The sequence below is a fragment of the Prauserella muralis genome, assembly GCF_003202285.1.
Taxonomy (GTDB): domain Bacteria; phylum Actinomycetota; class Actinomycetes; order Mycobacteriales; family Pseudonocardiaceae; genus Prauserella_B; species Prauserella_B muralis.
In genome coordinates this window covers 1,119,165-1,174,275 of the sequence record NZ_MASW01000001.1, presented here as the reverse complement: position 1 = coordinate 1,174,275, position 55,111 = coordinate 1,119,165, and the positions used below count along the sequence as shown (strand labels likewise).

General features: G+C 72.3%; 58 protein-coding genes (2 of these 58 only partly in view). 25 read left to right on the top strand and 33 right to left on the bottom strand.

Annotated elements, in window-relative coordinates:
* The 4 genes in view from BAY60_RS06580 to BAY60_RS06565 are tightly spaced (at most 7 nt apart) and all read right to left on the bottom strand, a layout consistent with a single transcriptional unit that may run on beyond the window.
* Positions 1-826 carry the 5' portion of an AMP-binding protein gene (locus BAY60_RS06580; protein WP_211330190.1) on the bottom strand. It extends 575 nt beyond the left edge of the window, so only the first 826 of its 1,401 coding nucleotides appear in the window; the start codon lies at positions 824-826; its stop codon lies off the left edge, out of view.
* Complete coding sequence (locus tag BAY60_RS06575; protein ID WP_112279879.1) at positions 823-1,557, bottom strand: SDR family NAD(P)-dependent oxidoreductase; 735 nt, start codon at positions 1,555-1,557, stop codon at positions 823-825. Before BAY60_RS06575 ends, BAY60_RS06580 begins: the two co-directional genes overlap by 4 nt.
* Complete coding sequence (locus tag BAY60_RS06570) at positions 1,550-1,807, bottom strand: acyl carrier protein (RefSeq protein ID WP_112279878.1); 258 nt, start codon at positions 1,805-1,807, stop codon at positions 1,550-1,552. The genes BAY60_RS06575 and BAY60_RS06570 overlap by 8 nt, the downstream gene beginning before the upstream one ends.
* Before the next feature lie 7 nt (positions 1,808-1,814).
* On the bottom strand, positions 1,815-2,534 hold the full coding sequence (locus tag BAY60_RS06565; protein WP_112279877.1) for an LbetaH domain-containing protein: 720 nt from the start codon (positions 2,532-2,534) through the stop codon (positions 1,815-1,817).
* 102 nt (positions 2,535-2,636) lie between these two features.
* Between BAY60_RS06565 and BAY60_RS06560 the strand changes: the two genes are divergently transcribed.
* Together BAY60_RS06560 and BAY60_RS06555 are read left to right on the top strand one after the other, a co-directional pair.
* Positions 2,637-3,743 (top strand): DegT/DnrJ/EryC1/StrS family aminotransferase, encoded by a 1,107-nt coding sequence (locus BAY60_RS06560; protein WP_112279876.1) that lies wholly within the window; start codon positions 2,637-2,639, stop codon positions 3,741-3,743.
* Positions 3,740-4,714: a Gfo/Idh/MocA family protein gene (locus BAY60_RS06555; RefSeq protein ID WP_281272708.1), complete on the top strand. Its 975-nt coding sequence runs from the start codon at positions 3,740-3,742 to the stop codon at positions 4,712-4,714. The genes BAY60_RS06560 and BAY60_RS06555 overlap by 4 nt, the downstream gene beginning before the upstream one ends.
* Here the strand turns inward: BAY60_RS06555 and BAY60_RS06550 are convergent.
* The 5 genes from BAY60_RS06550 to BAY60_RS06530 form a co-directional block, all read right to left on the bottom strand.
* Positions 4,686-5,261, bottom strand: coding sequence for a Uma2 family endonuclease (locus BAY60_RS06550; protein ID WP_245992352.1), 576 nt, complete (start codon positions 5,259-5,261; stop codon positions 4,686-4,688). The two genes, BAY60_RS06555 and BAY60_RS06550, sit on opposite strands and share 29 nt — an antisense overlap.
* Before the next feature lie 63 nt (positions 5,262-5,324).
* Positions 5,325-6,509, bottom strand: coding sequence for a glycosyltransferase family 4 protein (locus BAY60_RS06545; RefSeq protein WP_112279873.1), 1,185 nt, complete (start codon positions 6,507-6,509; stop codon positions 5,325-5,327).
* Positions 6,506-6,940, bottom strand: coding sequence for an acyltransferase (locus BAY60_RS38575; protein ID WP_112279872.1), 435 nt, complete (start codon positions 6,938-6,940; stop codon positions 6,506-6,508). The genes BAY60_RS06545 and BAY60_RS38575 overlap by 4 nt, the downstream gene beginning before the upstream one ends.
* Positions 6,937-7,869, bottom strand: a complete 933-nt coding sequence (locus tag BAY60_RS06535) for an NAD-dependent epimerase/dehydratase family protein (protein ID WP_112279871.1) — start codon at positions 7,867-7,869, stop codon at positions 6,937-6,939. Before BAY60_RS06535 ends, BAY60_RS38575 begins: the two co-directional genes overlap by 4 nt.
* A 1-nt stretch (position 7,870) precedes the next feature.
* Positions 7,871-9,022 (bottom strand): DegT/DnrJ/EryC1/StrS family aminotransferase, encoded by a 1,152-nt coding sequence (locus tag BAY60_RS06530; RefSeq protein WP_245992351.1) that lies wholly within the window; start codon positions 9,020-9,022, stop codon positions 7,871-7,873.
* Positions 9,023-9,131: 109 nt separating this feature from the next.
* Between BAY60_RS06530 and lhgO the strand changes: the two genes are divergently transcribed.
* On the top strand, positions 9,132-10,313 hold the full coding sequence (lhgO, locus tag BAY60_RS06525) for an L-2-hydroxyglutarate oxidase (RefSeq protein ID WP_112279870.1): 1,182 nt from the start codon (positions 9,132-9,134) through the stop codon (positions 10,311-10,313).
* Positions 10,314-10,402: 89 nt separating this feature from the next.
* Here the strand turns inward: lhgO and BAY60_RS06520 are convergent, their stop codons facing one another.
* A complete protein-coding gene (locus BAY60_RS06520) occupies positions 10,403-11,404 on the bottom strand; it encodes a DUF3558 family protein (protein ID WP_170160316.1) in 1,002 nt (333 codons plus the stop codon).
* Positions 11,405-11,550: 146 nt separating this feature from the next.
* Here BAY60_RS06520 and BAY60_RS06515 point away from each other — a divergent pair, with 146 nt between their 5' ends.
* Complete coding sequence (locus BAY60_RS06515; RefSeq protein ID WP_112279868.1) at positions 11,551-12,309, top strand: maleate cis-trans isomerase family protein; 759 nt, start codon at positions 11,551-11,553, stop codon at positions 12,307-12,309.
* Here BAY60_RS06515 and serS read toward each other — a convergent pair.
* Positions 12,271-13,539 carry a serine--tRNA ligase gene (gene serS / locus BAY60_RS06510; protein ID WP_112279867.1) on the bottom strand — a complete coding sequence of 423 codons (1,269 nt, stop codon included), beginning with the start codon at positions 13,537-13,539 and terminating at the stop codon, positions 12,271-12,273. The two genes, BAY60_RS06515 and serS, sit on opposite strands and share 39 nt — an antisense overlap.
* A 109-nt stretch (positions 13,540-13,648) precedes the next feature.
* Between serS and BAY60_RS06505 the strand changes: the two genes are divergently transcribed.
* Together BAY60_RS06505 and BAY60_RS06500 are read left to right on the top strand one after the other, a co-directional pair.
* Positions 13,649-14,074, top strand: coding sequence for an SRPBCC family protein (locus BAY60_RS06505; protein WP_112279866.1), 426 nt, complete (start codon positions 13,649-13,651; stop codon positions 14,072-14,074).
* The gene (locus tag BAY60_RS06500; RefSeq protein ID WP_112279865.1) at positions 14,071-14,394 is read left to right on the top strand and encodes an ArsR/SmtB family transcription factor; all 324 of its coding nucleotides are present in this window, start codon (positions 14,071-14,073) and stop codon (positions 14,392-14,394) included. Before BAY60_RS06505 ends, BAY60_RS06500 begins: the two co-directional genes overlap by 4 nt.
* An 11-nt stretch (positions 14,395-14,405) precedes the next feature.
* On the opposite strand, the gene BAY60_RS06495 is transcribed toward BAY60_RS06500, so the two are convergent.
* Genes BAY60_RS06495 through BAY60_RS06480 form a run of 4 tightly spaced genes read right to left on the bottom strand, consistent with a single transcriptional unit; the run spans position 14,406 to position 17,616 of the window.
* Positions 14,406-15,314, bottom strand: coding sequence for a haloalkane dehalogenase (locus BAY60_RS06495; protein ID WP_112279864.1), 909 nt, complete (start codon positions 15,312-15,314; stop codon positions 14,406-14,408).
* Positions 15,315-15,363: 49 nt separating this feature from the next.
* On the bottom strand, positions 15,364-15,810 hold the full coding sequence (locus tag BAY60_RS06490; RefSeq protein ID WP_112279863.1) for a DUF350 domain-containing protein: 447 nt from the start codon (positions 15,808-15,810) through the stop codon (positions 15,364-15,366).
* Positions 15,811-15,851: 41 nt separating this feature from the next.
* Positions 15,852-17,018 carry a glutathionylspermidine synthase family protein gene (locus tag BAY60_RS06485; protein WP_112279862.1) on the bottom strand — a complete coding sequence of 389 codons (1,167 nt, stop codon included), beginning with the start codon at positions 17,016-17,018 and terminating at the stop codon, positions 15,852-15,854.
* A gap of 1 nt (position 17,019) precedes the next feature.
* Positions 17,020-17,616 carry a hypothetical protein gene (locus BAY60_RS06480; protein ID WP_112279861.1) on the bottom strand — a complete coding sequence of 199 codons (597 nt, stop codon included), beginning with the start codon at positions 17,614-17,616 and terminating at the stop codon, positions 17,020-17,022.
* A gap of 85 nt (positions 17,617-17,701) precedes the next feature.
* Between BAY60_RS06480 and BAY60_RS06475 the strand changes: the two genes are divergently transcribed.
* From BAY60_RS06475 to BAY60_RS06460, 4 genes are all read left to right on the top strand, one after another.
* Positions 17,702-18,793, top strand: a complete 1,092-nt coding sequence (locus tag BAY60_RS06475; RefSeq protein WP_245992350.1) for a septum formation family protein — start codon at positions 17,702-17,704, stop codon at positions 18,791-18,793.
* 5 nt (positions 18,794-18,798) lie between these two features.
* Positions 18,799-19,149 carry a metallopeptidase family protein gene (locus BAY60_RS06470; protein ID WP_112279859.1) on the top strand — a complete coding sequence of 117 codons (351 nt, stop codon included), beginning with the start codon at positions 18,799-18,801 and terminating at the stop codon, positions 19,147-19,149.
* Between the two features lie 88 nt (positions 19,150-19,237).
* A complete protein-coding gene (locus tag BAY60_RS06465) occupies positions 19,238-20,215 on the top strand; it encodes an esterase/lipase family protein (RefSeq protein WP_112280760.1) in 978 nt (325 codons plus the stop codon).
* On the top strand, positions 20,205-21,440 hold the full coding sequence (locus tag BAY60_RS06460; RefSeq protein ID WP_112279858.1) for an MFS transporter: 1,236 nt from the start codon (positions 20,205-20,207) through the stop codon (positions 21,438-21,440). Before BAY60_RS06465 ends, BAY60_RS06460 begins: the two co-directional genes overlap by 11 nt.
* 9 nt (positions 21,441-21,449) lie before the next feature.
* On the opposite strand, the gene BAY60_RS06455 is transcribed toward BAY60_RS06460, so the two are convergent.
* The gene (locus tag BAY60_RS06455) at positions 21,450-22,148 is read right to left on the bottom strand and encodes a DUF4232 domain-containing protein (protein WP_112279857.1); all 699 of its coding nucleotides are present in this window, start codon (positions 22,146-22,148) and stop codon (positions 21,450-21,452) included.
* A 125-nt stretch (positions 22,149-22,273) separates the two neighbouring features.
* Here BAY60_RS06455 and tenA point away from each other — a divergent pair, with 125 nt between their 5' ends.
* Entirely contained in the window at positions 22,274-22,954 is a 681-nt protein-coding gene (tenA, locus tag BAY60_RS06450; RefSeq protein ID WP_245992349.1) for a thiaminase II, read from the top strand.
* Between the two features lie 91 nt (positions 22,955-23,045).
* On the opposite strand, the gene BAY60_RS06445 is transcribed toward tenA, so the two are convergent.
* Positions 23,046-23,666 carry a histidine phosphatase family protein gene (locus BAY60_RS06445; RefSeq protein ID WP_112279855.1) on the bottom strand — a complete coding sequence of 207 codons (621 nt, stop codon included), beginning with the start codon at positions 23,664-23,666 and terminating at the stop codon, positions 23,046-23,048.
* Positions 23,663-24,571: a prephenate dehydratase gene (gene pheA, locus BAY60_RS06440; protein ID WP_112279854.1), complete on the bottom strand. Its 909-nt coding sequence runs from the start codon at positions 24,569-24,571 to the stop codon at positions 23,663-23,665. Before pheA ends, BAY60_RS06445 begins: the two co-directional genes overlap by 4 nt.
* Before the next feature lie 89 nt (positions 24,572-24,660).
* Here pheA and BAY60_RS06435 point away from each other — a divergent pair, with 89 nt between their 5' ends.
* Complete coding sequence (locus tag BAY60_RS06435; RefSeq protein WP_112279853.1) at positions 24,661-25,275, top strand: macro domain-containing protein; 615 nt, start codon at positions 24,661-24,663, stop codon at positions 25,273-25,275.
* A gap of 29 nt (positions 25,276-25,304) precedes the next feature.
* Positions 25,305-26,105 carry a hypothetical protein gene (locus BAY60_RS06430; protein WP_112279852.1) on the top strand — a complete coding sequence of 267 codons (801 nt, stop codon included), beginning with the start codon at positions 25,305-25,307 and terminating at the stop codon, positions 26,103-26,105.
* Here BAY60_RS06430 and BAY60_RS06425 read toward each other — a convergent pair.
* Genes BAY60_RS06425 through BAY60_RS06415 form a run of 3 tightly spaced genes read right to left on the bottom strand, consistent with a single transcriptional unit; the run spans position 26,102 to position 27,936 of the window.
* Positions 26,102-27,013 carry a hypothetical protein gene (locus tag BAY60_RS06425; RefSeq protein ID WP_112279851.1) on the bottom strand — a complete coding sequence of 304 codons (912 nt, stop codon included), beginning with the start codon at positions 27,011-27,013 and terminating at the stop codon, positions 26,102-26,104. The genes BAY60_RS06430 and BAY60_RS06425 overlap by 4 nt on opposite strands.
* Positions 27,013-27,375 carry a type VII secretion target gene (locus BAY60_RS06420; protein WP_112279850.1) on the bottom strand — a complete coding sequence of 121 codons (363 nt, stop codon included), beginning with the start codon at positions 27,373-27,375 and terminating at the stop codon, positions 27,013-27,015. The genes BAY60_RS06425 and BAY60_RS06420 overlap by 1 nt, the downstream gene beginning before the upstream one ends.
* 18 nt (positions 27,376-27,393) lie before the next feature.
* A complete protein-coding gene (locus tag BAY60_RS06415; protein WP_112279849.1) occupies positions 27,394-27,936 on the bottom strand; it encodes a YbaB/EbfC family nucleoid-associated protein in 543 nt (180 codons plus the stop codon).
* Positions 27,937-28,093: 157 nt separating this feature from the next.
* Here BAY60_RS06415 and coaA point away from each other — a divergent pair, with 157 nt between their 5' ends.
* The 4 genes from coaA to BAY60_RS37000 all read left to right on the top strand — a co-directional run bounded on the left by coaA (position 28,094) and on the right by BAY60_RS37000 (position 32,799).
* Entirely contained in the window at positions 28,094-29,026 is a 933-nt protein-coding gene (gene coaA / locus BAY60_RS06410) for a type I pantothenate kinase (protein WP_112279848.1), read from the top strand.
* Positions 29,027-29,105: 79 nt separating this feature from the next.
* The gene (locus BAY60_RS06405) at positions 29,106-31,685 is read left to right on the top strand and encodes an AfsR/SARP family transcriptional regulator (RefSeq protein ID WP_170160313.1); all 2,580 of its coding nucleotides are present in this window, start codon (positions 29,106-29,108) and stop codon (positions 31,683-31,685) included.
* A gap of 4 nt (positions 31,686-31,689) precedes the next feature.
* Positions 31,690-32,496: an alpha/beta hydrolase gene (locus tag BAY60_RS06400; protein WP_211330189.1), complete on the top strand. Its 807-nt coding sequence runs from the start codon at positions 31,690-31,692 to the stop codon at positions 32,494-32,496.
* Between the two features lie 135 nt (positions 32,497-32,631).
* Positions 32,632-32,799, top strand: a complete 168-nt coding sequence (locus BAY60_RS37000; protein WP_170160312.1) for a hypothetical protein — start codon at positions 32,632-32,634, stop codon at positions 32,797-32,799.
* An 18-nt stretch (positions 32,800-32,817) separates the two neighbouring features.
* Here BAY60_RS37000 and BAY60_RS06395 read toward each other — a convergent pair whose 3' ends face one another.
* The gene (locus BAY60_RS06395; protein WP_112279846.1) at positions 32,818-34,083 is read right to left on the bottom strand and encodes a hypothetical protein; all 1,266 of its coding nucleotides are present in this window, start codon (positions 34,081-34,083) and stop codon (positions 32,818-32,820) included.
* A 15-nt stretch (positions 34,084-34,098) separates the two neighbouring features.
* Entirely contained in the window at positions 34,099-36,345 is a 2,247-nt protein-coding gene (locus BAY60_RS06390) for a hypothetical protein (protein ID WP_245992348.1), read from the bottom strand.
* A 98-nt stretch (positions 36,346-36,443) separates the two neighbouring features.
* On the opposite strand from BAY60_RS06390, the gene BAY60_RS06385 reads away from it, so the two are divergent.
* Positions 36,444-36,764 (top strand): nucleotide pyrophosphohydrolase, encoded by a 321-nt coding sequence (locus BAY60_RS06385; RefSeq protein WP_112279845.1) that lies wholly within the window; start codon positions 36,444-36,446, stop codon positions 36,762-36,764.
* A gap of 4 nt (positions 36,765-36,768) precedes the next feature.
* Here the strand turns inward: BAY60_RS06385 and BAY60_RS06380 are convergent, their stop codons facing one another.
* A complete protein-coding gene (locus BAY60_RS06380) occupies positions 36,769-37,524 on the bottom strand; it encodes a DUF427 domain-containing protein (RefSeq protein ID WP_112279844.1) in 756 nt (251 codons plus the stop codon).
* Between the two features lie 58 nt (positions 37,525-37,582).
* Between BAY60_RS06380 and BAY60_RS06375 the strand changes: the two genes are divergently transcribed.
* Positions 37,583-38,227, top strand: a complete 645-nt coding sequence (locus BAY60_RS06375; protein ID WP_112279843.1) for a response regulator — start codon at positions 37,583-37,585, stop codon at positions 38,225-38,227.
* Between the two features lie 88 nt (positions 38,228-38,315).
* Here BAY60_RS06375 and BAY60_RS06370 read toward each other — a convergent pair whose 3' ends face one another.
* From BAY60_RS06370 to BAY60_RS06355, 4 genes are all read right to left on the bottom strand, one after another.
* Positions 38,316-39,461: a GAF domain-containing sensor histidine kinase gene (locus tag BAY60_RS06370; protein WP_112280758.1), complete on the bottom strand. Its 1,146-nt coding sequence runs from the start codon at positions 39,459-39,461 to the stop codon at positions 38,316-38,318.
* Between the two features lie 14 nt (positions 39,462-39,475).
* The gene (gene cydD, locus BAY60_RS06365) at positions 39,476-42,793 is read right to left on the bottom strand and encodes a thiol reductant ABC exporter subunit CydD (RefSeq protein WP_112279842.1); all 3,318 of its coding nucleotides are present in this window, start codon (positions 42,791-42,793) and stop codon (positions 39,476-39,478) included.
* Complete coding sequence (gene cydB, locus BAY60_RS06360; protein WP_112280757.1) at positions 42,790-43,800, bottom strand: cytochrome d ubiquinol oxidase subunit II; 1,011 nt, start codon at positions 43,798-43,800, stop codon at positions 42,790-42,792. Before cydB ends, cydD begins: the two co-directional genes overlap by 4 nt.
* A gap of 188 nt (positions 43,801-43,988) precedes the next feature.
* Entirely contained in the window at positions 43,989-45,506 is a 1,518-nt protein-coding gene (locus BAY60_RS06355) for a cytochrome ubiquinol oxidase subunit I (RefSeq protein ID WP_112279841.1), read from the bottom strand.
* Positions 45,507-45,751: 245 nt separating this feature from the next.
* On the opposite strand from BAY60_RS06355, the gene BAY60_RS06350 reads away from it, so the two are divergent.
* A complete protein-coding gene (locus tag BAY60_RS06350) occupies positions 45,752-46,354 on the top strand; it encodes a TMEM165/GDT1 family protein (RefSeq protein WP_112279840.1) in 603 nt (200 codons plus the stop codon).
* Between the two features lie 11 nt (positions 46,355-46,365).
* On the opposite strand, the gene BAY60_RS06345 is transcribed toward BAY60_RS06350, so the two are convergent.
* The 3 genes from BAY60_RS06345 to BAY60_RS06335 form a co-directional block, all read right to left on the bottom strand.
* Positions 46,366-46,998 (bottom strand): IclR family transcriptional regulator, encoded by a 633-nt coding sequence (locus tag BAY60_RS06345; protein ID WP_112279839.1) that lies wholly within the window; start codon positions 46,996-46,998, stop codon positions 46,366-46,368.
* On the bottom strand, positions 46,995-47,849 hold the full coding sequence (locus BAY60_RS06340) for a hypothetical protein (protein WP_170160367.1): 855 nt from the start codon (positions 47,847-47,849) through the stop codon (positions 46,995-46,997). Before BAY60_RS06340 ends, BAY60_RS06345 begins: the two co-directional genes overlap by 4 nt.
* Before the next feature lie 69 nt (positions 47,850-47,918).
* A complete protein-coding gene (locus tag BAY60_RS06335) occupies positions 47,919-48,554 on the bottom strand; it encodes a LysE family translocator (RefSeq protein WP_112279838.1) in 636 nt (211 codons plus the stop codon).
* Positions 48,555-48,617: 63 nt separating this feature from the next.
* Here BAY60_RS06335 and BAY60_RS06330 point away from each other — a divergent pair, with 63 nt between their 5' ends.
* The gene (locus tag BAY60_RS06330) at positions 48,618-49,400 is read left to right on the top strand and encodes a DUF2470 domain-containing protein (protein ID WP_112279837.1); all 783 of its coding nucleotides are present in this window, start codon (positions 48,618-48,620) and stop codon (positions 49,398-49,400) included.
* A 76-nt stretch (positions 49,401-49,476) separates the two neighbouring features.
* On the opposite strand, the gene BAY60_RS06325 is transcribed toward BAY60_RS06330, so the two are convergent.
* Positions 49,477-51,192 (bottom strand): BCCT family transporter, encoded by a 1,716-nt coding sequence (locus BAY60_RS06325; RefSeq protein WP_112279836.1) that lies wholly within the window; start codon positions 51,190-51,192, stop codon positions 49,477-49,479.
* Between the two features lie 145 nt (positions 51,193-51,337).
* Here BAY60_RS06325 and BAY60_RS06320 point away from each other — a divergent pair, with 145 nt between their 5' ends.
* The 4 genes from BAY60_RS06320 (at position 51,338) to BAY60_RS06305 (ending at position 54,642) form a co-directional block, all read left to right on the top strand.
* Complete coding sequence (locus tag BAY60_RS06320; protein WP_112279835.1) at positions 51,338-52,150, top strand: CPBP family intramembrane glutamic endopeptidase; 813 nt, start codon at positions 51,338-51,340, stop codon at positions 52,148-52,150.
* Positions 52,151-52,243: 93 nt separating this feature from the next.
* Complete coding sequence (locus tag BAY60_RS06315; RefSeq protein ID WP_112279834.1) at positions 52,244-52,432, top strand: hypothetical protein; 189 nt, start codon at positions 52,244-52,246, stop codon at positions 52,430-52,432.
* 297 nt (positions 52,433-52,729) lie between these two features.
* Complete coding sequence (locus tag BAY60_RS06310; protein WP_112280755.1) at positions 52,730-53,944, top strand: arginine deiminase; 1,215 nt, start codon at positions 52,730-52,732, stop codon at positions 53,942-53,944.
* A gap of 146 nt (positions 53,945-54,090) precedes the next feature.
* Positions 54,091-54,642 carry a ferritin gene (locus tag BAY60_RS06305; RefSeq protein WP_112279833.1) on the top strand — a complete coding sequence of 184 codons (552 nt, stop codon included), beginning with the start codon at positions 54,091-54,093 and terminating at the stop codon, positions 54,640-54,642.
* A gap of 79 nt (positions 54,643-54,721) precedes the next feature.
* On the opposite strand, the gene BAY60_RS06300 is transcribed toward BAY60_RS06305, so the two are convergent.
* Positions 54,722-55,111 carry the 3' portion of a hypothetical protein gene (locus BAY60_RS06300; RefSeq protein WP_112279832.1) on the bottom strand. 447 nt of this gene lie beyond the right edge of the window, so 390 of the gene's 837 nt are visible here — the last part of the coding sequence; its start codon lies beyond the right edge, outside the window; the stop codon is at positions 54,722-54,724.

Sequence of the window (55,111 nt, the reverse complement as noted above, 5' to 3'; positions counted from 1 at the left end):
CCGTCTGCCCGTACATGACGAACATCCGCCCGCCGACGGCGTTCATCGTGTCGTGGAACTCGGCCACGAGCTCCGTGCGCAGCTTGCCGCCCGCCTGCGTCAGCGTGCGCAGGCTCGGGTAGCGGCGAGGGTCGAACCGGAGCCGGTGCAGCATCTCGTAGTGGTAGGGCACCCCGGCCAGCGACGTGGCGCCGTGGCGGCTGACCGCGTCCCAGAACCCGCGTTCCAGCAGCCCGGACGGCTCCACCAGCACCCCGGCGCCGCGTACGAGGTGGGAGTTGAGCACCGACAGCCCGAAGCTGTAGTGCAGGGGCAGGCTCGTGGGCGCGAGGTCGCCACGGTGGATGCCGAGCGCGTCGGCGATGGCCCCGGCGTTGGACAGCACGGCCCGCCGGGACAGCCGCACGAGCCGGGGGTCGCCGGTCGAGCCGCTGGTGGCGAGCAGGACCGCGAGGTCGGGGTGCGGCTCGATCCCGTCGGAGGTGGTGCGCAGCCAGTGCCCGTCGCGCGCCGTGTAGCCGTCCGGTGCCGGGGCGCCGGGAGCACCGAGTACGGCGGCGGGCCGGAACCGGCGCACGAACCCGGTGAGCAGGTCGGCGTCGAGGCCGGGGTCCAGCAGGGCCACGGCCCGGCCTGCCTCGAAGGCGCCGAGGTAGGTCAGTACCCCGTCCAGGTCGGCGCCGATGCGCGCGAACAGCACCCCGGGCGGCAGTGCGGCCAGCCGCTCGCCTGCGCGCAGCACCTCGGCGACCAGCTCGTCCCCCTCCAGCACCTGGCCGGTGGGGGCGTCGACGAGGCGCGCCCCGTCACCGATCAGCGAGCTCACAGCACCAGCCCTCCGTCCACGCCGAGCACCTGTCCCGTGACGAACGACGCCTCGTCACCGGCGAGGAACCGGATGACCCTGGCGACCTCGTCGGCGGTGCCGAGCCTGCCGAGAGGCGTGTGCTCGACGCGGTCGGCGAGCACCCGCTCACCGAGGTGGGCGGTCATGTCGGTCTCGATGACCCCGGGCGCGACGGCGTTGACGCGGATGCCGTAGCGGCCGAGTTCCTTGGCGGTGGAGCGGGCCACGTTGGCCACGGCCGCCTTCGACGCCGCGTAGGCGGTCTGACCCGCGCTGCCGCGCTCGCCGACGATCGAGGCGAGCACCACGATCGATCCGGCCTTCCTGCGCATCATGGCCCGCGCCGCCGCCTGCACGGTGTGGATGGTTCCGGCGACGTTGGTGCCGAGCATGCGGTCCACGAGGTCCTCACGGATCATGCCGACCAGCGCGTCCTCGAGCACTCCGGCGTTGGCGACGGCGATGTCGAGGCGGCCGTGCTCCTTGGCGACGGCGCGGACCAGCGCCGAGACGGCGGAGGCGTCGCCGACCTCCAGTGCCCTGCCGGTGACCGCGCCGCCGATCGAGGCGGCCGCCTCCTTGGCGCGGGTCTCGTCGCGCCCGGTGAGCACCACGGTGGCGCCGGCGTCGGCGAGGGCCCGCGCGGTGGCCAGCCCGATGCCCCGGGTGCCTCCCGTGACCAGTGCGACCCTGCCCGCCAGGTCAGTCATGGACCGGAACGTCCTCGCTCAGCAGGCTCCTGAGCAGGTCAACGGCGACGCGGAAGCTGCTCAGGTCGATCACCTGGTCGGTGTCGAGCTGCACGTCGAACTCGTCCTCGATGGCGGCGACCAGCGTCATGTGCCCGACCGAGTCCCACGCCTCGATCTCGCGGTAGGCGAGATTCTCGACGTCGGTGCCCTCGTCGAGCTCCAGCGTCGTCACGAAGACCTCGCGCAGCCTGCCAGCGATGTCCGCCATGTCGCCCCTATCCGGTCCGTTGCTCACGCTCGTGCCATGCCTTCAACACGGTAGAGAGGCTTTCGGGTACGCCCCGCGCCGGGAGTTCTCCCTTGCCGGTCAGCCACGGCGTCAGCGCGGCGACGGCCTGCCCGTCCAGCCCCTGCCTGGCGAGCCCGACCTCGTTGACGCCGGTGACCCGCGCGGGGTTGCCGACGCAGGTGAGGAAGGCGCCGACGTCGCGGCGTACGGCCGCGCCCATGCCGATCATCGCGCCCGGTCCGATCCGGCAGTTCTGGTGCACCACGGCGCCCATGCCGACGTTGGCGTGCGCCCACACGTGGGTGTGCCCGCCGAGCAGCACGTCGCAGGCGAGGGTGACCGCGTCGCCGAGCACGACGTCGTGCCCGACGTGGCTGCCGCGCAGCAGGTAGCCGCCGTCGCCGACGGTGGTCTCCCGGCGCGTGCCCTGATGGATGCTCACGTACTCGCGGATGCGGTTGCCGTCGCCGATGCGGACGCCGTGGCCGTCGAGGGCGGGGTCACCGGCGGTGCCGTCGTCCCACGCCACGGGATGCGGGCCGTTCCGGTCCTCGGCGGGAGTGCCGATCGTGACGTGGGGACCGATCCAGTTGCCGTCACCGATCCGGGTAGGGCCGACGATCACCGTGTACGGGCCGATGACGTTACCGTCACCGAGTTCGACACCGTCGCCGATGAGCGCGGTCGGGTGAATCCGGTTAGCCACGGGAATCCATTCGTTGGCGCGCCAGTGACGAGCTGGTTTCATGACCGGGCGCTCACTGTAGCCGATCCGCCCGGTCCCCCCGGAAGAAGGAAGTACCACCGCATGATCCCGCTGACTGTGGTAGATGTCCGCGACGCGGAACCACTCGTGGCCGAAGTCATCCGATCGGGTGGTCTGGCTCAGGGCCCCATGGTCGAGCGGTTCGAGCACGCGTTCGCGGACGTGGCGGGCACCCGGCACGCGGTGGCGGTGAGCAGCGGGACGGCGGCGCTCGTCGCGACGCTCGAGGCGCTGGACCTGCGGCCGGGGGACGAGGTGGTGACCTCGCCGTTCACGTTCGCGGCGACACTCAACGCGATCCTCGAGGCCGGCGCGACCGCGCGGTTCGCCGACATCACGCGGGCGGACTTCGCGCTGGACGCCGACGCCGTGGCCGCCGCGCTCGGCCCGCGCACGAAGGTGCTGCTGCCGGTGCACCTCTACGGTCAGCCCGCCGACCTCGGCAAGCTCACGGCACTGGCCGCCGAGTCCGGCGCGCACCTGGTGGAGGACGCCGCGCAGGCGGTGGGCGCGACGTTCGACGGCAGGCCGGCGGGTTCGCACGGCGTCGGCTGTTTCTCGCTGTACGCCACGAAGAACGTCACCACGGCCGAGGGCGGGGTCGTCACCACCGACGACGACGCGCTGGCCGGCCGGGTACGGCTGCTGCGCAACCAGGGCATGCGGGCGCGCTACCGGTACGAGGTTCCCGGGCACAACTACCGGATGAGCGAGCTGCACGCCGCCGTCGGCATCCCGCAGTTGCGGCGGCTCTCCGAGCTCACCGAGGCGCGGCGGCGCAACGCCCGGCGCCTTTCGGAGGGGCTCGCGGGCACGCCGGGGCTGGACCTGCCGGCGGTGCTGCCGGGCAGGGAGCACGTGTGGCACCAGTACACGGTGCTCATCGGACCGCACGCGATGCTGTCCCGCGACGAACTGGCCACGGCGCTGGCCGCCCGTGGCATCGGCACGGGCGTGTACTACCCGAGGCTGGTGTTCGACCACGACTGCTACCGCGGACACCCGCAGGTGCCGGATGCCTCGGTCGAGGACTTCCCGGTGGCGGCGCGGATGGCCGAGCAGGTGCTCTCGCTGCCCGTGCACCCGTCGCTCAGCGACGCGCAGGTGGACACGATCGTCGCCACGGTGCGGGAGGAGCTCGGAGCGTGAGACGAAGCACTGTTCGCGTCGCCCTGGTCGGCGCGGGGGCGATGGGCGCGCTGCACGCAAGGGTGCTCAGCCGGCACGAACGCACGGCACTCACCCGCGTCGTCGACCCGAGCGAACAGGCGGGCCGTGCCATCGCCGGCCTGCACGGCTCGGAGTGGACACCCGGCATGGGCACCCTGTCCGATGTGGACGCCGTGGTGATCGCCTCACCGACCGAGTTCCACCACAAGCAGGCGGTCGCGGCGCTGGACGCGGGCAAGCCGGTGCTGGTGGAGAAGCCGCTGTCGGACAACGTCGCCGCCTGCCGCGAGATCGTGGAACTCGCCCGGCACAAGGGCATTCCGCTGATGTGCGGGCTGCTGGAACGCTACAACCCGGCCGTGCTCACGGCCACTGCGCTCGTCGACGCCCCCGTGCACATCGTGGCCCGGCGGCACGGGCCGTACGCGCCGCGCATCCGCACCGGCGTGGCGTGGGACCTGCTGGTGCACGACGTCGACCTGGCGATCCGGTTCTTCGGCGGGCACCCGCCTACCCGCACGACGGCCGCCGCCGGGCATTTCCACCCGTCGTCGGCCGACGGCGCCGAGGACACGGTCGACGCGGTGCTGACCTTCCCGCGCGGGCTCGCCACCGTGTCGGCGTCCCGGCTGGGCCAGCGGAAGGTGCGCTCGCTCGTGGTGTCCGAACTGGACCGGATGGTGGAGATCGACCTGCTGCGCAGGGACGTCACGATCCACCGGCACGTCTCGCACGACGCGGCGACGCCCGAGGGGCGAGGCTACCGGCAGCAGACCATCGTGGAGATCCCGGAACTGGTGACCGCCGCCGAACCGCTGGCCACGCAGCTGGACCGGTTCGTGGCACTGCTGGACGGCGAGGCGGACGCCGATGCCGAGCGGGCGTCGATCCTGCCCGCGCACGAGGCGGTGGCGGCGGCGCTCAGTGCCGCCGTGCCCGGCTGCTCGTGAGCGCGGCGAGGTCGAGGGTGATCGGGCTGCCCGCGAGATCGAGCGTCGCCTGCCCGGAGAACTCGCCGAAGTTCTCGTAGTGGCCGTCGATGAGCCGGTAGGTGGTCATGCTCACCGGGTCGTCGAGGTCCACGATCCAGTAGTGCTCGATGCCCACCTCGGCGTACTCGGAGAACTTGGTCACCGTGTCCGTGCGCCGTGAGCCCTCCGAGAGGATCTCGACGGCAAGGGTGAGGTCCGCCGCCTGAAACCGGGCCGCGTTGCCGTCCACGAGGGCCGCTGCGGCCACAATGACATCCGGCACCCGGATCGTCAGCGGGTGTTCGGCCACGAGGACTTCCACCTCGGCAAGAGCGCTGAGTTCCGTGGGGAGTTGCTCATCGAGGAGGTAGCCCAGCCGGGTGACCGCACGCTGATGCAGCGACACAGGCCGTGGCGCCACGATAAGAACCCCTTCTATCGCTTCGAACCGATACCGCGTGTCCTCGGGAAGGGCCTCCCAGTCCTCCAGGCTCAGCAGATGGTGCGGCCAGGTCTCGACGCTCACTGCTGCCTCCTTCCCACCAACCGGCATCCACTTCAGTCTTCCACAGATGGCACCGCACGGGTGTCACGCGCCCTCGCACAGCGTGGTCAGCGTGTCCAGGTGCTGGGTCAGCACGGTCTCCATCGAGAAGCTCTTGTCCACCAGCTCCGCGCCCGCTCTGGCGACCTCCCTGGACGAGCCCGGATCGGTGATGACCTCGACCAGCCGGTCGGCGAGCGCGGCCGGATCGCCGAGCGGAACCAGGTGCACGTTGCCCCTGTCGGTCAGCTCGACGCCGGGGAAGTTGTCCGCCCGCACGGCCGCCACCACCGGCACCTCGGCGGCCATGCTCTCCAGGCTGGCCGTGCCGAAGCCGTAGCCCTGCAGTTCGTGGCATTCGACGGCCGCTGCGGCCAGGTAGTGCGGGATGTCGCGCTTCGGCACCGCGCCGGTGGTGACGATCGCGTGCTCGACGCCCAGCTCGGCCGCCCTGCGCAGGAACGCGTCGTAGTAGACGCCGCCCACCACCACGAGCCGCGCATCCGGCAGCCGCTCCAGCACGCGCGGCAGCGCCTCCACCAGGGCCAGCCGGTCGCGCAGCGGGATGACGTGGCCGGTGGACAGGATCACCGGAGCCGCGCCGAGCCCGTGCCGCTCCCGCACAACGGCCGCGTCGCCGCCGCGCACCCACTCCGGGTCCACGCCCACCGGGATCGGCACCATCCGCTCGGTGCCGGTGCGGTAGCGGGCCTCGATGTAGTCGTGCATCTGCACGTCCATCACCACGTAGGCAGGCCGGTAGCGGCGCAGGATCGGCGCCACCAGACCGGCATCCAGCGCGGAGAACGCCCGCTGGTACAGCCTGCGCGGACTTTCCAGTCGTGTGTGGACACTCAGCAGCGTGGGTACGCCTCGGTTGCGCGCCCACAGGCCGCTGACCCACGTCAGGTCGAAGAACTGCCCGTGCTGGTGCACGACGTCCGGTCCGAACCCGTCGAGCAGGTCACGCACCCTGCGCGGCAGCGAGGGGCGCAGCGTGAACGCGATGTCGAAGTTCACGGCCAAACGGGTCCGCGGCAGCCGGAATGCGGGCAGCCGCACCACCCGCAGGCCGCCGGCATACTCCTCGGGGGGCGCGTCCGGATGCTCGGCGGTCAGGACCAGGACCTCGTGGCCCGCTGCCGCGTAGCCCCTGGCCAGCGCCTCGGACAGGTGCGCGCTCCCCCCTACGCGCGGCGGGTAGAAGTTGTTGACGACCGCGATCCTCATGCGTGGTACTCGATTCGCACGTCACCGCCAGCACAATGGACGGTGCCGACCTCGCGGGCGGGCACCCCGGCGACCACGGTCCGGGGCGCGACGTCCCTGGTGACCACCGCGCCCGCACCCACGACAGCCGACTCGCCGATGGTCACCCCCATCAGCACCACCGCGTTCGCGCCGAGGAACACATGGTCGCCGATGGTCACCGGCGCACGGTCCACGTCGGGGTACGCGCGCCCGGAGACGCAGCGCCGCACCGTGTTGTGCGTGTAGATCTGCACCCCGCACGAGACGTCCACGCCCCTGCCGATGCGCAGCCCGCCGGAACCGTCGACGACCGTGAACGCGCCGATCCACGTGCCCTCACCGATCTCCGGGTCACCGCTGATCCAGGCGTGCGGGTTGTAGTCGTTGGGCGCCCACGCGGGTGTGCTCATCCGGCCGTCGCTCTCACCAGGTCGCGCATGCCCTGCTCGACGGTGATCTCCGGCTCCCAGGCGAGCAGTTCCCGTGCCCGCGTGATGTCGGCGGCCCGCCTGCTCACCAGCACGTCGCGCGGGTTGAACTCCGGCTCGACGTCCACGCCGACCGCGTCGATGAGGATCTTCGCCAGCGTCGCGACGGAGGTGTCGATGCCGGTGCCGATGTTGACCGGCACGCAAGCCTGCTCGGCCTCCAGCGCCGCGACCACCGCCCTGGCCAGGTCGGCGACGTGCACGAAGTCCATCGACTGCTCGCCCCGGCCGTCGATCACCGGCGGAAGGCCCGCCCGCAGCCGCTGGATGAAGTGGTTGATGACCGAGGTGTAGTACGCCTCGATCTTCTGCCCTGGGCCGTAGACGTTGAAGAACCGCAGGGCCGTCCACGACAGTCCCTTGTGGCGCTCGTAGAAGCGCAGCAGGTCCTCGCCCGCGCGCTTGGCGATGCAGTACGGCGTGAGCGGGTCCAGCGGGTCGTCCTCGTGCATGGGCAGCCTGCGCGGCTCGCCGTACACCGACGCCGACGAGGCGAACACCAGCCGCCGCACGCCCTCGTCGGCGGCGGCGGCGAACACGTTGTGGTTGCCGGTCATGTTGATGTCGATGGACTCGTGGGGGTCGGCCACCGACTTGTTGATCGACACGGTGGCGAAGTGGATGGCGTGCGTGCATCCGCGGATGGCCTCGCGCACGGCGCCGCCGTAGCGCACGTCCTTCTCGACCAGCTCCACGGCGCCGGTGGCGGTGAACTCGGCGACGCGGTCGCGATCGCCGCGCGTCATGTTGTCGAGGATGACGATCCGGTAGCCGCGCTCCAGCAGCAGCGGGATCGTGTGTGCGGCGATGAAGCCGGCGCCGCCGGTGAACAACACCTTCTTCTCGGTCATCTCACTCCTGGGTTCGTCCTGACGCGGCCACGGCGTCGCGCACGGTCGCGATCACCCGGTCGACCTGCTGCTCGGTGAGGTTGGCGTGCAGGGGAATCGCCACCTGGCTCGCGAAGGCGCGCGCGGACACCGGAAGGCTCGGCTGTGGACCGTACACCGGCTGCAGATGCGAGGCGTACGTGCCGAAGGTGCACTGCACGCCCCGTTCCCGCAGGTACAGCGCGACGGCGTCGCGGCCCAGCGCCGGGTCGATGGTCAGCAGGTAGGACTGCCAGGCGTGTTCCCGGTCGGGCAGTTCGGCGGGCGGCTCCACGCCGTCGAGGTCTGCGAACGCCTCGTGGTAGCGCTTGGCCACGGCACGGCGGGCGGCGAGCAACGCGGGCAGCCGGTCGAGCTGGACGGTCATGATCGCCGCCTGCACCTCCGACATGCGGAAGTTGTGCCCGGCCTCGGAGAACACCGGGATCGGCAGGCCCTCGGCGCCCTCCCGGCTGATCGCGGGCTCGATGCCGTAGCTGTGCAGCCTGCGGGCGTGTTCGATGAGGTCGGCGCGGTCGCCGACCAGCGCGCCGCCCTCGCCCGCGGTGATGCCCTTGCGGCCGTGGAAGGAGAACGCGGCGAGGTCGGCGAGGCTGCCCGCCGGCCGCGCGCGGTAGGTGGCGCCCGCCGAGCAGGCGGCGTCCTCGAACAGCCACAGCCCGTGCCGGTCGGCGATGGCGCGGTAGGCGTCGAAGTCGCCGGGCTGGCCCGCGACGTCCACGGCGAGGATGCCGACCGTGCGCGGGCCCACCAGCGTCTCGATCGCCGCCGGATCGGCGCACCAGGTGTCGGGACTGACGTCGGCGAACACCGGCGTGGCTCCGGCGTGCAGGACGGCGTGCCCTGTCGCGGGAAAGGTGTAGTCGCCGACGATCACCTCGTCGCCGGGCCGCACACCGAGCACGGTGAGCCCGAGCTGCAACGCGCTGCCGCAGTTGGCGGTGGCCAGTGCGTGCCCGGTGCCGACGGCGGTGGCGAAGCGGCGCTCGAACTCCGCGCAGGCGGGCCCGGCCCCAGCGAGCCAGCCGGAGCGCAGGACCTCGGCCACGGCCGCCAGCTCCTCGTCGCCGACCGTGGGCTGTCCCAGTGCGATCGTCTCGCTGCGCTCGTCCACAAGACTCCTGTCGGTCGGCGAGGGGCCGGAGTTGAGGGCCGGCCGATCCTCCCACGTGCCGCGCGGTGAGCGGGCCTGCGTCCGGCACGGCCGCGTAGGGTGGGCAGCCGTGCGTCGAGTGATCGTCATCGGCGGCGGCATCATCGGGCTCGCCGTCGCGAGGGAGCTGCAGAACCGTGGCACGGCGGTGACGGTGCTGGAGAAGGAGAGCGCCTGGGCGCGTCACCAGACCGGGCACAACTCGAACGTCGTGCACGCCGGGCTCTACTACCGGCCGGGTTCGTTCAAGGCGCGCATGTCGGTGGCGGGCAACGCCTCCATCGTCGCGTTCGCCCGCGAGCACGGCGTGCCGGTGCAGGTCTGCGGCAAGCTGGTGGTCGCCACGTCCGAGGGTGAGCTGCCCGCGCTGAACGTGCTCGCCGAGCGGGCCGAGGCCAACGGCGTGCCCGCGCGCATGATCGGCCCGGCCGAGGCACGCGAGTACGAGCCCGAGGTGGCGTGTGTGCGGGCGCTGCGGGTGGAGTCCACCGGCATCATCGACTTCCCGGGCGTGTGCCGGGCCCTGGTGCGGCTGCTCGCCGACGGCGGCGCGGACCTGCGGCTCGGCACGCCCGCGCTGGGCATCCGCTCCGGCGCGCACGGCGGCGTTGAGGTCGCCACCGGCTCCGAGGTGCTCAGAGCCGACGCACTCGTCAACTGCGCCGGGCTGCAGTCCGACCGGGTGGCCCGCCTGGCGGGGCTCACCCCGAAGGCGCGCATCGTGCCGTTCCGCGGCGAGTACTTCGAGCTGCGACCGGATCGCAGGCAGCTCGTGCGCGGGCTGATCTACCCGGTGCCCGACCCGGCGCTGCCGTTCCTCGGGGTGCACCTGACGCGGATGCTCGACGGCAGCGTGCACGCGGGCCCCAACGCCGTGCTCGCTCTGCGCCGCGAGGGCTACCGCTGGCGCGACGTGTCGCTCCCCGACCTCGCCGAGGTGGCCCGCTTTCCCGGCGCGTGGCGGCTCGCCCGCCGCTTCGCGTTCCCGGTGGGCCTCGACGAGGTGCGCCGCTCGCTGTCGAAGCGCCGGTTCGCGGCGAGCCTCGCGCGGCTGGTGCCCGCCGTGGGACCCGACGACATCGTGCGGCACGGTTCCGGGGTGCGGGCGCAGGCGATGCTGCCGGACGGCTCGCTGGTGGACGACTTCCTCATCGAGAGCGCCCCCGGCCAGGTGCACGTGCTCAACGCCCCGTCACCGGCGGCGACGAGCGCGCTGGAGATCGCGAGGTACGTCGCCGACCAGGTCGCCTAGCGGGGCGAGTCACCGCCGCCGCCGAGCCGAAGGGCACCTTCGGCACGCATCGGGTACCCAAGGTCACCTTCGGCTGGGTGCCGCCGAGATCAGGGGAGGTTGCCGGTCACCATCGGGATCGCGGCCCGCACGGTGGCGCAGGCCTTCGCCGGATCGTCCAGGTGGCCGCTGCGCAGCAGCACCGAGGCGTTCTCGCTGTAGCGCAGCGTCGCCTGGCAGGTCACCCCGGTGTCGTCGGGGTCGTCGAACAGCTTCCACGTCCGCTCGCCCGCCCTGACGTCCTCGCTCGGCCCGTCGGTGAGCGGCCACTCCTCCGCGGGGTAGTCGCCCGCGTAGAGGTCGAGCGCCTTGCCGCCCGCGTCGCCGTCGGTGTCCTGCCACTGGCAGCCGCCGGGCTGGTCGTACTCCGGCAGCCCGTCCAGCGGCTCCGGCGAGCGGCTCAGCCTCAGCTGTCCGGCCTGCTGCGGGGTGAGCAGCGTGCACGGGTCCACCGAGGCGAGCGGGCTCGGCGGCGGTGCGCTGGACGTCGTCGGCTCAGGCGCGGGTTCGCCCCCCGGCAGGTGCGAGGAGACGTACGGGGCCGCCTGCTCGGCCACCTCGCAGGCCTTCGACTCGTCGTCGAAGTTGCTCGTGGTCAGCGCCACGAACGACGTGTCGGACACCTCGGTGGCCAGCGTGCACACCGAGCCGCCGGTGATCGGGTCGGCGAAGTAGGCCCAGGTGAGCCCGCCGAACTCGGCCGTCTTCACCGGCTCGGCACCGTCGACGTACTCGGCGAGGGAGAAGCTCGTCTCGAAGCCCGCGTCCAGCGAGTCGAGATCGGAGTCGGGGTCGGCGCGCGTCCAGGTGCAGGCCGGTGGCACCAGCCGGCTCGGCTCGCCGGGCCGGAACTCGCCCCGCTCCGACAGACCCAGCGCGGCGGCCTCCTCGGGCGTGAGCAACGCACACGGCTCGCCTGCCGCGGCCCGGTTCTGGCTCGTCGTGGGCGGGTTCTCCAGCGGCTGTGCCGTGCCGCCGACGGTGGTGGTGCACGCGCCGAGCACCGCCCCGGACGCGAGAACGGCCAGCACCCCCAGACTTCTCGCGCGCACCTTCGTCCCCCTGTGTGTTGCCGCCCGATGAACGGATGCCAGCCTAGGCGAGCCGGATGCGACGCGCGGGTTACATCGCATTTCCCGCCGGTGAAGCCTGCCTGCGAGCCGTACCCGTCCGCGCGCGCGAAACCTACCGTTGCCGCGTGTTCGCCGAATCCGACGTGCCGGGCCCACCTGAGCCGATCGGGGTGGGGCTGGTGGCGCCGTTCGACTTCGCGCTCGACCGGGAGCTGTGGCGGTGGCTCCCCGAGCAGGTGTGCCTGCACACGACGCGGCTGCCGTACCTGCCGGAGCCGGTGACCGTGCAGCTCGCGTCGGCGCTGGGCAACCCGCACGGGGTGCGCAGGGCCACCAGGGACGTGCTGGCGCCGGAGCCACGGGCGGTGGCGTACTCGTGCACCTCGGGCAGCTTCGTCGACGGCGCCGCCGGTGAGGCCGCGCTGGTCGCTGCCATGCTCGACGCGGGAGCACCCGCCGCGGTGACCACCTCGGGTGCGCTGGTCGCGGCGCTGGAGGAGCTGGGCGTGCGACGGCTCGCGGTCATCACCCCGTACGTGGACGACGTCACCGCCCGGCTGCTGGCCTACCTGGCCGAGTTCGGCGTCGAGACGTGCGCGAGCTTCGGGCTCGGGCTGCTCGGCGACATCTGGAAGGTGTCCTACGCCGACGTCCTGCGCGCCGTCCGCGGGATCGACCCGAGCGGCGCCGACGCGCTGTTCGTCAGCTGCACCAACGTGCCCACCTATGACCTCGTCGCTCCGCTGGAACGGCACCTGGGCATGCCGGTGCTCACCGCCAACCAGGTGACGATGTGGGCGGCCCTGCGTGCGGCCGGGGTCGCAGGCCTCGCCGCGCCCGGCGCGCTATTCGCCCACGGGCGAGAGGACGTCCCGGCCGCCTAGGAACGGCCGCATCGCCTCGGGCACCCGCACCGAACCGTCCTCGAGCTGGTGGTTCTCCAGGATCGCGACGATCCAGCGCGTCGTGGCGAGCGTGCCGTTGAGCGTGGCGGCCGTCTGCGGGCGGCCATCGGCGTCGCGGTAGCGCACGCTGAGCCTGCGCGCCTGGAACGTGGTGCAGTTGGAGGTCGACGTCAGCTCGCGGTAGGCCTGCTGGGTGGGCACCCACGCCTCGCAGTCGAACTTGCGGGCCGCGCTGGTGCCGAGGTCGCCCGCCGCGGTGTCGATGACCCGGTACGGCACCTCGATCTTGGCGAGCATCTCCTCCTCCCAGCCGAGCAGCCGCGCGTGCTCGGCCTCGGCCTCCTCGGGACGGCAGAAGACGAACATCTCGACCTTGTCGAACTGGTGGACGCGGATGATGCCGCGGGTGTCCTTGCCGTAGGAGCCCGCCTCGCGGCGGAAGCACGACGACCAGCCCGCGTACCGGCGGGGGCCCGCGCTGAGGTCCAGGATCTCGTCGGCGTGGTAGCCGGCCAGCGGCACCTCCGACGTGCCGACGAGGTAGAGGTCGTCATCGGGCAGCCGGTACACCTCCGAGGCGTGCGCGCCGAGGAAGCCGGTGCCGGACATGACCTCCGGCCGCACCAGCACGGGCGGGATCATCAGCTGGAACCCCTTCTCGGCAGCCTGCGCGGCGGCCATGTTGAGCAGGGCCAGCTGCAGCTGCGCGCCGACGCCGGTGAGGAAGTAGAACCGCGCGCCCGACACCTTGGCGCCGCGCTCCATGTCGATCGCGCCGATGCGCTCGCCGAGGTCGAGGTGGTCGCGCGGGGTGAAGTCGAACTTCCTCGGGGTGCCGACGTGCTTGAGCACCACGTAGTCGTCCTCGCCCCCCGCGGGGGCCTCGGGGTGGACCACGTTGGGCAGCACCCGGTAGAGCTCGTCGAACTCGTCGCTGGCGCGAGCCTGCTCGGCCTCGGCGGCCTTGACGCGCGCGGCCAGGTCCTTGCCCTCGGCGAGCAGGGCCTCGCGCTCGTCGCCGGAGGCCTTGCCGATGCGCTTGCCGAGCTGCTTCTGCTCCGCGCGCAACCGGTCGGCGCCTGCGATGGCGGACCTGCGCTCGGCGTCGAGGGACAACAGCTTGTCGACGACGCCCTCGTCCTCACCACGCGCACGCTGCGAGGCGCGCACGACGTCCGGTTCTTCGCGCAGGATCCTGGGGTCAATCACAGTGCCGAGGGTAGTCGCCACCCAATTGCAACCGTCGGGTTGCACTAGTCGGGCGTTATGTGCAACTCTTTGGTTGCAGGTAATGATCGGTGATACGTACGGAGGAACCATGAACCTGGACCGCATCGAGCGCGACATCCTCGTCCACGCCCCCGCCGAGCGGGTGTGGGCCAAGCTCGTCGAGTTCTTCTGGGTCGACGACGGCGGCCGCCGCGGCACCGAGCCGCGGGCGGGCGAGCGCTTCGTCGCCAGCAGCCGCGAATGGGGCGAGTTCCCCATCACCATCGAGAAGTCCGAGCCGCACCGCTACCTGGCGTACCGGTGGGCCAGCGCCTTCGCCGGGGAGGAGCCCGACGAGGGCAACTCCACGCTGGTGGAGTTCACGCTCGCCGACGAGGCGGACGGCACCCGGCTGAAGGTCGTGGAGACGGGCTTCGCCTCGCTGCCCGAGGAGCACCGCTCCAGGGCGTTCGAGGACAACTCCGGTGGCTGGACCTCCCAGCTGGACGTGCTAAGGAAGTCCGTCGAGGGATGACAAAGGCGGGTGTCGACGCGGTGCTCGCCGCGCTGGCCGACCCCACGCGGCGCGCGTTGCTCGACGCGCTGTCCGCGCGGGGGCAGGCCAGCGCGTCGGCACTCGCCGGTGACCTGCCGGTGTCACGGCAGGCCATCGTCAAACACCTCGCCGTACTGGAGGAGGCCGGCCTGGTGTCCTCGGAGCGGGCGGGCCGGGAGGTCCGCTACACGCTGCGCTCCCAGGCGCTCGACGCGACCGCCCGGTGGATGGCGGGCCTCGCCGCCGACTGGGACCGCCGCCTCGCCACCATCAAGCGCCTCGCCGAGGAACCGGACTGACCGGCGGCGGCTCAGAGCCCGCGCACGAAGTCGGCGACCACGCGGCCCAGCCGCTCCCCCGCGTCCTCCTGCAGGAAGTGGCCCGCGCCGGTGATGGTCGGGTGCTCGCGGCCCGCGGCGCCCGGCATCCGGCGCTGCAGGATCGGGTTCATGTCGGCGGTGATCGGGTCGCTGTCGGAGAAGGCGCACAGGAACGGAAGGTCGAGCCCGGTGAGCGTGTTCCACGCGGCTCGGTTGGCCTCGGTCGCCGGGTCCTCCGGGCTGGTGGGCACCAGGCTCGGCATCGCCCTCGGGCCCGCCTTGTACATCTCGTTGGGAAACGGCGCGTCGTAGGCCGCCCGCTCCGCCTCGGTCAGGGTCGTCTTGCAGCCCGACTGCACGAAGCGGGCGACGTCGAGCACGGGCGCCTTCTGCACCGCGTCGTGGAAGGCCCACCAGACGGCGGGCATGCCCTGATCGCCCGTGGGCAGGCCGGTGTTGGCGGCGACAACGCCCGCGAACCGGTCGGGGTGCTCGGCCACCAGCCGCAGGCCGATCAGCCCGCCCCAGTCCTGCCCGACCAGGGTCACTCCGCGCAGGTCGAGCGCGTCGAACGCGAACGCGCGCATCCACTCGACGTGCTTGGCGTAGCTGTGGTCGGCGATCTCGGCGGGCTTGTCCGAGCGGCCGAACCCGACGAGGTCCGGGGCGATCGCCCGCAGACCCGCGTCGGCCAGCACCGGCAGCACCTTCCGGTACAGGAACGACCAGCTCGGCTCCCCGTGCAGCAGCAGGACCGGTGGCCCGTCCGGGGGCCCCGCCTCCACGTAGCCGACGCGGACGATGCCATGGACCGGGTGGTCCACGTCGGCGTACAACGCCGGGTAGTCGAAGTCGGGCAGGTCGGCGAATCGGTCTTCGGGTGTCCGCAGTAGCCGCACGGCCCCCACCGTAGTGGCTACAGCGCGCGAGCGGGCCGGTCCGTAATCGCTACGAGATCGCGACGGCGACCACGAGGCCGAGCGCCAGGTGCGCGGCCGCCACCACGAAGCTCGCCGGCGCGAACCGGTCGCTCTCGATGGTCGAGCGCACGTCGATGCGGGTGACCCACTCCAGCAGCCGCACGGCCCCGACCTGCGCGATGATGCCGACGAGTCCGTACACGAGCGAGGTGATGAGGCCCTCGGCAAGGTCGCTCGAGGACGTCCAGATCGCCACCACGATGATGAACGCCATCGACAGCATTCCCGACGCGGTGACGATCACCGCGTTCGGCAGCCCGCGGCGCACCAGCTCGGACAGCTTGCCCGGCGTGCTGAAGTCGATCGCGTAGAAGCCGAGCAGCATCAGCAGCAGGCCGACGATCGCGTAGAGCGCGATCGCGCCGATGCCGCGCCCGAGGTCGGTGCCGAAGGTGTCGGACAGTGCAACGAGCACAGGAGATCTCCCAGGTCAGCGTGGACGTTTCGGGTGGTTTATCACGATTCGGGGATGCGGTGGGGGACGAACGCGGCACCGTCGTCGGTGACCAGCCCCGCCGTCTCCCGGATCCCGAGCCCGGCGGCGTTGTCGCCCACCAGCCACGCCCCCAGCGCGGGCCGGTAGCCGTCGAACTCGGGCAGCGGATCGAACGCCTGGTAGACGTAGCCCTCGGCGCCGTACACGCCGCCGGTCTGCGTCTCGTAGCCGGTGGCGACGATCTGCACGTTGGCGCCCTCGCGGCCCAGCTTCGGCTTGCGCACGTACTCGGTGAGCAGGCCGGGCTGGTCATTGAACGCCGGAAGCAGGTTCGGATGCCCGGGGTAGTTCTCCCAGAGCAGCGCCAGGATCGCCTTGTTGGACAGCAGCATCTTCCACAGCGGCTCGACCCACAGCGTCTGCGGCAGCGACTCCACGGCGAAGCGGCCGAACTCCTCCTCGACCACCCACTCCCACGGGTACATCTTCACGACCGTGTTCATGGGCGCCTCCTCGAGATCGACGAAACGCTTCAGCAGCGGGTCCCAGCCGATCTCCTCGATGGCCAGCCCCACGGTGTCGAGTCCCGCCTCGGCCGCCGTCTCCTGAAGGTACGCGGTGGTCAGGTGGTCCTCGCCGGAGGCGTCGGCGCTCGACCACGTGAAGTGCAGCTCGCCCGAGGGCAGCAGGTCACCGATCTCCCGCCAGCGCTCGACGAGCCGCTCGTGGATCGAGTTCCACTGGTCGTCGTCCGGGAAGACGTCGGTCTTCCAGTGCCACTGGATGATCCCGGCCTCCAGCAGCGAGGTCGGGGTGTCGGCGTTGTATTCCAGCAGCTTGGCCGGGCTGCGGCCGTCGTAGCGCAGGTCGAACCGGCCGTAGACGTGCGGATCGCGCCGCTTCCACGACTCGGCGATGTGCGGCCAGACCCACTCCGGCAGGCCGAACTCGGCGTAGCGCTCGGCGACGACGACGTGGTCGACGGCCTCAAGGCACATGGAGTGCAGCAGCTCGACGTCGGCCTCGACGGAGAGCACCTCGTCCATCGGCAGCACGTAGTGCGCGGACTCGTCCCAGTACGGCCGGGCCTGGCCCGCGCTGTCGCGCGCGGGGGTGCCGAACACCAGGCCCTGCTCCTCGACGATGCGCTGCCAGCCAGGCCGGGGCGTCCCGCGCTCCCTGTGCAAGCTAGGAACCCCCGCTCTTGCCGAAGCTGCCGCCGCTGATGCCGAACCCGCCGCGCTGCACGGTCTTGCCGGAGCGCGTGCTGATGTTCGCGTTGGCCGGCTTGGTGTAGGTGCCGCCGGAGACCTGCGAGCCCGGGGTGCCCGTGCCGCCGTAGTTGTAGCGGTACTGCTGGTAGCCACCACCGGGGATCGGCAGGAACAGGAAGCCGCCGGTACCGACGTAGCCGCCCTGGCTGCGGACGTAGTCCTCGTCGCAGTAGTCCTCGTTCCCGACCACCGTGCCGTCGGCGTCGGTGCAGACGGCGGTGACCTCGTCCGGCGCGGCAACCAGGTACCAGCCCGCGACGAGGCCGACGAGCCCCACCGTCACGCCGCTGCCGATGAGCACCTTGCGCCGCGTCTCGGCCTTGCGCTCGGCCTCCTGCCGGGCCTGCTGCTCGGCGGCCTCGCGTTCCCGCTCCTCGGCGATGGCCCTGCGGCGGGCGCGCTGCTCGGCGAGGGTCGGCTCCCTCGGGGTGGTGGAACCGGGGTCCTGAAACCGCATGGAGCCACGCTGGGGTGGCTGCTGTTCAGGGTTGGTGGGATCGTCTTCCGTCATCGAGCACTCCGTAACCGCGGGCCTGCGCCTGTTCACCCTATCGACCCTCGGGCACGTGCGGATGTGAACAGGCATCATGGGACTGATGTCCGACGAGCCGGAGCGGTTCCCGCTGACCAGATCCACGCTGCGTGCGCGCGTGCTCATGGTCGGCGTCTTCGTCGGCGCCCTGGTCGCCATGTCGCTGAGCTGGGTTTTCTCGTGGGGCCTCGAGACCCCCGAGGACCGGGCCCGGCAGGCACAGGAGCTGGCGGTGGCCCGCAGGGAGGCCGCGTTCAGCTCGCCGCCCGGGAGCTGCCTGACGTGGGACAAGGCCGACGCCAGCGACGTCAGGAAGGTGTCCTGCACCACGGAGCACCTGTTCGAGGTGGTCGGCGTGGTGAACATCTCGGACGAGTATCCGCGCAACGCGAGGCATCCGGACGAACAGACCTGGCGCACCATCGCCCAGCAGCGGTGCGGCCAGAGCGCGGGCGAGTACCTCAAGAAGCCGCTCGACCCGTTCGGCAAGCTGACGGTCGGCGTGCTGCGGCCCGACCGGCAGCAGTGGGCCCAGGGCGACCGCAAGCTCCACTGCGGGCTGCAGTGGGTGGCGCCCGGCGGCGAGATGCAGCCGCTGACGCAGCCGGCCGCCGAGATCAACCAGTCGAACGTCTGGGAGCCGGGCACCTGCCTCGGCCTCGTCGGCAAGACCGTCGGCGACCCGGTGCCGTGCTCGCAGGAGCACTCCTACGAGATCATCGGCCTGGTCGACCTCGCCGAGGAGTTCGAGGGCTTCCCTCCGCCCGACAAGCAGAAGACGTGGCTGGATCGGCGGTGCTCGGCGATCGCCAAGCGCTACACCGGCGGCGCCGACCTCGGCAAACAGGGCCTGATCCTGTCCTGGGACGTGCGCGAGCGGCCCAGCTGGAAGGCGGGCTCGACGCTGGTCAACTGCAAGGTCGCCGCGACCCTCGAGGACAAGAGCGGGCTGGCCCCCGTGCGGGGAAGCGTGCACAAGGACGCCGCACCGCCCGAAAAGGACTCCGGCGCCGGCGACCGCGGCAACGGCGACGCCGGTGACAACGGGGACAGCCAGGACGGCGGCGACCGCAACGGGGGCGGCCGGGGCGGCGAGAACCAGAACGGCCCCGGCCAGGGCGAGCAGCTGCCCCAGCAGAACCAGGACGGCGGGTGAGGGCGATGGCCGTGGAGATGTCGCTGCCCCGTTTCGAGGAACTCGTCGCCGAGGCGCTGGACGAGGTGCCCGCCGAGTTCGCCTCCGCGATGGACAACGTGGTGGTGCTCGTCGAGGAACACAACGAGGAGGAGCCCGACATCCTCGGGCTCTACCACGGTGTCGCGCTCACCGAGCGCGGCCACGACTACGGCGGCGTGCTGCCCGACCGGATCTCGATCTACCGGCAGCCGATCCTCGCCCTGTGCGACACCGAGGACGACGTGGTGGAGGAGGTCCTGGTGACCGTCGTGCACGAGATCGCCCACCACTTCGGCATCGACGACGCGAGGCTGCACGAACTCGGCTGGGCCTGATGCCGTGAACGCCGGTCCCGAAAGAAGGATTAACCCAGACGAGTCACGAACCTTGCGGTGGCGCAACGGGCACGATCTGCTCCAGAGCATGTCGCGGTTCGCGGTGCTCCTCCTTGCTCTGGCCTGCTCGATCGTCCTCGCCCCACCGGCGGACGCCAGTGAGGGACCGCCACTGCGGGTGCCACCGGATCGCCTCGCGGCGGCGCTCGGCTGCTCCCCCGGCGTCGCGGACGCGGGAAGGGACCCCGTGCTGCTCGTGCCGGGCACCACGCTGACTCCGCGGGAGTTCTCCTGGAACTACGTACCCGCGCTGCGGGCGCAGGGCGTGCCGTACTGCACGGTGACGCTGCCGGACAACGGCATGGCCGACATCCAGGTCGCCGCCGAGTACGTGGTGCACGCCATCCGCACCGTGCACGCCGCGAGCGGCCGTGCCGTCGACATCGTGGGCCACAGCCAGGGCGGCATGGTGCCGCGCTGGGCACTGAAGTACTGGCCGGACACCCGGAGCATGGTGGATGACCTCGTGGGGCTGGCGCCGTCCAACCACGGCACCATCGTGGCGAACACCATCTGCCCGCCCGGCTGCGCGCCCTCGTTCTGGCAGCAGCGCAGGAACTCGGCGTTCCTGCGCGCGCTGAACTCCGGACCGGAGACGTGGCAGGGCATCGACTACACCGTGGTCTACACGCGCCTCGACGAGGTCGTGGCGCCGAACTGGGACGAGCGCGGCAGCTCGTCCCTGCGCACCGGCGCGGGGACGATCTCCAACATCGCGGTGCAGGACCTCTGCCCGCTGCGGCCCGCCGAGCACCTCGCCGTCGGCACCTACGACGCGGTGTCCTACGCGCTCGCCGCCGACGCGCTGAACCACGACGGGCCTGCCGATCAGGCCCGCGTCGGGCGGGACGTGTGCGCCCGCCAGCTCATGCCGTACGTCGACCCCGTCCGCTTCCCGGCCAACGAGGCGCGGCTGGCGACGACGGCCGCGACGCAGCTGGCCCTGTACCCGCGGGTGCCCGCCGAGCCACCGCTCGCGCCGTACGCAGGCGCCGATGCTCGATAGTCCGGATCGCCGGCTGAACTGGCTGCTCAGTTCCAGCGCGGCGGCCAATCTGGGCGACGGCATCGGCAAGGTGGCGTTCCCGCTGCTCGCGGCCACGGTCACGCGGGATCCGGTACTGATCGCGGGGCTCTCCGCGGCCCAGTTCGTGCCGTGGCTGCTGTTCGCGCTGGTCACCGGAGTGCTGCTGGACCGCGTCGACCGGCGCCGCGCGATCGTGCTCGCCAACACGGCGAGGGCACTGACGATCGGGGCGATGGCGGCGCTCGTGGCCTTCGACGCCGTGTCGATCTGGCTGGTGTACCTGGCCGCGCTGCTGGTCGGGACGGCGGAGACGGTGGCCGACAGCGCCGCCAACGTGCTGATCCCCTCGGTGGTGCGCCGCGAGCGGCTCGCCGGTGCCAACAGCAAGCTGCAGGCCACCGAGATCGTCGGCCAGACGTTCCTCGGCGGCCCGGTCGGAAGCCTCACCTTCGCCCTGTTCGCGGCGCTGCCTTTCCTGCTCAACTCGGTGGCGTTCGCGGTGGGGGCGGCGCTGCTCGCGGCGATGGCGGGCAGCTACCGGCCCGGCAACGGCGACCGGCCGAGGGCGACGCTGCGGGCGGACGTGTCCGACGGGCTGCGCTGGCTGCGCCGCAGCAGCCTCCTGCTGCGGCTGGTGGTGGTGGCCGGGTCGTTCAGCCTGCTCAGCGAGCTGGCGCAGGCGCAGCTCGTGCTCTACGCGCTGGACGACCTGCGGCTCGACCCCGCGGCGTTCGGCGTCTTCGCGTTCGTCGGCGGGATCGGGGGGCTCGCCGGCGCGGCGGTCGCGTCGCGGCTGCTCAACAGGCTCGGCAGGAGGACCGTCCTGGCGGGCGGCATCGCGACCGCGGGGCTCGGCTTCGGCGGGATGGGGCTGAGCTCGGTGCCGGTGCTCTCGGCGCTGCTGTTCGGGTTGTTCGCCGCCGCAGTGGTGGCCGTGAACGTCATGCTCGCGACCGCCCGGCACCTGCTCGTGCCCGAGGCCCTGCTCGGCCGCGTGCTCGGCGTGTGGCGGACGGTCGTCTGGGGCTCGATCCCGGTCGGCGCGCTGCTGGGCGGCGTGCTCACCGACATCCTGGACAGCCCGAGCACGACGTTCGGGATCTCCGGCCTGCTGCTGCTCGGACTCGCCGTGGCGGCGTTCGCCGCGGTACGCGCGGTGCCGGAACCCTCCGAGACACCCGGGCAGCCCGAGCAGCAGGCCTAGGAACGCACGTCAGCCGCGCCCTCCGGGACCCGGCGCGACGGTCTGCACGGTGAGCTGGTGGCCGGGGATGTCGTTGCTCGCGCAGCCGTCCCGCGCGGTGGAAAGGCGCACGAACATCGAGTCGGTCTCGTGCGGCGGGTACACCCGCAGGCCCCGCACCGGCGTTGGCTTGCACGCCGCGGGGTCGTAGTTGTGCACCTGCACGAACCCGACCGTGGCGTGCGCGACCTGCCCCGGCGCGAGTGTCACGGCGGCGCCCTTCGTGCCCTCGCGGTAGGCGGCGGGGCCGACCTGGTGGCCGTCGTCGCCCGCCACGTACGACACGCCGGGGTAGCCCCGGATCACGCAGGGCTCCTTGCTGATGTTGGTGAAGCGCAGGGGCGCGTAGTAGGTGCCCGCGGCGCCGCTGCCCTGGCCGAGCGACAGTTTGAGGTGGCCGGTGGTGCACTCGGCGGAGCCCTGTCCAGGGGCCTGCTGCTTCGCGGTGGCGCCGCCCGCGTCGCCGGACGGCGCGGGGGACGTGGCGGCCGGGCTCGAGGGCGCCGGCGAGGAGGACTGTGTGGTCTCGGAGGTGGTGGAGCTACCGGAATCCCCCGCGGTCTGCGCCGCGTTCTCGGTGCCCTGGCCGCAGCCGGCCAGCGCCAGTGTCAGGGCCGCGCCGACGGCGGCCGTTGCCCAGTACGACCCGGATACGCGCATGATGGTCATCGCTCGCCTCCCTGTGCTGGATGACTACCCAGAGGACGCGCGCCGCACACGGAGGGTTGCGTGTATTTCCAACATGAAAGCCGGAGGATATGTCGGGATTTTGTGACCAGGCGTGGCAACACACCGTGAAGCTACAACAGGCGATGCTGGAGCACCCGTTCAACGAGGAGCTCGCGGACGGCTCCCTTTCGCGCGAACGGTTCCAGTTCTACCTGGCCCAGGACGCGCGCTACCTCGTCGGATTCGGCCGCGCACTGGCCGTCGCGGCCGCCAGAGCCCCCGAACCGGGTGATCTTTCGTTCTTCGCCGGGGCCGCCAGGGAGGCGGTCGTGGTCGAGCGCGCGTTGCACGAGGGCTACTTCGCGCGGTTCGGGCTGAGCGAGGCCGACCTCGCGGCCATCGAGACGTCGCCGACCTGCCTGGGCTACACGTCGTACCTGCTGGCCGTGGCGCAGACCGAGGGCTACCCCGAGCTGATCGCGGCGCTGCTGCCGTGCTTCTGGGTGTACCACCACGTCGGCGTCGACATCCTCGGCAGGCAGGACGGCGGTGGCGACGAGGCCGGCGACGGCAACCCGTACCGGGCGTGGATCGACACCTACGCCGACGACGAGTTCGCGCAGGCGGTGGCCACGTGCCGGACGGCCGTCGACCGTGCCGCGGCGGCCGCCGACGACGCGACGCGCGAACGCATGCTGGCCGCGTTCACCCGTGCGTGCGAGTACGAGTGGATGTTCTGGGACAGCGCCTACCGGCTGGAGGCGTGGCCGACGAAGCACCTGCGCCCCGGAGCACCCGGAGCCTGACCAAAGCTCCCCAATGCGGCATTGGTGGCGCTCAACGCAACGAATGCCGCATTGGGGAAATCCAACGCTACGAATGTGGCATTGGGGAGCTTCAGTCCATCGCCATGCCTGCCCAGTCGAGGCAGCGCCAGCCGCCGCCGGGCCGGGCGTCGAGGCGCACGATCCCCGTGTTCGGCAGCAGGCCCTTGTCGGCGACCTCGGGGCTGACGTTGTCGGACACCCATTCGGCGCCGAGGCGGATCACGCCGCCGTGGCTGACGACGACGATCACCTGGTCGTCGTGCTGCCCGGCGTGCTTGGCGTGCAGGTCGCCGATGGCGGTGACGAACCGGTCGTGCACCTGCCTGCCGCTCTCGCCGCCCGGCATCGACACGCTCAGGTCGCCCTGCGTCCAGGGGTGGACGACCTTGAAGTAGGTCTCGATGGCCTCCTCGTCGCCCCTGTCCTCCAGGTCGCCGACGAACACCTCCTGGATACCGGCCACCACTTGCACGTCCAGGGACAGGCTGCGGGCCAGCGGCGTCGCCGTCTGCTGCGCACGGGTGGCCTCCGACGCGTAGACGGCCGCCACCGGCTCGTCCCGCAACCGCTCGGCCAGCGCGTGCGCCTGCTCGTGGCCGAGGTCGGTCAGCGGCGGGCCCGGCATGGCCGTGTTCAGCACCCTCCGCACGTTGGCCTCGCTCTGCGCGTGCCTCACCAGGTACAGCTTCACGCCTGCTCCCCTCGTCTCACGGCTGCCACCCAGTCAACGGCCTTCACGAAGTCCTCGTTGCCCGCGCCGGTGCCGATCGTCGGCGCCACCTCGTCGGCACGCCGGTGCGAGCCGAGGAAGCGCACGTTGTTGCACCGCCTGCGCAGCGCGGCAAGGGCGTCGCCGATCCGCGGCTCGGCGACGTGGCCCTCGAAGTCGATGAAGAACCGGTACAGGCCGAAGTTTCCCTTGATGGGCCGCGCGTCGAGCCGCGTCAGGTTGATGCCGCGCATCGCCAGCTCGGTCAGCAGCTCCGCGAGGGCACCGGTGCGGTTGGCCGCGGCCGCCACGATCGACGTGCGGTCGGCGCCGCTCGGCTCGGGCAGCGGGCCGGGCGGCCGGAGCAGCAGGAACCGCGTCCGCGCGTCGGGCACGTCGGCGACACCGGCGGCGAGCACGCGCAGCGGGTAGTGCTCGACGGCCACCGGCGCGGTGACCGCGGCGTCGTACTCGCCGCGCTGCACGGCCACGGCGGCGGCGGCCGTCGACGAGGCGACCACGTGCTCGGCACCGGGCAGGTTGCGCTCCAGCCAGTGCCGGACCTGGGCCAGCGCGTGCGGATGGCTCGCCACGGTGCGCACCTGATCGGCGTCCCGCCTGGCCAGCACGGTGAAGTGCACCGGGAGCAGCGCCTCGGCGACGGCGACCAGCGGCGCCTCCTCGGCCAGGCCGTCGAGGGTCGCGGCCACCGGGCCCTCCACGGAGTTCTCCACGGGCACGCAGGCCGCGTCGGCCTCTCCCTTGCGCACGGCGGCGAGCGCGGCCCAGATCGTCTCGACCGGCATCAGGTCGTCACCGGGGGCCAGCTCCCGGGCGGCCTGCTCGGTGAAAGTTCCGCGCGGTCCGAAATAGGCGATGCGAGACACCAGGTCAGGCTACGGTGAGAGCACTTTCACTCGCATAGCCGGTAGCACGGGCGGTTACCACGCGTGGCATTTTTTGTCATGCTGTAGGCGTGACCGCCGAATCAGGCACGGACATCAAGAACGACTCGGCGGCCTCGGACGGGCCGTACCGGGTACCGGAACTGGTGCTGTGCGCGCTCGACGACTCCCTCGCCGAGGCCTGGAAATCGGTCCGCGACACGGTGTCCGGCCCGATTCGCGTCCACCAGGGTTCGGTGCTCGACGTCGCGGCACAGGCGGTGGTGAGTCCCGCGAACTCCTTCGGCTGGATGCGCGGCGGCATCGACGCGATCTACGCCAGGGCGTTCCCCGGTGTCGAGCAGCAGGTGCGCAGCGCTGTGCTCGCCTACCACGGTGGTGAGGTCCCCATCGGGGAGGCCGTGGTGGTGCCGACCGGCGAACGGGAGCCCGAGTGGCTCATCAGCGCGCCCACCATGCGTGAGCCCGGCGAGCGGCTGCCCGCGGACACCGTGCACCCGTACCTCGCCGCCAAGGCGGTGTTCCAGCTGTGGCGGGACGACCGGCTCGAGCACGGCATCGAGGTGCGCTCGGTGGTGGAGACGATCGCGATGCCGGGCCTGGGCACCGGTGTCGGTGGCGTTCCGCCCGAGGTGTGTGCCCGGCAGGTCGCCGCCGCGTGGGACGAGGTCTTCGCCGGGCGCTGACGGGCCCGCGCTGTCGCTAGGGTCGGGCCATGTCGCCGACCCCGCCGTTCGCCGTGCACCCGTCGTGGCAGGGCGAGTTCGCCCGCCGCTGGCAGGTGGCCAGTCCCCTGCTGCTGGTGGCGTTCGTCCTGGTGCAGGCCGTGGTCGTCGCGGCGATGGCGATCGCGCTCGCCGTCGCCGACGCGCCGGTGACCGGCTTCGCGGTGCTGCTCGTCGTCCCGCCCGCCTGCTACCTGGCGTGGTTCGTGCTGGCCCGGCGCTACCTCGTGCGCCCGCGGTTCTGGGGCGTGCGGGTGGGCGCGCTGGGGTGTGTTCAGCTGTGCGGGGTGGCGCTGCCGTCGGCGGTGGCGGGCGGCGTGGTGGCCGCGGTGTGCCCGGCGCTGGCCACGTTGGCCATCGCGGGCGGCACGGTGGCGGCACACCGGGCTCGGCGGGTGCTGTTCTCCCCTGAGGGCGCGGCCCCCGCCGCCACCAGCCTGCCGCTGCAGTGGGACCTGCGGATGCACCCGCCGCGCCTGTTCGGCAGCGTGACCGCCGACGTGCACGCGCTGCACTGGCACCTGAAACCGCGCGGCCTCTACGGCCTTCCCGCGGCGCTGGTGCGGGGCAGCGTGCCGCTGGCCGAGATCACCGGCGTGCGCGTGGTGGAGGTCGGCGGGCCCGGGGCGCCGCTGATCGCCGACGGCGTGCCGGTGCCGGCGGGCCCGGCGGTCGCGGTGGGCACGGTGCGGGGCGAGGTCGTTCTCGCCGTGGAGGACGCGCCCACGCTCGCCCACCTGCTCGACCTGCGGCTGCGCCTGGCCGGGCAGGGAGGCTGGGCGGCTCGCTAGCCGCCCTGCTCGGCCCGCTCCAGCTCGTCCAGCGCCTGCACGAGATCGGTGACGACACCGGCGAGGCGGGTGATCACCACCGTCAATGTCGTGACCCAGCCCGCGATCTTGATGCCCGCGGTGGCGATCCTGGTGAGGATCGTCTTCACCGCACCGGGCGCGAGCACCACCGTCGCCGCCTGGATCGCGGCGCTGACCAGCGCACCGGCCAGGTCGGCGAGGATGTCGCGCACCGCGGCTCGCACCGAGGCCACGACGTCCTTCATCTTCGCCGCCGCGGCGGCCACCGCCTCCGCACCCTGCGCGGCGCCGGCGCACAGCTGGATGGTGCTCACCGCGCTCTTCCGGTAGGCGTCGCCGCCGGGGCCCACCCAGTCGCCCGTCTCGGCGGGAATGCGGTCCAGGTAGTGCTCACCCTCGCCCGCGGTCCGGTCCGCGATGTTGGTCCAGGTGTCGGCGTAGCCCTGGACCATGTCCGGGTTGCCGCTGAGCTGATGCAGCACCATCCGCAGCGGCTCGACGTGCTCGAGCATCCAGCCGATGAGCTGGCCGGCGACGGCGCCGATCGGGTCGGCGACGGCGCCCAGCGCGTCGGCACCGAGCGCGGCCCCGCTGGCGACGACCGACGCCCAGTCGCCGCTCTTGATCTGGTTGGCGGCGTCGATCACGGTGGCCACCGACGTGCCCTGCGCCAGCTCGGTGCCGCTGCCCATGTTGTCGAACTGGCCGGTGGCGGCTCCCACCGGGACGGTCACCGCGAGCATGGCGGGGCTGAGGGTGCTCGCGACGAGCGCGAGCCCGGCGGCGGCGCTTGCGTCGCTGCGCAGCATGTCGTACTGGTTGCGCGCGTCGGTCTTGCTGTCGACCAGCTCGTTGTCGGTCGACGGGTCGTCTCCGATGATCGACATCAGTTGCCTCCCGGGCGCGGGATCGTCGCGGCGGCCCTGGCCAGCTCCTCGGCGAGCTTCCTCAGCACCGCCAGCGCCTGTGCCTCGGCCTCGTCGTACTTGGCGGCGGCGTCGCCGAGCTTCTGGCGGTCCTGTTCGAGCTGCTCGCTCGCCCTCCGGATCATCGCGGTGACCCGTTCCTGCGGACCGCGCAGCATCTCGGGCAGGCCCAGTGCCTGGCACAGCCAGCCGTAGGCGTCGTCGAGTGCCGCGACGTGCGCTCCGGCGTCGGCCGCCTCGGCGACCCGCCCGCGAACGTCGCCCACGGTGCCCGCGTGCTGCCGGAGCCTCTCCGGATCGACGTGCAGTCCCGGTGCCGTCATCACTGCCCCCCTCGATGCTCAGCGGAGTACGGAGCCGCCGAAGTAGTCGTCGCCGTCGTCACCGTCGTCTCCGTCCTGGTTGCCGCGGTTCGGACGCGAACGAGGCGGCCGGGGTTCCTCGGCGGGCTTCGACCCGGTGTCGTCCTCGATGGCGCCGACGTCGAGCGTGGGCGGCTCGGGTGCGGCCTGCTCGACCGGGTCGGGGAAGCGCGCGCGGTACTGGCCGACGATCTCGTTGCCCGGCGCGTCGTCACCCACCGTGGCCGCGGTGAGCTCGGACACGCGGTCGCGCAGCTGCGCCTGCGCTCGCCGCATCGTGGCCAGCAGCGCAGCAGACAGGTCGCGGGGCTCCGCCCCCCGGCCACGCTCGGTGATCGTCAGCTCGGTGGGCACGCCGGTGGAGTCCACTGTGACGCGGACCATGCCGTCGGGTGACTCCGCGCTCGCGGTGGTGCGATCGAGTTCCTCCTGCAGTTCGCCATACCGTTGCGCCTGCCGCTGCAGGCCCTCGGCCCAGGCGGTCAGGTCGTCGGCGAGTTTCCTCGGATCGGGCGCGGTCATGACTCCCCCACATCGGCCGGATCGGATCGCCGCGGACGCTAGCACGGTGGAGAACGTCACAGCCCGTTTTCTCTCCGTAAGCCCTACCGTTAAGAACGCGGAATGCGCGTCAAGCACACATACGGTGCCGGCCCATCGACGGGCGAGGAGTGAGCGAATGCCACGGATCCGTGAGCTGAGCCCCTACGTCGAGTTGCAGCGCGATCAGTGGCGGGAACTGCGCCGCTCGACCCCGTTGCCGCTGACCGCCGATGAGCTGGTGCGACTGAGAGGGCTCGGCGAGCAGATCGACCTGACCGAGGTGGCGGAGGTCTACCTGCCGCTGTCGCGGCTCATCAACCTGCAGGTCGCGGCCAGGCAGCGCCTGTACGAGGCGACCACGACGTTCCTCGGCGAGGACACCCACGGCACGAAGGTGCCCTTCATCATCGGCGTCGCGGGCAGCGTCGCGGTCGGCAAGTCGACAACGGCACGCATCCTGCGCACCCTGCTGGCCCGCTGGCCCGACCACCCCAGGGTGGATCTGGTGACCACGGACGGCTTCCTGCATCCCAGGGCGGAGCTGGTGCGCAGGGGCATCATGCACCGGAAGGGCTTTCCGGAGAGCTACGACCGCAGGGCGCTGCTGCGCTTCGTCACCGAGGTCAAGTCCGGCGCCGACGAGGTGCGGGCGCCGGTCTACTCGCACCTGGCCTACGACATCCTTCCCGGAAGGGAGCAGGTGGTGCGCAGGCCCGACATCCTCATCCTGGAGGGGCTGAACGTGCTGCAGCCGGGACCCCGGCTCACCGTGTCGGACCTGTTCGACTTCTCCATCTACGTCGACGCGCACACCGCCGACATCGAGCAGTGGTACATCGACCGGTTCCTGGAGCTGCGGCACACGGCCTTCGCCGATCCGACCTCGCACTTCCACCACTTCGCGAGCCTGCCCGACGACGAGGCCCGCGCCGAGGCAAGGCACCTGTGGAAGACGATCAACGAACCGAACCTGATCGAGAACATCCGGCCGACCCGGCCCCGGGCCACGCTGGTGCTGCGCAAGGACGCCGACCACTCGATCAACAGGGTCCGCCTGCGCAAGCTCTGACGGCCGACCGGTCCGACCGTGGCGGAACCGACCCCGGCGGGGGGTGGATATCCAGCCGTTTCGGGCGATGATGTCCCACGTGAGTCACCGGCTGAGCGGCTTCGTCGTGCGCGTGCTCGGCCCGGCGGGTGTCCACCGGCGCGGCGCCGGGGACCTCGTGCGGGACGGGCACCTGCGCACGCTGCTCGCCGCGCTGGCGGCGCACGCCAACGAGCCGGTCGGTGAGGCGGAGCTCGTGGCCGCGGTCTGGGGTGACACGCCGCCGGCGAACCCGAGGGACTCGCTGGAGACCCGCCTGTCGCGGCTGCGCAGCGTGCTCGCCCCGGAGGCCGAGGTCGGCTGGACCGAACACGGCTACGTGCTGCGGGTGGATCCCGGTCGCGTGGACGCCACCCGCTTCGAACGGCTGGTCGGGCAGGCGCGCGCCGCGAGCCCGCAGCGGGCGGTCCGGCTGCTCGTGCGCGCGCTGGCGCTGTGGCGGGGCCCCGCCCTGCCGGAGCTGCGCCGCGCCGGGCTGGACCATCCGCGGGCGCGCAGGCTCACCGAGCTGGGCACGCGGGCGGTCGAGGACCTCGCCGAGCACGAGCTGCGGCTGGGCCGCCACGAGGCCGCCGCCACGCGACTGCTGGAGGCGTTCGCGGCCAACCCCCTGCGCGAGCGCATGTGCGCACTGACCATGTGGGCGCTGCACTCCTGCGGCCGGACGGCCGAGGCGCTGGCGCAGTACGAGCTGCTGCGCACGCGGCTCGCCACGGCGCTCGGAGTGCCGCCGTCGCTCGAGTGCGGCGCCGTGTACCGGCGGATCGCGGGGCAGGCACCCGAGCCCGCCCGGCCACGGCCCCGCCCGTCCGGCACGACGTTCGTCGGCAGGGACGACGAACTGCGGCGCCTGGCGACGCTGGTCGAACGCGACCGCCTGATCAGCCTCATCGGGCCGGGCGGGTCGGGCAAGACCCGGCTGGCCAGGGAGCTGCTGCCCACGGTGGACCTCCCTGCGGGCATCGCGGAGCTGGCCACGGCGGAGCCCGGCGAGGTGGCGACGCGGGCCGCCGCCGCGCTCGGCGTGCACGCCTACGGCACCGGCGACGACGTGACCGCCGCCCTCGCCGAGGCGCTCGCCGCCGAGCGGGCGCTGCTGGTGCTCGACGGCTGCGAGCACGTGCTGACGGCCGTGCGGGCCCTCGCCAAGCGGTTGACGGCGGCCTGCCCCGGACTCACCGTGCTCGCCACCAGCAGGGTGCGTCTCGGGCTCGGCGCCGAGCGGGCGTTTCCCGTGGTACCGCTCGACGCCGCCGGAGCGGAGGAGCTGTTCCTGGACCGGGTCCGCGCCCGCACGCCCGAGCTGACCCTGGGCCCGAGGGACGCCGCGGCGGTGCGCTACGTGCTCAACGCCGCCGAACGCCTGCCGCTCACGGTGGAGGTGGCCGCCGCACACGCCGCGGCAGGCGGCCTCGGCGCGATCGCGCACCTGCCGAAGGACGTCGTCGGCTGGGCGTTCGAGTCGCTGCCCCCGCCGGGGCGGGACCTTGTCGCCGCGCTCGCGGTGTTTCCCGGCTGGTTCGATGCCTCCGCCGCCGGTGCGGTGACCGGGTCACCGGACGGCACCGCCCAGCTCGCCACCGCCGGACTGCTCACTGTGGACGAATCCGGCTACCGGATGCCCGAGTTCGTCCACCAGTTCGCGGAACGCGTGCTCTCGCATTCGGCGTCGGAGCAGAAGCTGCGCGAGCAGCACGCGCGCTGGGTGCTCGACACGATCATGGCCGAGCCCGGGCGGGCAGGGCAGCTCCGCCGGGACGTCGCCGCCGCGCTGCGCTGGTCCTGTGCCGAGGATCCCGCGCTGGCCGCGGAGCTTTCCGGCAGGCTCGGCCTGCTGCCCCACTACGCGTCCGATGTGGACGTGCTGACGTGGCGGCTGCGACTGGGGCTTTCCGGCGCAGCCGACGTGGCCGAGCATTCCCTGGCACTGGGCTCCGCCGCCAGGGCAGCGTTCCACTTCGGACGCATCATCGACGCCCTCGCGCTGGCCGAGCGGGCACGTGCCCGCGCCACGACGGCCGCGGAGCACTACCTCGCACTGCACACGCAGGCCGTCGTGCACGCCGAGGCAGGCGAGCAGGCACGCGCGCTGGCCACCTGCCGGAAGATGCTGGCCCTGGACGGAATCTCCCCCGCGTGGCAGGCCGAGGCACACGCCGAGCTGGCATTGCTGTCCATCACCGGTGGCGACCTGGACGGCGCGCTGGGTGCGGCGGCGACGGCCCGCCTGCTCGCCGAGCAGGCGCGGGCACCGCAGCACGCGGCGTTCGCCCGCTACGCGGAGGCCGAGGCGCTGGCGGTGCGTGACGTCGTCGCGGGCGCCGACGCGCTGCACGAGGCCCGGACGCGCGCCCGGTCGGCGGGTGCCACGCTGGTGGCCCTGCGGGCTGGCGCCGGCCTCGCGACCGTGCTGGTGCGACTGGGCCGCCTGCCGGAGGCGGCGAAGCTTGTGGTGGAGGCCGCCGCGCAGGCGAGGAGAACACGCTCTCCCGCACTGCTGCACCGGGTCACCTCGGCCGCGTCCGCGGTGCTCTCGGTCGCCGGCGAGGGCGGGGCGGTGCCGGCTCCGGTGGAGGAGGTCGCGCGCGCCTACGGCATCCGCCCGCTGCGCCGGGAGTGACGGCGTGCGGCGCAGGGTGTTGCTGTGGCTCGCGGTGGTGGTCACCATCGTTGCCGTGGTGTTCGGCGGCCTGTTCGCGTTCCAGCGCAAGCTCATCTACCTGCCGGAGGGCGGCCCGCTCCCGCCCGCCGCCGACGCCCTGCCCGGCGGACGGGACGTCACGCTGCACACGTCCGACGGGCTGCGGCTCGGCGCGTGGTACTTCCCCGTGGACGACGCCAGGGCGACCGTGCTCGTCGCGCCCGGCAACGCCGGTAACCGGGCGTTGCGGGCGCCGCTGGCGCGAGCGCTCACCGCACGCGGTCTTTCCGTGCTGCTGCTCGACTATCGCGGCTACGGCGGCAATCCCGGCTCGCCCACCGAGGAGGGGCTGCTGCGCGACGTCCGCGCGGCCAGGGAGTTCCTGGTGCACAGGGCCGGCGTGCCACAGCGGAACCTGCTCTACGCGGGCGAGAGCCTCGGCTGCGCCGTGGTGGCCGAGCTGGCCACGCACCATCCGCCCGCTGGTCTGGTCCTGCGCTCCCCGTTCACCGAGCTCGCCGCCGTCGCGCAGCGGCACTACCCGTTCCTGCCCGCGCGCCTGCTGTTGTGGGACCGGTTTCCCGTGGTGAACCATGTCTCCGGCACGAACACACCCACGACGGTCGTCTACGGCACCGAGGACGGGATCGTCCCGCCGGAGCAGAGCCTCGCCGTCGCACGCGCCGGGAACGCGCGGACGGTCGCCGTGGAGGGTGCCGGCCACAACGATGCCGTGCTGCTGGACGGCACGGCCTTCGTCGACGCCATCGTGGACCGTGCCCCTCGGTGACGAATGCGGGCCGCGTCTCGTCCGATCGGCCGATCCGCGACGCCGAGCAGTAACCGGTTGGCCGATAGCAGAACGCCGCGTGCGCGGTGACCCTTGTTGAAGGAACCAGAACCCTGGACAGGGGGGAGGCACACGATGCTATCGATCATCCTGACCTGGGTCGGCGCGATACTCGGTATCGCCGTGCTGTTCGCGATGGCCTGCGGTGCCTTCGTCCTCGACTTCGACGACGCGCGCAACAGCGGACGCAAGCGGAAGCCGGATGTTCCGGAGACACCGCCACTGCGTACCGACACGGTATGACCGGCACCGATCCGGCCGCTACCGCCGGACGGCCTTCGGCACGGCGATACGTGCCTTGCGGATCTCCTCGACGAGCCTCGTCTTCCGCCGGTGGGTCTCGACCAGTTCGCCCAGGTACGCGGTGAACTCGTCGGGGCTGCCCGCCCGCCGGTGCAGGATGCGCAACCTGCGCAGCGCGGCTGCCGCCTTCACATAGGACTGCGCCTCCCGCTGGGCGACGAGGGCTTCGATGTGGTCGCGGTACACGGGCACCACGTCGGCGGGCGGCACGTCGGCGGCGGCCTTCCAGGCTTCGTCGGCCCGGTCCTCGGCCAGCAGTGCGCGCACGGTCCCGGCCTGTTCGGCGGGTTCGCCGACGGGCTCCGGTTCTGGCTGCCCCGGTTCTGGCTGCTTCGGAACCGCTGCCCCGGACACCGTCTCGGCGGGCTCGGGGGCACGGGGCTCGGGGGCGGGCTCCTCCACCGCGGCGGCAGCGGCGGCGTGCTCGGCCTCCAGCGTGGCCACGACCTGGCCGCGCGTCGCGCCGTTGCCGGTGCCGAGCGCCTTGGCGGCGTAGGCGATCGCCTCGGCGTGCCTGCCCGCCGCACGCAGCACCCGCACGATCTTGAGGCTGACGTCGCGCCGGGGCAGCTGCTCCGACAGCATGCGCACCACCGTGTCGACGTCGCCGGTGACCTCGGCGTGCTCCTGGTTCAACCGTTGGGCGGTGCGCCTGCGCACCGGGTCCTGCCCGGAGTCCGGCTCCGCCAGCACATCGTCCACAACGGACTTCACTCTCGCGAGTCCCTTGTCTCCCAGTGGCTGCGCGAACTCGACGAGCGAGATGCCGGGCCATCCCGGACGGTCGAACGCGACGCGCAGGATCCAGTCGGCGAGTTCGCGTGGCTTCGGCGGGTGGGCGGCGCAGGCGCGGGCGTAGAGCGACACGGCGCGGTCGAGCTGGTCGCCGACCACCCCGGCCTGCTCGTCGCTGCCCGCGAACGCCGAGGTGATCTTGTCGACGGTTCGGCGGGCCAGCGGGGCGACGTCGGCCTGGGTGCCTGCGTCGAGCAGCCGTTGCAGGGTGTCGAGCACGGAGGTGACCTGCACGGATTCGCTCGCGCGGACCGCGTCCTCGAGGAGGTTGCTCACCGCGGCGAGCTCCCCGTGGCGCGCGCCGTCGGCGCGTGCCTGCAGCCGCCTCCGTAGCTCGGGGTCGCGCTCGGCCTGTTCGCAGAGCAGATCGGCCAGCGTCTCCGTGTCGAGCGAACGGAGGAACGCACGCAGGTCCGATTGGCGGGTCACCCGCCTATCGTGCCACTAGAAGCTCGCCGGTTGGTCACCGTAATGTGCCGATCGGTCGCCGGCCGTGGTCATCGCGGTGCCCCGCTGCCGGGGAATGAGCACCTCCGCGAGGTCACGCACCGTGAGGATCCCTTGCAGCCGCAGCGCGTTGACGGTGCCGAGGGGACTGCCGATGGGCGCGGTCTTGACCGTCCGGACGTCGGCGAGCACGTACAGCGTGCGGCGGGCGCGCGTGACGGCCGAGCCGAACGAGCGCACCCGCGCGCTCCAGTCGTCCTCGGTCGCGTCGAGCAGCACGGTGTCGAACTCGTGCCCCGGCAGCGTGCGGGCGGTGCCGACGGCGATGCCCAGGTGGTCGCGCAGCACGCCCAGCCACGCGTCGGCCTGCGCGCGGTTGGGCGCGAGCACGGCGGCCTTCCTGCCCGCGAGCGCATGGGCCACCGCGGCCCGCTCCACCGGCTCGCCGCCGGTGTCGAGCAGCACCACGCCGGTGCCGGGCGCCGCGGTCTCGTCCGGTGCCTCGTATCCGGCCACGGCGGCCAGAGCCCCGACGGCGGGGCCGAACCGGAACTGCCGGGTGAGGACCGCGCAGCCAGGGTGGTCCCGCGCGTCGGCGGCGGTGCGGATACCGCAGTGGCTGAACGCGGTGGCCAGGCTCCAGCGGCGGATCTCGGGCAGTGTGCGCAGCTCTGCGGGCCGCACCCGCGGCCCCGGCTGCCGGAAGTCGCCGAACACCACGGCCGTCTCCCTGGCCTGGGCGACGGCGAGGAGCACGTCGGCAAGGCGGGCCGACCCCGCGTCGTCGACGAGCACGACGTCGAAAGGGCGGGAGCCGGTGGCGCGCCGGGCGAACGTGGTGGTGACGATGCGCGCCGACTCCCACGAGGCGGCCTCGGCGTCGAGGCGGGCGCGGTGGGCTCGCTCGCCGAGCCACCACAGGCGCTCCTCGAGCCTGCCGCGGCGGGCCGAGCGGTGCTCGCTCTCCCGCAGCAGCTTCTCCCGCTGGGCGTGCAGGGCGGGCAGTCCTCGCTGCACGCACTCGTCGTGGAACCGCCGGTCCTGTGCGGTGGCGAGTCCGGTGGAGCGCAGCTGGGCGATCTTGCCGCGCAGGCGTTCGAGCCGGGCGTGCGCGTCCGACTCGGTGGCTGCCGCGGCGTCGAGATACTCGTGCGCGGCGGCCAGTTCGGCCTCCAGTTCCGCGATGCGCTCGTCGGTGAGTGGTCGCGCGTCCTCGCGCAGGCGGGCGATGGTCACCTCGACGCGAGTCTTCTCCTGCTCGGCGGAGCGCAACGCCCTGCGGTCCGCGCGGCGGCCGCGGGAGAGCGGTCCCCCGGCGGCGAGCCTGGCGGTCAGCTCGGCGATCCGGGCGTCGAGTGTGGTGAGCCGGCCGTCCAGCGCGCGGGCCTCGGCGAGCCGGCCGCGTTCACCGGCCACCGCGTCCCAGGCCTCCCGGGCGGCACGCAGGCCAGCCTGCGCCGTGGCGAGCGAGGACGCGGCCTCCTCGTGGCGTCTTCGCACCGCGGCGAACTCGGACTCCAGGCCCGCCGACCGCTCGCCGTTGGCGATGCGGCGGCCCGCGGCGAGAAACGCGGCGTGGTCGTAGCCGGTGAGGGCCCGGTCGAGGCGGGCGATGTCGGTGTCGGCGCCGGACAGGGCGACGAGGTCCTCCTGGATGGCGAGGCGCTCCGGGTCGGTGCCGCAGCCGGGAGTCGGCTCGTCGGCGGAGACGACCAGCACGCGCTTGCCCGCGTCGGCGAGCTCGGCGGCCACCTCGGCGATCATCCGCGACTTTCCGGTGCCGGGCGGCCCCCACACCAGGCGCAGGCCGGGAGCGAAGCAGGCGGCACGGGGGTCGTCGGCGGGGTCGAGGTCGGCGGCGGCGAGCCGATCGGCCAGCGGCGTCTCGGCTGGTTCGCGCAGGGCGCGCAGGAGCCGTTCGAGCCCGTCCCGCGGGCCCACCTGCCGGGCCCACAGGCGGTCGCAGCCGGGTGGCAGCGGGCCGGGGTCGCGCAGCCGCAGCACACCGCAGGAGAGTTCGGCGTCCACCGGTACCGCCGGGCCGCTGCGCGGGCCGTCCTCACCGGCGACGCGCAGGTCGTCGATCGGGTCGATCCGCCGGTCCCGCAGGTCAACGGTGTACTCCCCGCCGGCTCCGTTCCCCCCTTTCCGGAGCCGTCCCAGCATGGTCCATTCGCCGGTCCGCCGCGCGTGTGCGAGCTCCGCTTCGACAGCGCGGACGGCGTCCTGCCGCCACTCGGCCATACCACCCCTTTCGATCCAGAACGAGTAAACCAAGCGTGGCCGTGCCGGTACAGAAAGTAAGCCAGGAGTGTTAACGCGGGGCGTGATAGGCAGGGCCGGTGACTCTCGACGCGCTGATCCAGCGGCTCCGCGACTTCGCCGACGCTCGCGACTGGAACCCGGACCACACACCGAAGAACCTCGTGATGGCGCTGGCGGGCGAGACGGGCGAACTGACCGCGCTGTTCCAGTGGCTCACGCCCGACCAGTCGCGGCAGGCGATGGGCGATCCGCACCTGCGCGAGCGGGTGCTGGACGAGATCGCCGACGTGCTGCTCTACCTGACGCGCCTCGCCGACGTGCTGGGCGTGGACCTGCTCGCGGCGGCCAACGCGAAGATCGACCGCAACGAGCTGCGCTTTCCCGCGCGGCAGGCGTGAGCCGTCAGGCGAACTTCGTCTTCGGCCGCTCCTGCAGCTCGCCGTCCACGTAGACGTCGACGAGCTCGTCGGTGAAGCACACCAGGCCCGCGATGCGCTCGCTCTCCGGCAGCGGCATGCGGTACGACCACGCCAGGTCGGGCACCAGCTCGTCACCGGCGCGGACCGACCAGTACTCGGCCTGCCCCTTGTACGGGCAGTGGGTCACCTTGTCGCTGGGCTCCAGCAACTCGAGGCGCACGTCGGTCTTGGGCAGGTAGTACCGGGTGGGCAGGCCGGTCTCGAACAGCAGGCGGGGGCTGTGCGACTCGGCGACGGTGACGCCGTTGACCTCGATGCGCACGTGCCGGGAGCTGGGCAGGATGTCGACGCGCGTGTGCGGGTCGCGGGGGTGCGTGTAGACCTCCTCGTCCTCCTCGAACCAGGCGTCCATCGCGTCCCAGTCGAGCCGGACGGCCTCGCGCAGCTCCTCCAGCGGCGAGTCCGGGTACTCGGTGACCGCGTCCACCGCCTCGCGGTCGCCGACGCGCAGGCTGGACAGCAGGCCGTCGCCGCGGCTCGGCGAGTGCCGCGTCCGGCCGGTCGGCACGATCAGCTCGGTGTCCACGTCGGCGCGCGGGATGTAGTACATCGGGTAGTACGGCACTTCCCACACCAGCAGCGGCCGCGTCGTGTCGGCGACCACCTTTCCCGGGAAGACGGCCCGCACCCGCTTCGCACCTCGCTCCACCCGGACCCGGCCACGGCTGCGCTCGTCCATGACTGGGCCAACACCGGCACGGTGGGGGTTATTTCGCGATCGGCCGTAGTCTCGAGGTATGGCCATCGAGGTGTTGCTCGTCGACGATCACGAGGTGGTGCGCCGGGGGCTGCGGGATCTGCTCACCGACGAGCCGGACATCACCGTGGTTGCCGAGGCGAGCAGCGCGGACGAGGCGCTGGCGGTCGCCCTGCACGTGGAGCCCGACGTCGCGGTGGTGGACGTGCGGCTCGGCGAGGACGAGGCCGACGGCGTGCAGCTGTGCCGGGAGCTGCGGTCGCGGCCGAACCCGCCGCAATGCCTGGTGCTCACCGCGTTCGACGACGAGGAGGCGATGGTCGGCGCGATCATGGCGGGCGCGTCCGGGTACCTGCTCAAGCAGGTGCGGGGGCAGGACGTGGTGAACGCGGTGCGGGAGGTGGCGGCGGGGCGCTCGCTGCTGGATCCGGTGACGACGGCGCGGCTGCTGGAGAAGATGCGCCACCCCGCCGAGCCGGACCGGCTGGCGGAGCTGACCGAGCGCGAGCGCGGCGTGCTGGACCTGATCGGGCAGGGCCTTTCGAACCGGGAGATCGCCGAACGGCTGTTCCTGGCGGAGAAGACGGTGAAGAACCACGTGACGTCGCTGCTGGCGAAGCTCGGCATGCAACGCAGAACGCAGGCGGCGGCGTGGGTCGCGCGCCACGGCGGCGCCAGCAGCTGACGAGCCCAAGGGCCCCTTGGGCACACACCAGACACCCAAGGTCACCTTCGGCTCGGTGCCGGCACACGGCATTGGTCCGTTGTGGACGTCAGGCGAGTGGCAGGTCGAAGGCCACGAGCGTGCCCATGCTCGGCGAGGAGTTGACGGTGAAGGTTCCGCCCGCGCCCTTGGCTCGCTCGGACAGGTGCCGCAGGCCGCGCTTGGCGACGTCCTGCGGTACGCCACAGCCGTTGTCGCGCACCCGCAGCCGCACGCCGTGCGCGTCGCGCTGCAGCGTCACCCTTGTCTCGCTCGCCCCCGAGTGCCGGACCACATTGGACAGCGCCTCCCGCAGGGCGGCGCGCACGTGGTCGGCGCGTTCGGCGGGGATGTCGGCGAGTTCCCCGGACAGCTCCAGGGTGGGCGGGTAGCCGAGCAGTTCGCCCGCGATCCGCACCTCCGCCCTGGCGGACTCGGCCAGGTCCGTGGCTTCCTGCCGCGGTTCGTGCGGCTCCGGGTCGGGTGAGCGCAGCGCGCGCACCGTGCCCCGGATCTCCTCGATCGTCTGGTCGAGCTGGTCGATCGCCTCGGCGAGCCGGGCGCCGTCGGCGCCCGCGAACCGCCTGCGCATCCGCCGCCGCACGCGGTCGAGCTGCATCCCCGCGGCGTAGAGGCGCTGCACGATGACGTCGTGCAGTTCGCGGGCGATCCGTTCCCGCTCCTGGTACAGGGTGACGCGGTGGCGCGCGTTGGCGCCCTCGGCGAGGGCGAGCACCACCCCGGCCTGCCCGGCGAACGCGGTGAGCACCTCGACGGTGCTGGTGGAGAACGGGGCTCGGTCCCGCGCGCGATACACCGTGAGGACACCGAGCAGCCTGCCCCCGGCGCCGAACGGAGCTGCCGCGAACGGACCGTAGGAACGCAGCTCGGGGGGAACGAAGCGGGACGTGCGCGGATCGTTGGTGACGTCGTCGGTGACAACCGGCTCGCCGCCCGCGGCCACCTGGCCCGCGGCGGACTCGGCGGGCAGCACGAGGCCGAGCAGACCGCTCGGTTCGGTGACCCCGTGCGCGGCTTCCACGGTGACCGTGCCGTCGTCGGTGCGCACCATGACGAGCCCGAGGTCGGCGTCGGCGAGTTCGGCGGCGCGGCGCACGACGGAGCCGAGCACGGCGCCCGGGTCGTCGCCCGACAGGGCCGTCGTGGTGATCTCGGTGGCCGCGGACAGCGCGCGGGCGGCAAGGGTCGGTTCCATCAGCAACATCAAGGTTATGCGCCACCGCCCGGCATGGCCGCTCGCTGCGCTGTGACGTGCGTGCCGATTCCCCCGCCGGCCACGTGCAGCACCAGGTCGGCGGCCTCGGCGGCCTCCTCGGGCCGGTGGGTGACGTGGACGACGGTGTGCCCGGCGAGCCGGTCGCGCAGGGTGGCGAGCACCCGCCGCGCGGTGGCCTCGTCGAGATGTGCGGTGGGCTCGTCGAGCAGCACGGCGTCCGCCCCCGGCGCGGCGAGCAGCGCACGTGCGAGCGCCACGCGCTGCGCCTGCCCACCGGACAGGCCCGCGCCCGCGCTGCCGAGCCTGGTGGCCGGGTCGAGCCCGGGCAGCCCCGCGGCGTGCAGCGCGTCGCGCACCTGCTCGTCGGTGGCGAGGGGATCGGCGAGCCGGACGTTCTCCGCGACCGTGGTGGCGACCAGGTACGGCTCCTGCGGCGCCCAGGCGACGCGGGCGGGCAGCGTCGCCTGCCCGCGCTCGGGCTCCAGCAGGCCCAGCAGCGCGGCGACAAAGGTGGACTTGCCTGCCCCGGAGGCGCCGACGACGGCGACGTGGCTGCCTTCGGGGATGTCCACGTCGACGTCCCGGAGCACGGGCCGGTCCGCGTCCGGCCACCGCAGGTCCACGCCACGCATGGCGATGCGCGCGCCGTCGGAGCGGACCTTGCGGGATGGCGCGGCCGGCCGTTGGTCCCACTCGGCGAGGCGCAGGCGTGCCTGGCGGAGGGTGTCCCAGTGCTGCGCGGCGGGCGGCAGCAGGGCGAGCACCTCGGCGAGTGCGAGCGGCACGAGCGCCAGCACCGGCACGAGCACCGGGTCGAGTGCACCGTCGGCGACGGCGCGGGCGGCGAGCGCGGTGCTGCCCACGGCGGCGAGACCCGCGGCGAGCACGACGACCGCGTCGGCGGCGCCGGAGCCGAGCGCCTGCCTGCGGGCGGCGGCCCCGAGCCGGGTGTCCGCGGTGGCGAGTTCGCGCCTGCGCAGGCCGTCGGCGCCGAACGCGATGAGCTCCGCCGCGGCGTCGAACAGGCCCAGCACCCGGGCGGCCACGTCGCGACGGCCCGCGGTGAGCGCCGATGTCGCCCGCCGCTCCACCGCGAGCGCGAGCGCGGGCGCGGCGAGCGCCGCGGTGAGCATGGCTCCGGCCAGCAGCAGCCCGGCCTGCGGCAGCACCACCGCCTGCACAGCGCAGGCCCCGGCGAGGACGGCCGCGGCGATCAGCGGCGGCGTCACGACGCGGGGCAGCAGGTCGCGGACGGTGTCGACGTCGCCGACCAGCCGCCGCTGCGCCTCACCACGCCGCAGGTCGAGGGTACGAGCGGGCCCGAGACGCACCAGCGCTCGCCACAGCCGTTCGCGCAGCCGTCCCGCCGCGCGGAAGGCGGCGTCGTGCACGACGAGCCGTTCGGCGTAACGCAGCCCGGCGCGGGCGAGCCCGAAGGCCCGTACCCCGACGACGGCGACGGTGAGCGTGAGGATCGGCGGCTGCTGGGAGGCCTTCGCGATGAGCCAGCCGGACGTGGCGGTCAGCGCGACACCGGCGAGCAGGGCGGCGGCGCCGAGCAGCGTTCCGGCGGCGAACCGCCGGTCGAGAACCCGGCGCAGGGCAAGGGGTTCACCCGGGCGGCCGCACCCCGTGTCCTCCTGGCCGCCCGGGTGAACGTCGTGGGACGCCTCGTCGGCGTCGAGGGCGCCGCGCCGGTGGGCGGCGATGACGACGGCGGCTCCCGCTCGCTCGGCGTCGCGGACGGCGGCGAGCACGCGTTCGGTGTTCGCGGCGTCGAGGTGCGCGGTGGGCTCGTCGAGCAGCAGGAGCCAGGCCCCCGCGCGCAGCCGCAGCAAAGCCCTCGCGACGGCGACCCGCTGGCGCTGGCCCACGGAGAGCGCGGCCACGGGGCGGTGGAGCAGGCCGTCGAGCCCGAGTGTGGCGAGGACGTCGTGGTGACCGTCCGTGCCCTCCGTGCCGGGCGCGGCGAGGTCGAGTTCGTCGCGGACGGTGCCGCCGGAGAAGGCGGGTGTCTGCGGCACCCAGGCCACAGCCTGCCTCCATGTCGACATGTCGATGTGGTTGAGCGGGGTGCCGTCGACGGTGACGGTGCCGGACTCGGGCCGGGTGAAGCCGAGCAGCACCGAGAGCGTCGTGGTCTTGCCCGCACCGCTGGGCGAGCGCAGCCACACCGTCGAGCCGGGCCGCACCGTGAACGTCTCGCCGTCGGGTGCGTGGGTGCCGCGACGGCGGACGCGCAGGCCGTCGACGCGGACCTCGCCGCGCGGCGCGGGCACGCTGCCGCCGGTGGCAGGCAGCGGTTCGGCGAGCACGTCGCCGACGCGCCGCACGGCTTCCACGCCGTCCTCGCTGGCGTGGAAGGCAGCACCGACCGAACGCAACGGCTGGTAGCACTCGGGAGCGAGGATGAGCACGCCCAGCCCGACGGCCAGCGACAGGTCGCCGGACACGAGCCGCACGCCGATGACGACGGCGACGAGCGCGACCGACAGGGTCGCGGCGAGTTCCAGCACGAAGGCGGAGGAGAAGGCCACCCGCAGGGTGGACAGGGTGGCGCGGCGGTGCTGCTCGCTGACTCTGCGGACGGCCGCGGCCTGGGCGTCGGCGCGGCGGAAGGCGGCGAGCACCGGCAGCGCGCGGACGAGTTCGAGCAGGTGACCGGACATCCGGTGCAGAGTGCCGGTGGCCGCGGAGACGCGGTCGGCGGTGTAGCGGCCGACGAGGACCGCGAACAGGGGCAGCAGCGGGACGGTGAGCGCGATGATGAGCGCGGACGGCCAGTCGGCGAGCAGCACGGCAGCGCCGACGCCGGCGGGGACGACGGCGGCGGTGACGAGCGCGGGCAGGTACTCGGTGAAGTAGCCGTCGAGAGCGTCGAGCCCCCTGGTGGTGAGCGCGGTGAGCTGGGCGGGGCCGCGGGCGGCGATCCATTCGGGTCCGAGCCGCAGCGCGTGGTCGACGACCCGGGCCCGGAGTTCCTCCTTGGCGCCCGCGGCGGCGCGGGCGGTGACGACGCGGATGGCCCAGCTGACGAGTGCCCTGGCGAGCACGACGGCGGCCAGTGCGAGCAGCCGGGGTCCGTGGCCGCCGGTGTGCCCGGCGACGAGGTCGGCGAGCATGCCGGCCAGCAGGAACGCCTGCGCGACGAGCCCGGCCGCGTTGAGCGCGGCGAGTACGGCGGCGACGGCCAGCGCCCGGCGCGCCGCTGCCGAGAGGGCGGGCAGCGCGCCGAGCGGGCCTCGTCCCGTCCGCGGAGTGTCCGGTGTGGACACAGTGGCGGAAAGGGGTTCGCGGACGGGAGCGTTCATCGTGGTGCGTGCGCTTTCGGGATGTGCCGGGTGCTGATGCGCCTGCGGAACACCCAGTAGGTCCAGCCCTGGTAGACGAGCACGGCGGGCGCGCCGAACGCGGCGACCCAGGTGATGACCTGCAGCGTGTACGGGCTCGACGAGGCGCCCGCCACGGTGAGCGAGTCGGCCGTGTCCAGAGTGGACGGGAGTACGTCCGGGTAGAGGGCGCCGAACAGGGTGAGTGCGGCGGCGGCGATGACGGCACCGAGGGCCGCGAACGCCTGCCCTTCCCTGCCCTCGGCGAGGCGCCACCAGGCCACGGCGGCGGCCGCGGGCGCGGCCACGAGCGGCACGGCCGTCCACAGTGCTCCCTCGCGGGCCTGCACGAGCAGGGTCAGCCCGAGCAGCGGCACCAGCGCGGCGGGCAGCATGCGCAGGCCGAGCGCGCGGGCGCGGTGGCGAAGCTCGCCGTCGGTCTTGAGGGCGAGGAACACGGCGCCGTGCACCAGCGAGAAGCCGACGACGGCGAGCCCGCCGAGCAGGGTGTCCCAGCGCAGGGCGGAGAACGCGGAGCCGAGGCGGTCACCGTCGGCGTCCAGCGGGAGGCCCAGCACCGTGGTGGCGAGCACGAGGCCGACGCCGAACGGCGGGACCCAGGAGCCGATCATGATGACGCGGTCCCAGTTGCGCCGCCAGCGCGGGGAGTCGACCTTGCCGCGGTACTCGAAGGCGACGCCGCGGCCGATCAGCGCGAGCAGGACGGCGAGCAGCGGCAGGTAGACACCGGAGAACAGGCCCGCGTACCAGGCGGGGAACGCGGCGAACATGGCGCCGCCTGCGACGATGAGCCACACCTCGTTGCCGTCCCAGACCGGGCCGATGGTGTTGATCATGACGCGGCGTTCGGTGTCGTCGCGGCCGAGGACGGGCAGCAGCATGCCGACGCCGAAGTCGAAGCCTTCGAGGAACAGGTAACCGAGCCAGAAGGCGGCGATGATGCAGAACCAGAGGGTCGCGAGGTCCATCATCGGCACCTCTCGCGCGTGGTTTCAGGTGAAACCAGATTTCCCCAGGTTGTGCACAACCGGGCGAGTTGTCCACAACTTGCTGGTAAGAACTGGTGGCGGCCGCGGGCGCCGGTAGGCTGGCAGCGGGGTCGCCCCCCGGGAAGGGTGGGGGTTGGCCGGTAGGAGACTTGTCGCATCGTCGTTCCTCAGTAGGCGAAGGCCAGCACGTCGTCGCCGGAGTCGTCCGGGTCGCGGGAGTTCTCGGTGTCGTCGCCGTCCCCCGGCGGCGGCTTCGGGGGCATGACCGCGTCCACGCCACCCCGCACGTAGCGGACCAGCAGGAACACCTCCACCACGCCCAGCGCCGCGTACACCGCCGTCAGCGAGATCAGCGATGCCCACACCTCGCCTGCCGACACGGTGGACACCGCCTGCGCCGTGAACATCCACACCCCGTCCACACCGGTCGGGTTCGGCACCACGACGAACGGCTGGCGGCCCATCTCCGTGAAGATCCAGCCCGCGCTGTTCGCGACGAACGGCGTCGCGATGCTCGCCAGCGCCAGCCGGGGAAACCAGCGTGACTCAGGGATCCGGCCCTGTCGCGTCAGCCACAGCGCGAGCACGCCCGTCGCCGCGGACAGGGCGCCGAAGCCGATCATGATCCGGAAGCCCCAGTACGTCACCGGCAGGTTCGGCACGTAGTCGATGGGCTTGCCCGCGAGCTCGCCCAGCGCCGGGTCGTCCGGGTAGTGGCTGCCGTAGCGCTCCTGGTACTCGCCCACGAGATCCTCGATGCCCTTGACCTCGGTCTGGAAGTCGTTGTGCGCCAGAAAGGACAGCAACGCGGGCACGGTGAACGTCTTGACGTTCTCGCAGTCGGCGTTCCGCACGTCGCCGATCGCCAGGATCGAGAAGCTGGCGGGCTGCTCCGTGTGGCACAGCGCCTCCGCCGACGCCATCTTCATCGGCTGCTGCTCGAACATCAGCTTGCCCTGCATGTCCCCCGACACCACCAGCACCGCGAAGGCCGCCACCCCGGTGAAGGCCCCCAGCCGCAGTGACGACCGCCACACCGGACGGTCCCCGTCGCCGGAGTGCCGCCCGCGCCACAGCCGCCACGCCGCGATGCCCACCAGAAACGCCGCCGCCACGGCGAACGCACCCGCGATCGTGTGCGGGACCGCGGCCAGCGCCGTGTTGTTCGTCAGCACCGCCCAGATCGAGTTCATCGTCGGCCGCCCGTCGGTGAACTCCACGCCCACCGGGTGCTGCATCCACGAGTTCGCGGCCAGGATGAAGTACGCCGACGCCACCGTGGCCAGCGAAAACGCCCAGGCGCACGCCAGGTGCACCCGCTTGGGCAGCCGGTCCCAGCCGAAGATCCACAGGCCGAGGAACGTCGACTCGACGAAGAACGCCACCAGGCCCTCCATCGCCAGCGGCGCCCCGAACACGTCCCCCACGAAGCGCGAGTAGGCGCTCCACGTCATCCCGAACTGGAACTCCTGGACGATGCCCGTCACCACGCCCATGGCGAAGTTGACCAGCAGCAGCTTGCCCCAGAACTTCGTCATCCGCAGGTAGCGCTCGTTGCCCGTGCGCACCCACGCCGTCTGCATGCCCGCGACCAGCACCGAGAGCCCGATCGTGAGCGGCACCATCAGGAAGTGGTAGACGGTCGTGATGCCGAACTGCCAGCGCGCGAGTTCCAGGACTTCCACGTGATCGACTGTCCTCCGCGCCAGGGCCGGACGTCAGGTCCCGTGGTCCCGAAGTGCCCAGGACCTAGGTCCCGAAAACCCGCGGCGCACGCGCGGAAAAACAAGTTTCGACACGCCTGAAAACAATTTCCGGAATGACTCGACAGCATTGTCGAGACACCTCATCACGCGATTCGCAAATCCGATTCCCTGGCCATTCGCCAGGCACCCCTTTATCGTTGAAGAGGAAAGGGGTGCAGTTCTTTATGTCTACCGCGCTTTTGGCGTTTGTGGCGACGTTTGCGCTGGTCATGGCCGTCGAGCTGCCGGACAAGACGCTCGTCGCGACGCTGGTGCTCACCACGCGCTACCGCGCGCGGGCGGTGCTGACCGGCGTTACCGCGGCTTTCGCCGTGCAATCCGTGATCGCCGTCGCGTTCGGCAGCGTGCTGACCCTGCTCCCCGACCGGATCGTTTCGCTCGTCGTCGGCGTCATGTTCGGCGCCGGCGCATTCATGCTCCTGCGGGAGGGGTTCCGCGCAGGAGACGACGGCGCCCACGACGCGGTCAGGTCCGGCCCCGCACCCGTTGCCTTCGGCAGGGCCGCGCTGACGTCGTTCGCCGTGCTCTTCGCCGCCGAGTGGGGCGACGCGTCACAGCTGGCCACCGCGGGCCTCGTAGCCCGGTACGCACAGCCCGTCGCGGTCGGCCTCGGCGCGTTCCTCGGGCTCGTGTCGGTCGCCGCGCTCGCCGTGTTCCTCGGGCACAAGATCCGCGGCAGGCTGCGGCCCCGGCTCATCCAGCGCACCGCCGGATTCGTCTTCGCCTGCTTCTCCGCGTTCGCCCTCGGCAGCGCGCTGCTCGGCTGACTCGCCTGCCGCTAGCTGCGCAGCACCTCGGCCAGCGCCGCGGCGGCCTCCACCAGCCGGGGTCCCGTCCGGGCAGCGTCGAGCTGCTCGAACGACACCACGCCCACACTCGCCCGCAGTCCCACCACACCGCGGACGGGCGCGGCGACCCCGGACAGCCCCGGCCGCGGCTCGCCGGTGGCCGCCACCCAGCCCTTGCCACGCGGGCGCAGCGACAGTGCCTTGCCCGCCGCACCCCGCGACGCCGGATGCTTGCTGCCCACCCGGTAGGCCACGTGCAACGCGGGCGAGGCGGGCTCCGCCACCGCCACCACGTGCACCTGGTCGCCGTCGGCCACCGAGAGGTGCGCCGTCGCCCCGGTCGACTCCGCCAGCTCCCGCAACACAGGCCGCGCCGCCTCCCGCAGCTGCGGCAGCATCTGCTCGGCCAGCCGCAGCACACCCGCGCCGAGCCGCACCCTGCTGCCGTCGCGCCAGACCAGCCCGCGCTCCGCCAGCGGCACCAGCAGCCGGTACACGGCCGCCCTGCTGGTGCCGATCGCGGCGGCGAGTTCGGAGATCGTGGCCGCCTCGCCACCGGCGTCGGCCACCGCCTGCAACAGAGCGAGCCCGCGATCCAGCGTCAGCGAGCCCTCCCTGGTCACAGCAGGCCCAAGCCCTCGAGGTCCGCGATCGGCTCGTCGAACGTGGCCGAGGCGTAGGACGCGAACAGCGACCGCACCGCCTTGGCCGCCGGCGCGGACAGCCCGCGCGCCTCCGCGGCCAGCGCGGCACCGTCGGTCGACGACAGCGCCGCCCGCACGTCCCCGCCCGCCAGGCAGCGCGCCGACGCCACCAGAAGGTTCAGAAACCCGTGGTGCTCGAAGCCGGTGTCCGGGTCCGTGTGCCGCACCGCCCGGTGCAGGCTGTTCGTGGCCTTGAACGACGCCCCGGTCGCGCTGCTGACCACCGAGAGGAAGTCGGCGACCTCGTCCACGCTCGGGAAGTTCTCCTTCGACAAGCCCCCGCAGCGGATTTTCGGCCAGCTGCCGTGCTCGATCACCTTCCGCACGCCGTCGAGCCAGCCGACGCCCCGGCGCGGCTCCACCACCCGCACCACGTCCTCGGGCACGAACTCCGAAACGCGCTCCAGCCACACCTCGTCGACGTCCGAAGGGGCCGGCATCTCGACCATGCGCAGGTCGAGCAGCTCGTTGCGGGACTCCACGATCGAAATCGCCTTGGGCACGCCGCCGAGACCGGTGTCGATGATGAGCGACATCGGCAGCGGCTGCTTCGGCCGGATCTTGATCAGCTCCGTGATCATCTCCGGCAGCCGGGACGCCTGGCACAGGAAGACTCCGAGCACACCGGCGTGCTCACCGGCACGGATCTCGAAGTGAGCCTTGAGGGCCTGTGGCATCGCGGCGTCACCCGGCGGGAACAGAGCCGAGTCGTCGACGAGGCGCGCGAGCAGGGCAGGAGTTCCACCAGGGCCGGGGGGCGTGAGTTCCACAGCGCTTGACACGTCTCACACGCTAGTAGCGTTCGAAGAAAGGACGAAACTGTTCGGCAGCCGAACGTCTCAGGGCAGGGTGCGCGCCTGCGCCGCGAGCCGGACACCCACGGCGACCAGCAGTGTTCCCGTCAGCGCGTCGAGCGCCCTGCGCACCCGGGGAGCCGCGAGCAGTCTCCGCATCGCGCCGACGACCACCGCGACGGCACAGAACCACAATGCCGTCAGGCCCACCGGCACCGCGGCCGTCAGCACGGTGTCGCCGACCGTGGGTTTCGCGGGCAGGAACTGCGGCAGCAGGGCCACGAAGAACACCGCGCACTTCGGGTTCAGCACGTTGCACAGCAGGCCGTCGCGGAACGCGTGTGCCGCGACGACCGGCTCGCCGTCGCCCTTCGGCAACGGCGCGGCACCGCCCCGGTAGGCCGCGAGCAGCGCCTTGCTGCCGAGGTACAGCAGGTAGGCGGCGCCGGCGAGCTTGACCACCGTGAACGCCACCGCCGACGCGGCGAGCAGGCTGGCCACACCGACGGCGGCCACCATCGACCACACCAGGATCCCGGTGGCGATGCCCAGCGCCGCCGCCGTGCCCGCCCTGCGGCCCGCGACCGCCGAGTGCCGCACCACGACGGCGAAGTCCGGCCCCGGTGACATCGCGCCCACCAGCACCACACCGGCGAAGGGAACGAGCTCGGACCACCCCATGCGGGAATGCTACTTCCGCACGCGAGGTAACTAGGTTAGCCTCACCTAAGTTGGAGGTGAGTGGTGACCGAGACCGAGCCCCGGCGCCCGCCGGCCCCGAGCCCGGCCGAGCGTGCCAAGACGATCGCGTCCCGCGACTGCCCCGCACTGCTGCTGCCCGCGCTGGAGGACGCTCCCGGCGAGGCCCGGCGCATCGTCCCCGTGCTGCACCACGTCCACGACAGCGGCAGCGTCACCGTGCTGCTGCCCGACGACCATCCGATCGGCTCCGCCACCCAGGCCGCCGACAGCGGCGAGCTGGCGATGATGGTCGAGCTCACCGACCAGGCTCCCGTCGAGCTGCGCGAGCCCATCAGGGGCCTGCTGTGGGTCACGGGCTGGCTCCGGCCGCTCAGCGCCGAGGGCGCACGGGCGAGGGCGGTGTCCATCGCGCGCACCCGGCCGGATCCCCGGCTGCTCGACCTCGGCCACGGGCTCAGCATGTTCCGGCTGGCCCCGGTCTCGTTCGTGCTGGCCGACGCCGAGGGCACGCACTCGATCAGCCCGCCCGGCTTCGGCGCCGCGAAGGCCGACCCGTTCTGCCACGACGAGACGCGGTGGCTGCGGCACCTGGAACACGCGCACGCCGACGTCGTGACCCAGCTCGCCCGGCACCTGCCCGAGGAGCTGCGCCGTGGCCGCATCCGCCCGCTCGGCCTTGACCGGCACGGGCTGCGGCTGCGCGTCGAGTGCGCCGAGGGCGACCACGATGTGCGGCTGGCGTTCTCCCGCGCCGTCGACAGCCCGCCGCAGCTAGGACTCGAGCTGCGCAAACTCGTCGGGTGCCCGTTCGTGAGCAGGCACTGACCAGTCCTCACGCGAGAGCGGCGCCCCTGGATGGTCGTTCCCAGGGGCGCCGCCGTCGTGCTCGGTGACCGGACGGTCAGGAGGACCGGGTCTCCTCCCGCTGCCTGCCGGAGGCGTCGGCGTCGCCGTTGGGCTCCACCAGTCCCTCGTCGATCAGGCTGCGCGAGACGTGCTCGGTGAGCGCGTCGCGCTGCATGCGCCGCTGGATGCGCAGCATGGTGGCGCGTTCGGCCCGGAACTCCCGCCAGATCGACACACACATGCCGAGCATCACCACGCTGAACGGCAGCGCGATGAGAATCGCCACCAGTTGCAGCGCGCTGAGCCCGCCCGCGAGCAGCAGGGCGATGGCGACGGCACCCTCCATGACACCCCAGAACACGCGGCTCCAGGTCGGCGGATCGGGGTTGCCGCCGGAGGCGAGCATGTCCACCACCAGCGAACCGGAGTCGGACGAGGTGACGAAGAACAGCACGATCAGGATGACCGCGCCCACCACCATGAACGTGCCCGCCGGCAGCCCGTCGAGCAGCCCGAACAGCGCGCCGTTGGTGTCCACGGTGGCCGTGCCCGTCTCGTCGGTGGTGATGAGGCCACCCTGGCCGAACAGCTCCCGGTACAGGGCGCTGCCACCGAACACGGTGAACCACAGGAACGTGACCGCGGTGGGCACCAGCAGCACGCCCGCGACGAACTCGCGCACCGTGCGGCCCCGCGAGATGCGGGCGATGAAGACCCCCACGAAGGGCGCCCAGGAGATCCACCAGCCCCAGTAGAACGTGGTCCACGAGCCCTGCCAGGCGGTGCCCTCCTCTCCCGCGTAGGCGGTGGTGTTGAAGCTCATCCGCAGCAGGTTCTGGAAGTAGTCACCGATGGACTGCACCAGCTCCCGGAACAGGAACAACGTCGGGCCGGCGATCAGCACGAACAGCAGCAGCGCCGTGGCCAGCCCCATGTTGATGTTCGAAAGCCACCGGATGCCCCGCTTCAGCCCGGTGACCACCGACACCACGGCCGCCGTGGTGATGGCGCCGATCAGCACGACGTAGGTCATGTTGTCCGGGTCGCTGACGATGCCGAGGAAGTCCAGGCCCGCCGCGACCTGCATGACGCCGAGGCCCAGCGAGGTCGCGACACCGAACAGCGTGCCGCAGATGGCGGCGATGTCGATCACGTCGCCGATCCAGCCCTTGACCCGCCTGCCGATCAGCGCCTCCAGCGCATAGCGGATCGACACCGGCCGGTTCTTGCGGTGGATGGCGTAGGCGATGGCGACGCCCACCACGACGTAGATCGCCCACGGGTGCAGGCCCCAGTGCAGGAAGGTCTGCAGGATCGAGTCCTGCGCACCCTGCTCGGTGCCGCCCTGGATGCCCGTCGCGCGGTTCGGCACGCCCGCGAAGTGGTTCAGCGGCTCGGCGACGCCCCAGAACACGAGCCCGATGCCCATGCCTGCCGCGAAGAGCATCGAGAACCACGAACGAAGGCCGAACTCGGGGCCTTCCTCGTCCGGACCGAGTTTGATGTCGCCGAAATGGCTCAGCCCGATCCACAACGCGAACAGCACGAACATGGAGACGATCAGCATGTAGTACCAGCTGAACGTTCCGATCACCGCGTCCTGCACGGCGCTGATCGCGTCGCCCACCGCGGTCGGGAACAACACCGTGACCAGCACGAAACCCACGATGATCACCGCCGAGGGCCAGAACACCCTCGGTGAGATCGTCTTGTGCCAGGGCTGTCGCGATGCAGGCGGTTCCACGGCCTCCGTACTCGACGTTTCCGCCACGAGGCTTCCCCTCCTTCATCGATTGGTCCGTAGCACCCTAGTGTCGCCCACCGGGTGATATGCCGGGTCATTGCCGACTCCTCGGGCAGGCCTACCCGGCCTCGCCGCTGACCTGCGCCTTTCGTGGCTCATGTAACGTGCCACAGTGTTGAACAGCCCACGTCGCTGGTTGAGCCCGCCGAACCCGGCGGAGCCTGCCGTCGTCACCGACCGCGCCGCGCGCAGGGCGCTCGTCGTCGAGCTGGTCCTCGTCTTCTCGATCACGCTGGGACTGTCCGGCCTGCGCAGCCTGCTGTCGCTGGTGGACTCGCTGCTGCGGCCGCAGCCGCTGAGCGAGCAGCAGGTGGCCATCAACGTCCCCCAGGCAACGGTCGGCGTGATCGACCTGCTCAAGCAACTGCTGAGCGTCGTCCAGCTCGTCGGCTGGGGCGCGCTCGGCCTCTACCTGCTGTGGCGGGGCGGCATGCGCCTCGCCCGGATCGGGCTCGACCGGGGGTGGCCGGGCCGCGACGTGCGCTGGGGCATCGCGCTGACGGCCGTCATCGGCCTTCCCGGGCTCGCGCTGTACTTCGCGGCCTGGCAGCTGGGGTTCAACCTCGCCGTGCAGCCGTCGACCCTGGGCGAGCACTGGTGGCGGCCGATCACGCTGTCGCTGGCCGCGTTCGGCAACGCCTTCGCCGAGGAGGTGCTCGTGGTGGGCTACCTGCTCACCCGGCTTCGTCAGCTCGGCGTGCGGGAGAACCCCGCCCTGCTCGCCGCTGCGGTCCTGCGCGGCTCGTACCACCTCTACCAGGGGCTCGGCGGCTTCGTCGGCAACGTGCTGATGGGTTTGATCTTCGGCCGGGTGTGGCAACGCACCAACCGGTTGTGGCCACTCGTCATCGCCCACACACTGCTGGACGTGGTCGCGTTCATCGGATACGCGCTGGTACGTGATCATGTGTCGTGGCTGCCGTGAGTTGCACGGCATTCGAACACATGTTCTAATACGGGGGTCCGGCTCGCAGGGGAGCAGCACGAGGGCCGACCGTCGACGACAGGAGGGGAAAGCATGGCCTGCAAGATCACCCACCGGCTCAACGACCAGCAGCTCCGCTTCGCCAACCGCGATGCGGCCGAGCGGTATGCGGAGATCATGGGCGGCGGCGTGGACAACTGGGAGTTCGCGACCGTACCTGCCACCGATTCGCGTGTACCGGTCACCACGACGTCGGCGGGCCCGGTCACCACGCGGGAGTGACCGGGCCTCCGGCTTCCGGCGCCAGCGGTCGCCGGAAGCGCCGATCAGGCGGCGCGGCGGTCGTGGCCGCCTGATCGGCGCAACGAACCCTCGCCGGCATGGCCCGACCGGGTGGTACGGCGCCGGGATCGGGGCGAGGCGTTGCGCCGACGCACCGTGTCGTTTCGCGAGCAACCAGGACGGCACCGACTCATTACGCTCGGACCTGTGATCCAGCACCACGACGGCACCGCGACGCTCGGCACCACCAGTGCGGGCGCGCGGCCTCAGCACCCGACCGAAGCAGGCGCCCGCGGCGTGGACAGCGAGGTGGGGCCGCTTCGCTCCGTCCTGCTTCACCGGCCCGGCAACGAGCTCAAGCGGCTCACGCCTCGCAACAACGACCAGCTGCTGTTCGACTCGATTCCCTGGGTCGACCGCGCCCAGGACGAGCACGACGCGTTCGCCGAGGTGCTGCGCGGCCGCGGCGTGGAAGTGCTGCTCCTCGCCGACCTCCTCACCACGGCACTGGAGGACCCGCGGGCCCACACCGCCGGGGTGCACGCCGCCGTGGACGACCGCAGGCTCGGCACCGATCTCGCCGACTCGCTGCGCTCACACCTGTCCGGGCTCACCGCTGCCGCGCTGGCCGAGGCGCTGATGTCCGGCCTGACGTTCGAGGAGCTGCCCGCGAGCGAGGGCGGCTCGCTCGTGCGCCGCATGCACCACCCGCACGACTTCGCCGTGGACCCGCTGCCGAACCTGCTGTTCACCCGCGACTCGTCGGTGTGGATCAGTGACCGGGTCGCCGTCTCGTCGCTGGCGATGCCCGCGCGGCGGCGGGAGACCGCCCTGTTCGACCTGGTCTATGCCTACCACCCACGGTTCTACGGTGCGGTGCGCGCATACGGCGCGCACTCGGCACCGGTGGAGGGGGGCGACGTGCTCCTGCTCGCACCCGGCGTGCTCGCCGTCGGCGTCGGGGAACGGACCACCGCCGCGGGCGCCGAGTCGCTGGCCCGGTCGGCCTTCGCCGACGGCATCGCGCACACCGTGCTGGCGGTGCCGATCGCGCAGACGCGCGCCACCATGCACCTGGACACCGTGTGCACGATGATCGGCCCCGACGCGGTCGTGATGTATCCACTGGCGCGCGACTCCCTCACGGCCTACACGCTGCGGCCCGGCGACGACGGCGGCCTGCGCGTGGACGGGCCCGAGCCCTTCCTGTCGGCCGCGGCGCAGGCCATGGGCATCGACCGGCTCAACGTCATCGACACCGGGCTCGACCCGGTGACGGCCGAGCGCGAGCAGTGGGACGACGGCAACAACACGCTGGCCATCGCCCCCGGCGTGGTGGTCGGCTACGAGCGCAACGTGGAGACCAACGCCCGGCTCGAGGAGGCCGGCATCGAAGTGCTGCGGATCGCGGGCTCGGAGCTCGGCTCGGGGCGGGGCGGTCCGCGCTGCATGTCGTGTCCCGTGGCGCGGGACGCCCTCCCGGAATCGCCGGATGCACGATCGGCAATATGAAAGCAAGGCTCACCTAAAAATGTCCGCAATTCTTAGGTGAGCCTAAACAAAATTAGTAAAACCTTGGCTAAGGAATTGCGGATAATAGGGTGCATATCACGAGGCCCGGCTGGAAAAACGGGCCAGTCGTGACGTATCTTGACTATATGCCCACCACGAAGAAACATCCACGTTCCAAGTTCTACGAATTGCTGCAGGCGCAGATCCACAACGAGTTCACGGCCTCGCAGCAGTACGTCGCCCTGGCCGTGTGGTTCGACAACGAGGACCTGCCGCAGCTGGCGAAGCACTTCTACGCCCAGGCTCTCGAGGAGCGCAACCACGCGCTCGCGCTCGTGCAGTACATGCTGGACACCGACCACCATGTCGAGATCCCGGGCACCGGCGACATCCGCAACGACTTCACCGACCCCAGGGAGCTCATCGAGCTGGCTCTGGACCAGGAGAAGGAGGTCGCCGCGGACATCAAGGCGCTGGCCAAGGCCGCTCGCGACGAGGACGACTACACCAGCGAGCAGTTCATCCAGTGGTTCCTCAAGGAGCAGGTGGAGGAGATCTCCGCCATGAGCACCCTGCTCAACGTCTACGACCGCGCCAAGGGCAACCTGTTCGAGGTCGAGCGTTTCCTGCACCGCGAGTCGGTCGGCGAGGATGCCGACGACCCGACGATGCCGCCGGTCGCGGGCGGCAAGCTCTGACGTGTGCTCCGCAGAACCCGGGCCGACCCTGACGCCGGAAACGGCGCGGCGGCCCGGGTTTTCACGTGCGCGGAAACGCTCAGCACGACGAACCCGAAGCGCGCAATTGCACCTCGGTCACCGAATCATCCGATGCGGTGAAGAAATACCGGGAGTTCGCCCCGGCCGACGCGGAGTATCCGGCTGATTCCGACGCGAGATCGGGATAGGCGGCGCGCACCTGATCGAGTGACGACCCGGCACCGATTCCCTCCGGGGTGACGGCCTCACCGGCCCGGATCACCACCACCCCGGCCGAGCCGGAAATGGTGACGTCGCGGATGGCCGTCGCCCCCTCGGCAAGCCGGTACGTCGAGCAGGCGTTCTCGGGCGGCGGCGACTGATCGGCGCCAGCCAGCATCCCGGTGGCCGCCGCGTCCCTGTACGACATGCCCAGCGTGAGCTTCTGGTAGCTCTCCGGCCCGAACAC

Excerpts from the sequence above, each read along its gene's own strand:
- BAY60_RS06575 (WP_112279879.1), bottom strand. The coding sequence starts at position 1,557 with ATGACTGACCTGGCGGGCAGGGTCGCACTGGTCACGGGAGGCACCCGG.
- BAY60_RS06570 (WP_112279878.1), bottom strand. The coding sequence starts at position 1,807 with ATGGCGGACATCGCTGGCAGGCTGCGCGAGGTCTTCGTGACGACGCTG.
- BAY60_RS06560 (WP_112279876.1), top strand. The coding sequence starts at position 2,637 with ATGATCCCGCTGACTGTGGTAGATGTCCGCGACGCGGAACCACTCGTG.
- BAY60_RS06545 (WP_112279873.1), bottom strand. The coding sequence starts at position 6,509 with ATGAGGATCGCGGTCGTCAACAACTTCTACCCGCCGCGCGTAGGGGGG.
- BAY60_RS38575 (WP_112279872.1), bottom strand. The coding sequence starts at position 6,940 with ATGAGCACACCCGCGTGGGCGCCCAACGACTACAACCCGCACGCCTGG.
- BAY60_RS06535 (WP_112279871.1), bottom strand. The coding sequence starts at position 7,869 with ATGACCGAGAAGAAGGTGTTGTTCACCGGCGGCGCCGGCTTCATCGCC.
- BAY60_RS06505 (WP_112279866.1), top strand. The coding sequence starts at position 13,649 with ATGAACCTGGACCGCATCGAGCGCGACATCCTCGTCCACGCCCCCGCC.
- BAY60_RS06500 (WP_112279865.1), top strand. The coding sequence starts at position 14,071 with ATGACAAAGGCGGGTGTCGACGCGGTGCTCGCCGCGCTGGCCGACCCC.
- BAY60_RS06480 (WP_112279861.1), bottom strand. The coding sequence starts at position 17,616 with ATGACGGAAGACGATCCCACCAACCCTGAACAGCAGCCACCCCAGCGT.
- BAY60_RS06475 (WP_245992350.1), top strand. The coding sequence starts at position 17,702 with ATGTCCGACGAGCCGGAGCGGTTCCCGCTGACCAGATCCACGCTGCGT.
- BAY60_RS06470 (WP_112279859.1), top strand. The coding sequence starts at position 18,799 with ATGGCCGTGGAGATGTCGCTGCCCCGTTTCGAGGAACTCGTCGCCGAG.
- BAY60_RS06465 (WP_112280760.1), top strand. The coding sequence starts at position 19,238 with ATGTCGCGGTTCGCGGTGCTCCTCCTTGCTCTGGCCTGCTCGATCGTC.
- BAY60_RS06460 (WP_112279858.1), top strand. The coding sequence starts at position 20,205 with ATGCTCGATAGTCCGGATCGCCGGCTGAACTGGCTGCTCAGTTCCAGC.
- BAY60_RS06455 (WP_112279857.1), bottom strand. The coding sequence starts at position 22,148 with ATGACCATCATGCGCGTATCCGGGTCGTACTGGGCAACGGCCGCCGTC.
- BAY60_RS06430 (WP_112279852.1), top strand. The coding sequence starts at position 25,305 with ATGTCGCCGACCCCGCCGTTCGCCGTGCACCCGTCGTGGCAGGGCGAG.
- BAY60_RS06425 (WP_112279851.1), bottom strand. The coding sequence starts at position 27,013 with ATGTCGATCATCGGAGACGACCCGTCGACCGACAACGAGCTGGTCGAC.
- BAY60_RS06420 (WP_112279850.1), bottom strand. The coding sequence starts at position 27,375 with ATGACGGCACCGGGACTGCACGTCGATCCGGAGAGGCTCCGGCAGCAC.
- BAY60_RS06415 (WP_112279849.1), bottom strand. The coding sequence starts at position 27,936 with ATGACCGCGCCCGATCCGAGGAAACTCGCCGACGACCTGACCGCCTGG.
- coaA (WP_112279848.1), top strand. The coding sequence starts at position 28,094 with ATGCCACGGATCCGTGAGCTGAGCCCCTACGTCGAGTTGCAGCGCGAT.
- BAY60_RS37000 (WP_170160312.1), top strand. The coding sequence starts at position 32,632 with ATGCTATCGATCATCCTGACCTGGGTCGGCGCGATACTCGGTATCGCC.
- BAY60_RS06390 (WP_245992348.1), bottom strand. The coding sequence starts at position 36,345 with ATGGCCGAGTGGCGGCAGGACGCCGTCCGCGCTGTCGAAGCGGAGCTC.
- BAY60_RS06380 (WP_112279844.1), bottom strand. The coding sequence starts at position 37,524 with ATGGACGAGCGCAGCCGTGGCCGGGTCCGGGTGGAGCGAGGTGCGAAG.
- BAY60_RS06375 (WP_112279843.1), top strand. The coding sequence starts at position 37,583 with ATGGCCATCGAGGTGTTGCTCGTCGACGATCACGAGGTGGTGCGCCGG.
- BAY60_RS06370 (WP_112280758.1), bottom strand. The coding sequence starts at position 39,461 with ATGGAACCGACCCTTGCCGCCCGCGCGCTGTCCGCGGCCACCGAGATC.
- cydD (WP_112279842.1), bottom strand. The coding sequence starts at position 42,793 with ATGAACGCTCCCGTCCGCGAACCCCTTTCCGCCACTGTGTCCACACCG.
- cydB (WP_112280757.1), bottom strand. The coding sequence starts at position 43,800 with ATGGACCTCGCGACCCTCTGGTTCTGCATCATCGCCGCCTTCTGGCTC.
- BAY60_RS06350 (WP_112279840.1), top strand. The coding sequence starts at position 45,752 with ATGTCTACCGCGCTTTTGGCGTTTGTGGCGACGTTTGCGCTGGTCATG.
- BAY60_RS06335 (WP_112279838.1), bottom strand. The coding sequence starts at position 48,554 with ATGGGGTGGTCCGAGCTCGTTCCCTTCGCCGGTGTGGTGCTGGTGGGC.
- BAY60_RS06315 (WP_112279834.1), top strand. The coding sequence starts at position 52,244 with ATGGCCTGCAAGATCACCCACCGGCTCAACGACCAGCAGCTCCGCTTC.
- BAY60_RS06305 (WP_112279833.1), top strand. The coding sequence starts at position 54,091 with ATGCCCACCACGAAGAAACATCCACGTTCCAAGTTCTACGAATTGCTG.